46 protein-coding genes and 1 pseudogene (2 of these 47 only partly in view) are annotated in these 57,671 nt (G+C 60.7%); 13 read left to right on the top strand and 34 right to left on the bottom strand.

Annotated features, from left to right (window positions below; translation table 11 throughout):
- From APH34_RS11195 to merT, 5 genes and pseudogenes are all read right to left on the bottom strand, one after another.
- A protein-coding gene (locus APH34_RS11195; protein ID WP_031629745.1) for a DUF3085 domain-containing protein crosses the window boundary here: on the bottom strand, positions 1–187 show its 5' portion. 98 nt of this gene lie to the left of the window's left edge; the window shows 187 of its 285 coding nt (coding positions 1–187); the start codon lies at positions 185–187; its stop codon lies beyond the left edge, outside the window.
- 45 nt (positions 188–232) lie between these two features.
- A pseudogene (locus tag APH34_RS28640) lies at positions 233–1,239 on the bottom strand (Tn3 family transposase); the annotation flags it as partial.
- Between the two features lie 9 nt (positions 1,240–1,248).
- Positions 1,249–2,937 carry a mercury(II) reductase gene (gene merA, locus APH34_RS11185; protein WP_003098932.1) on the bottom strand — a complete coding sequence of 563 codons (1,689 nt, stop codon included), beginning with the start codon at positions 2,935–2,937 and terminating at the stop codon, positions 1,249–1,251.
- 10 nt (positions 2,938–2,947) lie between these two features.
- Positions 2,948–3,235, bottom strand: a complete 288-nt coding sequence (gene merP, locus APH34_RS11180) for a mercury resistance system periplasmic binding protein MerP (RefSeq protein ID WP_003116826.1) — start codon at positions 3,233–3,235, stop codon at positions 2,948–2,950.
- 12 nt (positions 3,236–3,247) lie between these two features.
- Positions 3,248–3,598 (bottom strand): mercuric ion transporter MerT, encoded by a 351-nt coding sequence (gene merT, locus APH34_RS11175; protein WP_003116827.1) that lies wholly within the window; start codon positions 3,596–3,598, stop codon positions 3,248–3,250.
- A gap of 71 nt (positions 3,599–3,669) precedes the next feature.
- Between merT and merR the strand changes: the two genes are divergently transcribed.
- Positions 3,670–4,077 carry an Hg(II)-responsive transcriptional regulator gene (merR, locus tag APH34_RS11170; protein ID WP_003098939.1) on the top strand — a complete coding sequence of 136 codons (408 nt, stop codon included), beginning with the start codon at positions 3,670–3,672 and terminating at the stop codon, positions 4,075–4,077.
- Between the two features lie 261 nt (positions 4,078–4,338).
- Here the strand turns inward: merR and APH34_RS11165 are convergent, their stop codons facing one another.
- The 9 genes from APH34_RS11165 to APH34_RS11125 form a co-directional block, all read right to left on the bottom strand.
- On the bottom strand, positions 4,339–5,163 hold the full coding sequence (locus APH34_RS11165; protein WP_003098941.1) for a hypothetical protein: 825 nt from the start codon (positions 5,161–5,163) through the stop codon (positions 4,339–4,341).
- A gap of 288 nt (positions 5,164–5,451) precedes the next feature.
- Positions 5,452–5,730: a hypothetical protein gene (locus tag APH34_RS11160; protein ID WP_003116828.1), complete on the bottom strand. Its 279-nt coding sequence runs from the start codon at positions 5,728–5,730 to the stop codon at positions 5,452–5,454.
- A 97-nt stretch (positions 5,731–5,827) separates the two neighbouring features.
- Positions 5,828–6,565 carry a hypothetical protein gene (locus APH34_RS11155; RefSeq protein ID WP_033962840.1) on the bottom strand — a complete coding sequence of 246 codons (738 nt, stop codon included), beginning with the start codon at positions 6,563–6,565 and terminating at the stop codon, positions 5,828–5,830.
- An 83-nt stretch (positions 6,566–6,648) separates the two neighbouring features.
- Positions 6,649–7,335 carry a hypothetical protein gene (locus tag APH34_RS11150; protein WP_003116830.1) on the bottom strand — a complete coding sequence of 229 codons (687 nt, stop codon included), beginning with the start codon at positions 7,333–7,335 and terminating at the stop codon, positions 6,649–6,651.
- A gap of 182 nt (positions 7,336–7,517) precedes the next feature.
- A complete protein-coding gene (locus tag APH34_RS11145; RefSeq protein ID WP_003116832.1) occupies positions 7,518–7,910 on the bottom strand; it encodes a hypothetical protein in 393 nt (130 codons plus the stop codon).
- A gap of 21 nt (positions 7,911–7,931) precedes the next feature.
- Positions 7,932–8,144 carry a hypothetical protein gene (locus APH34_RS11140; protein ID WP_003116833.1) on the bottom strand — a complete coding sequence of 71 codons (213 nt, stop codon included), beginning with the start codon at positions 8,142–8,144 and terminating at the stop codon, positions 7,932–7,934.
- 337 nt (positions 8,145–8,481) lie between these two features.
- A complete protein-coding gene (locus APH34_RS11135) occupies positions 8,482–8,793 on the bottom strand; it encodes a hypothetical protein (protein ID WP_003108988.1) in 312 nt (103 codons plus the stop codon).
- Between the two features lie 336 nt (positions 8,794–9,129).
- Complete coding sequence (gene lspA / locus APH34_RS11130; protein WP_003098955.1) at positions 9,130–9,630, bottom strand: signal peptidase II; 501 nt, start codon at positions 9,628–9,630, stop codon at positions 9,130–9,132.
- 3 nt (positions 9,631–9,633) lie between these two features.
- Entirely contained in the window at positions 9,634–12,546 is a 2,913-nt protein-coding gene (locus tag APH34_RS11125; protein ID WP_003098961.1) for a heavy metal translocating P-type ATPase, read from the bottom strand.
- A gap of 91 nt (positions 12,547–12,637) precedes the next feature.
- Here APH34_RS11125 and cadR point away from each other — a divergent pair, with 91 nt between their 5' ends.
- Positions 12,638–13,036 (top strand): Cd(II)/Pb(II)-responsive transcriptional regulator, encoded by a 399-nt coding sequence (cadR, locus tag APH34_RS11120; protein ID WP_003098965.1) that lies wholly within the window; start codon positions 12,638–12,640, stop codon positions 13,034–13,036.
- A gap of 67 nt (positions 13,037–13,103) precedes the next feature.
- Here cadR and APH34_RS30320 read toward each other — a convergent pair whose 3' ends face one another.
- On the bottom strand, positions 13,104–13,466 hold the full coding sequence (locus APH34_RS30320; protein ID WP_196495817.1) for a DUF3703 domain-containing protein: 363 nt from the start codon (positions 13,464–13,466) through the stop codon (positions 13,104–13,106).
- 24 nt (positions 13,467–13,490) lie between these two features.
- On the bottom strand, positions 13,491–13,694 hold the full coding sequence (locus APH34_RS29725; protein ID WP_023657334.1) for a hypothetical protein: 204 nt from the start codon (positions 13,692–13,694) through the stop codon (positions 13,491–13,493).
- Between the two features lie 417 nt (positions 13,695–14,111).
- Between APH34_RS29725 and APH34_RS11110 the strand changes: the two genes are divergently transcribed.
- Positions 14,112–14,747, top strand: coding sequence for a cation transporter (locus APH34_RS11110; RefSeq protein WP_003098972.1), 636 nt, complete (start codon positions 14,112–14,114; stop codon positions 14,745–14,747).
- Positions 14,748–15,470: 723 nt separating this feature from the next.
- On the opposite strand, the gene APH34_RS11105 is transcribed toward APH34_RS11110, so the two are convergent.
- From APH34_RS11105 to APH34_RS11055, 11 genes are all read right to left on the bottom strand, one after another.
- A complete protein-coding gene (locus APH34_RS11105; protein WP_054901197.1) occupies positions 15,471–17,501 on the bottom strand; it encodes a DNA topoisomerase III in 2,031 nt (676 codons plus the stop codon).
- Positions 17,502–17,784: 283 nt separating this feature from the next.
- Positions 17,785–18,225: a single-stranded DNA-binding protein gene (locus tag APH34_RS11100; RefSeq protein ID WP_003098976.1), complete on the bottom strand. Its 441-nt coding sequence runs from the start codon at positions 18,223–18,225 to the stop codon at positions 17,785–17,787.
- 73 nt (positions 18,226–18,298) lie between these two features.
- Complete coding sequence (locus APH34_RS11095; RefSeq protein WP_003098978.1) at positions 18,299–18,826, bottom strand: DUF3158 family protein; 528 nt, start codon at positions 18,824–18,826, stop codon at positions 18,299–18,301.
- Positions 18,823–19,614 carry a PFL_4669 family integrating conjugative element protein gene (locus APH34_RS11090; RefSeq protein WP_003116836.1) on the bottom strand — a complete coding sequence of 264 codons (792 nt, stop codon included), beginning with the start codon at positions 19,612–19,614 and terminating at the stop codon, positions 18,823–18,825. The genes APH34_RS11095 and APH34_RS11090 overlap by 4 nt, the downstream gene beginning before the upstream one ends.
- Before the next feature lie 429 nt (positions 19,615–20,043).
- Positions 20,044–21,282, bottom strand: a complete 1,239-nt coding sequence (locus APH34_RS11085) for an STY4528 family pathogenicity island replication protein (protein WP_003116837.1) — start codon at positions 21,280–21,282, stop codon at positions 20,044–20,046.
- Positions 21,283–21,285: 3 nt separating this feature from the next.
- The gene (locus tag APH34_RS11080) at positions 21,286–21,846 is read right to left on the bottom strand and encodes a DUF2857 domain-containing protein (RefSeq protein ID WP_054901196.1); all 561 of its coding nucleotides are present in this window, start codon (positions 21,844–21,846) and stop codon (positions 21,286–21,288) included.
- 14 nt (positions 21,847–21,860) lie between these two features.
- Positions 21,861–23,540 carry a ParB family protein gene (locus APH34_RS11075; RefSeq protein WP_004350508.1) on the bottom strand — a complete coding sequence of 560 codons (1,680 nt, stop codon included), beginning with the start codon at positions 23,538–23,540 and terminating at the stop codon, positions 21,861–21,863.
- A complete protein-coding gene (locus tag APH34_RS11070) occupies positions 23,533–23,802 on the bottom strand; it encodes a hypothetical protein (RefSeq protein ID WP_003050422.1) in 270 nt (89 codons plus the stop codon). Before APH34_RS11070 ends, APH34_RS11075 begins: the two co-directional genes overlap by 8 nt.
- On the bottom strand, positions 23,786–24,661 hold the full coding sequence (locus tag APH34_RS11065) for a ParA family protein (RefSeq protein WP_003098988.1): 876 nt from the start codon (positions 24,659–24,661) through the stop codon (positions 23,786–23,788). Before APH34_RS11065 ends, APH34_RS11070 begins: the two co-directional genes overlap by 17 nt.
- Before the next feature lie 42 nt (positions 24,662–24,703).
- Positions 24,704–24,916 (bottom strand): AlpA family transcriptional regulator, encoded by a 213-nt coding sequence (locus APH34_RS11060; protein WP_003090093.1) that lies wholly within the window; start codon positions 24,914–24,916, stop codon positions 24,704–24,706.
- Between the two features lie 118 nt (positions 24,917–25,034).
- Positions 25,035–25,781: a hypothetical protein gene (locus tag APH34_RS11055; RefSeq protein ID WP_003098991.1), complete on the bottom strand. Its 747-nt coding sequence runs from the start codon at positions 25,779–25,781 to the stop codon at positions 25,035–25,037.
- Between the two features lie 450 nt (positions 25,782–26,231).
- On the opposite strand from APH34_RS11055, the gene APH34_RS11050 reads away from it, so the two are divergent.
- Complete coding sequence (locus APH34_RS11050) at positions 26,232–26,732, top strand: DUF305 domain-containing protein (RefSeq protein ID WP_003098996.1); 501 nt, start codon at positions 26,232–26,234, stop codon at positions 26,730–26,732.
- 542 nt (positions 26,733–27,274) lie between these two features.
- Here the strand turns inward: APH34_RS11050 and APH34_RS11045 are convergent.
- From APH34_RS11045 to APH34_RS11035, 3 genes are all read right to left on the bottom strand, one after another.
- Positions 27,275–28,357 (bottom strand): fimbrial protein, encoded by a 1,083-nt coding sequence (locus APH34_RS11045; protein ID WP_054901195.1) that lies wholly within the window; start codon positions 28,355–28,357, stop codon positions 27,275–27,277.
- Positions 28,357–30,930: a fimbria/pilus outer membrane usher protein gene (locus tag APH34_RS11040; protein ID WP_054901194.1), complete on the bottom strand. Its 2,574-nt coding sequence runs from the start codon at positions 30,928–30,930 to the stop codon at positions 28,357–28,359. The genes APH34_RS11045 and APH34_RS11040 overlap by 1 nt, the downstream gene beginning before the upstream one ends.
- 250 nt (positions 30,931–31,180) lie before the next feature.
- Positions 31,181–36,295: an RHS repeat domain-containing protein gene (locus tag APH34_RS11035; protein WP_054901193.1), complete on the bottom strand. Its 5,115-nt coding sequence runs from the start codon at positions 36,293–36,295 to the stop codon at positions 31,181–31,183.
- Between the two features lie 506 nt (positions 36,296–36,801).
- Between APH34_RS11035 and APH34_RS11030 the strand changes: the two genes are divergently transcribed.
- From APH34_RS11030 to APH34_RS11000, 8 genes are all read left to right on the top strand, one after another.
- Positions 36,802–38,697 carry a hypothetical protein gene (locus APH34_RS11030; RefSeq protein ID WP_054901192.1) on the top strand — a complete coding sequence of 632 codons (1,896 nt, stop codon included), beginning with the start codon at positions 36,802–36,804 and terminating at the stop codon, positions 38,695–38,697.
- 77 nt (positions 38,698–38,774) lie between these two features.
- Complete coding sequence (locus APH34_RS11025; protein ID WP_054901191.1) at positions 38,775–41,270, top strand: hypothetical protein; 2,496 nt, start codon at positions 38,775–38,777, stop codon at positions 41,268–41,270.
- Between the two features lie 2 nt (positions 41,271–41,272).
- A complete protein-coding gene (locus APH34_RS11020; protein ID WP_054901190.1) occupies positions 41,273–44,221 on the top strand; it encodes a hypothetical protein in 2,949 nt (982 codons plus the stop codon).
- A 54-nt stretch (positions 44,222–44,275) separates the two neighbouring features.
- Positions 44,276–48,112: an RHS repeat domain-containing protein gene (locus tag APH34_RS11015; RefSeq protein WP_054901189.1), complete on the top strand. Its 3,837-nt coding sequence runs from the start codon at positions 44,276–44,278 to the stop codon at positions 48,110–48,112.
- A gap of 248 nt (positions 48,113–48,360) precedes the next feature.
- On the top strand, positions 48,361–50,355 hold the full coding sequence (locus tag APH34_RS11010) for a hypothetical protein (protein WP_054901188.1): 1,995 nt from the start codon (positions 48,361–48,363) through the stop codon (positions 50,353–50,355).
- 147 nt (positions 50,356–50,502) lie between these two features.
- On the top strand, positions 50,503–52,683 hold the full coding sequence (locus APH34_RS11005) for an autotransporter outer membrane beta-barrel domain-containing protein (RefSeq protein ID WP_256215606.1): 2,181 nt from the start codon (positions 50,503–50,505) through the stop codon (positions 52,681–52,683).
- Positions 52,684–52,748: 65 nt separating this feature from the next.
- Positions 52,749–53,213: a hypothetical protein gene (locus tag APH34_RS29895; RefSeq protein WP_256215602.1), complete on the top strand. Its 465-nt coding sequence runs from the start codon at positions 52,749–52,751 to the stop codon at positions 53,211–53,213.
- Positions 53,210–54,223: a hypothetical protein gene (locus APH34_RS11000; RefSeq protein WP_256215601.1), complete on the top strand. Its 1,014-nt coding sequence runs from the start codon at positions 53,210–53,212 to the stop codon at positions 54,221–54,223. The genes APH34_RS29895 and APH34_RS11000 overlap by 4 nt, the downstream gene beginning before the upstream one ends.
- Positions 54,224–54,230: 7 nt before the next feature.
- On the opposite strand, the gene APH34_RS10995 is transcribed toward APH34_RS11000, so the two are convergent.
- From APH34_RS10995 to APH34_RS10985, 3 genes are all read right to left on the bottom strand, one after another.
- A complete protein-coding gene (locus APH34_RS10995) occupies positions 54,231–54,971 on the bottom strand; it encodes a molecular chaperone (RefSeq protein WP_082422775.1) in 741 nt (246 codons plus the stop codon).
- Between the two features lie 70 nt (positions 54,972–55,041).
- Positions 55,042–55,581, bottom strand: coding sequence for a fimbrial protein (locus APH34_RS10990; RefSeq protein WP_054901186.1), 540 nt, complete (start codon positions 55,579–55,581; stop codon positions 55,042–55,044).
- Positions 55,582–55,747: 166 nt separating this feature from the next.
- Positions 55,748–56,158, bottom strand: coding sequence for a PA2817 family protein (locus tag APH34_RS10985; protein WP_054901185.1), 411 nt, complete (start codon positions 56,156–56,158; stop codon positions 55,748–55,750).
- 238 nt (positions 56,159–56,396) lie between these two features.
- On the opposite strand from APH34_RS10985, the gene APH34_RS10980 reads away from it, so the two are divergent.
- Entirely contained in the window at positions 56,397–56,831 is a 435-nt protein-coding gene (locus tag APH34_RS10980) for a hypothetical protein (protein WP_054901184.1), read from the top strand.
- A gap of 118 nt (positions 56,832–56,949) precedes the next feature.
- Here the strand turns inward: APH34_RS10980 and APH34_RS10975 are convergent, their stop codons facing one another.
- On the bottom strand, positions 56,950–57,671 hold the 3' portion of the coding sequence (locus APH34_RS10975) for an acyl-CoA dehydrogenase (RefSeq protein ID WP_054901183.1). 1,726 nt of this gene lie beyond the right edge of the window; the window shows 722 of its 2,448 coding nt (coding positions 1,727–2,448); its start codon lies beyond the right edge, outside the window; the stop codon is at positions 56,950–56,952.

Raw genomic sequence — 57,671 nt, 5'->3', positions numbered from 1 at the left:
TCGGGTCGAAATACTCCGCGAAGTCATCGCCGCCCAGCTCGCGGCCGGCGAGGTGCCACCAGTCATCGAACGGGTCGGTGTCCGGGTTGCATCCGACGGCGTAGGCGAGCAGTGCCTGGCGCCCATCCGGGCGACGCTCCCCACGCTCGGCGAGGAAGTACACGCCCTGATCCTTGACCAGGACAATGCGGCACTGATTGGGGACGTCTCAGAAAACGGAAAAAATCGTACGCTAAGCCGGTTGCAGCGGTCGTAGCGGCCTGAACTTGCCCGCGCCGATCTTGGCGCTGCTGCGCCAGAGGTAATCGCCGGTCAGGTTGATGTGCTCCCAGCCCAGCGGCGACAGGTACTGCAACAGGGCGTCATCGACAGTCTGGCCGTGACCGCGTAAGGCGTTTGAGGCCCGTTCCAGATAGACCGTGTTCCACAACACTATGGCCGCCGTCACCAGGTTGAGGCCGCTGGCCCGGTAGCGCTGCTGCTCGAAACTGCGGTCGCGGATTTCGCCCAGCCGGTTGAAGAACACGGCGCGGGCTAGCGCGTTGCGGGCTTCGCCCTTGTTCAGTCCGGCATGCACGCGGCGGCGCAGCTCGACGCTTTGCAGCCAGTCCAGGATGAACAGCGTTCGCTCGATGCGGCCCAGCTCGCGCAGCGCCACGGCCAGGCCGTTCTGGCGCGGGTAGCTGCCGAGTTTCCTGAGCATCAGCGAGGCCGTCACCGTGCCCTGCTTGATCGAGGTGGCCAGCCGCACCTTGGCGTTGATCGCCTTGCCGGACGCCTGGAACTGCTGCTGATGCTTGTGCTTGGCAGCGTTGAACAGCTTGCCCAGGATGCGGTCGTGCAGGTCGATGATTTCGTCGGTGACGGTGGCCATGCCCTCGATGGCGAGCGCACCAGGGTCGCGTAGCGGCGCTGTGCCTCGAACTTGGCCAGATCGGCGGGCGTCATCTGGCCGCCTTCGCGGGCGATCTTGAGCAGGCGGTTCTGGTGCACCGACCGCTCGATGCCGGAAGGCAGGTCGAGCGCCTGCCAGGCTTTGAGGCGCTCGATGTGTTCGAGTATGTGGCGCGAGTTCGGCTTGACGGGCGACTGGCGCAGCCAGGCCAGCCAGGTCGTCTTGCCGTTGTCGTGGCGCTTGAGCAGATCGTCGAGGCGGTGCCGGTGGGTGGCCGACAGGGGATCGGACAAGGCCGCGTAGATGCGGCGGTTGGCGCGGCTGTAGGCGTTCATCGAACACCTCCCTTTTCCTCATCCGGCGCAACAGGACAGTTGCTTCACGTCCTTGTTGAAGGTCTGCGCCGCGAGCTTCAGTCCCTCGACCATGGTCAGGTAGGGGAACAACTGGTCGGCCAGCTCCTGCACGGTCATCCGGTGGCGGATCGCCAGCGCGGCCGTCTGGATCAGTTCGCCCGCTTCCGGCGCGACCGCCTGTACGCCGATCAGCCGCCCTGAGCCAGCTTCCGCCACCAGCTTGATGAAGCCGCGCGTGTCGAAGTTGGCGAGCGCCCTCGGCACGTTGTCGAGCGTCAGCAGCCGGCTGTCGGTCTCGATGCCGTCGTGGTGCGCTTCCGCCTCGCTGTAGCCCACGGTCGCCACCTGCGGATCGGTGAACACCACCGCCGGCATCGCCGTCAGGTCCAGCGCCGCGTCGCCGCCGGTCATGTTGATCGCGGCGCGCGTGCCGGCCGCCGCCGCCACATAGACGAACTGCGGCTGGTCGGTGCAGTCGCCGGCAGCAAAGATGTGCGGTGCGCTCGTGCGCATGGCGCGGTCGATGACGATGGCTCCCTGCGCATTGACTTCGACGCCTGCCGCTTCAAGGTTCAGGCTGCGCGTGTTCGGCGCGCGACCGGTGGCGACCAGCAGCTTGTCGGCGCGCACTTCCCCCTGCCCGGTGGTGAGCACGAATTCCCCGCCCGCATAGGCAACGTGGCTCGCCTGGGTGTGGTCCAGCACCTCGATGCCCTCGGCGCGGAAGGCGTCTGTTACGGCTTCCCCGATGGCCGGGTCTTCTCGGAAGAACAGCGTGCTGCGCGCCAGGATCGTGACCTGGCTGCCCAGCCGGGCGAAGGCTTGCGCCAACTCGACCGCCACCACGGAGGAACCAATCACGGCCAGCCGCTCGGGGAGCGAGCTGCTTTCCAGCGCCTCGGTGGAGGTCCAGTGGGGTGTGTCCGCAAGGCCCGGGATTGGCGGAAGCGCCGGGCTCGCGCCGGTGGCAATCAGGCAGCGGTCGAAGTTCACCTCGTGCGTGCCGCCGTCAGCGGTCGCCACGGTCAGCGTGCGCGTGTCCCTGAACCGGGCCTCGCCGCGCAGCACGGTGATGGCCGGAGTGCTTGCCAGGATGCCTTCGTACTTGGCATGGCGCAGCTCCTCGACGCGGCCTTGTTGCTGGGCCAGCAGCCGCTCGCGCAGTACAGCGGGCGCTGCGGCCGGCAGGCCAGCATCGAACGGGCTTTCGCGGCGCAGGTGGACGATGTGCGCGGCGCGGATCATGATCTTGGACGGCACGCAGCCGACATTGACGCAGGTGCCGCCGATGGTGCCGCGCTCGATCAGCGTGACGCGGGCGCCTTGCTCCACGGCCTTCAAGGCAGCCGCCATCGCCGCGCCGCCGCTGCCTATCACAGCCACGTGCAGCGCTTGTTCACCGCCAACATGCTTCGTTTCGCCACCGAGCCAGCCCAGCGCCTTGTCTAGCAGGCCGGCAGGCTTGTTCGGCGTGTCGGTAAGCCGTGCGCGATAGCCGAGCGTGGCCACTGCGGCAACCAGCGGGGCCACGCTCACGCCTGCATCCGCCTCGATTTCGGCCTGCCGCTGCGGATAGGACACCGAGGCCGCGCGCACGCCGGGCACGTTCGTCAAAGCCTGCTGGACGTGCTCGGCGCACGACGTGCAGGTCATGCCTTCGATGTGGAGGGTGATCGCCTCGGCCATGATTACGCCCTCACTGCTTGACGCTGGACGGGTAACCCGCGTTTGCGGTGGCCTTGGTCAAGGCGTCGGCATTGGTCTTGGCCTCGTCGAAGGTGACGACGGCCTCCCGCTTCTCGAAGCTGACTTCGGCCTTCTCGACGCCGGCGACCTTGGACAGAGCCGTCTTGACCGTGATCGGGCACGCGGCGCAGGTCATGCCGGGCACCGACAGGGTGACGGTCTTGGTGGCAGCCCAGGCGGGCGCGCTTAGAGCGGCGGCCAGGGCGATGAGGGTGGTGAGGGTGGTGAGTTTCTTCATGGTGATCTCCTTTCAGTAGAACAGCGGCAGGACGTAGGGAAACGCGAGGGCAACCAGAACCAGGGCGGCCACGATCCAGAAGATCACCTTGTAGGCAGTCCGCACTTGGGGCACGGCGCAAACGTCGCCGGGCTTGCAGGCATGGGCTGGTCGGAAGATGCTGCGCCAGGCGAAGAACAGCGCGATGAGCGCTGCGCCGATGAAGATCGGCCGATACGGCTCCAGCACGGTCAGGTTGCCGATCCACGCGCCAGAGAAGCCGAGCGCGACCAGGACAAGGGGGCCGAGGCAGCAGGCCGAGGCGAGGACGGCCGCGACGCCGCCGGTCGCCAGTGCGCCGCAGCCGTTCTTGGGTTCCGACATAAGGTTCTCCTTCCGGGACTTCGCTTGATGCTGTAACGTTACTTCCGTAGTCAACTACGGAGTCAAGCGCCATGGAGAACGCTCAAGAGAATCTGACCATCGGGGCCTTCGCCAAGGCAGCCCGGGTCAACGTGGAGACGATCCGCTTCTATCAGCTCAAGGGCTTGCTACCCCAGCCGGAGCGGCCCTACGGTCGCATCCGCCGCTACGGGCAGGCGGACGTGGCGCGGGTGAAGTTCGTGAAGTCAGCCCAGCGCCTGGGATTCAGCCTGGATGAAGTCGGCCAGCTCCTGAAACTGGAGGACGGCACCCATTGCAGCGAGGCGGCCGAACTGGCTGCTCACCGGCTGGCCGATGTGCGCGCACGCATGGCGGACCTCACGCGGATGGAAGAGGCCCTGTCGACGCTAGTGAGAGAGTGCAACGCGCACCATGGCAATGTTTCCTGCCCGTTGATCGCAGCTTTGCATTGCTGCTAAAGGGCCCACTTCGGCTCTTAGCGTACGATTTTTTTCCGTTTTCTGAGACGACCCCTGATTGGCGATGGCTTCGGTCAGCACGGGGCGCAGGTCAGCGCCTTTGAATCGCAGTGACATGGATGAAATCTCCTGTGTGGAAGAATGAGAAAGGCCTCCATCCGATGGGATGAAGGGCCTGTAGTGCACGCGGCCGGAACGGCTGGAACGCCGTGGCGGATGCCTCGGGTCAGCCGCAGGACCGCCCGGTTTCGCTGCGGGGCGTCATGCCGGGACGGCCTGGCGCTTGCGGGCCGCTTTCGCGTCGAGGATGCTCACGTCGATCTGGCGCCAGCGCCCGTCGTCGATGAGCCTCTCCAGCACTTCGCCGAGCATGTCGAAATACACCTCGTCGTGCCGATCGACCAGTTCGACCGATTCACCGTTCTGACGGTGCAGTTCCACCACGTAGGTGTCTCCGCCGCGGTCGTAGAGGATCGTCACCCGGCCCTCGAACTTCGCGGTCGAGACCGTGAAGCTGATCGCCGGCGGGGTCTCGATGATCTTGGAGGGCGTGGGATCGACCCAGGTGAAGTCGCGGGCACCGGCATCCACCAGCATGTGGGTGATGCGCCGGAAGCGATCGGGGGCCGGCATCTCCTCCAACTGCTCGATGAGCTGGCCCAACTCCATGCACTGCGGCGTGGGAATGGGCAGCTTGGCCGGCGCCGAGCCGAGGATGTGCCTCGTGATGGTGTACGGCGTGCCGTCCGAAGTCTCCTCGGTGATGACCTCCGGCGTGTCCGCGCGCAGTCCGTCGAAGCGACGACGGGCATAGGGTTGGACATGCACCTTGGCGCCTTCGGCAGGAACCGTGGTCACCAGGCTGGGATCGAGCACCGCGAACTCGGAAGGCTTGAGCTTGACGACGATGGCATCGTCGGTCGCGGCGACCACCTTGCCGTCGAAGGGTTGGGGGTCGATGGCGAAGCCCAGCGTTGAGGACAGCGGCTGATCATCGAACACGCGGTACTTGAACGACCGCACGTTGCGGGGCACATGGCCTGCGACCAGCGAAGGCATCATGGATTTGATGAGGGAACGATCCATGGGGAAACTCCTTGAGGAAAAACAAGGGATTCCCCGCCCGCAAGGGAGAGGTCCCTTGTGGGTGGCGTGGATGGACGCGGTAGGTCCGTAGGAAGAAACGACCAGCACGGTTTCCCGCGCTTGCAGCCTCGAAGGTCTCGACTGCCTGGGCATGTGCCGGCAACGCCGACGAACATGGGGCAAGCATGGCCCTGGGGCGGTCTGCCTGCCCGCAGGAAACGGCACCGCACCACAACCGTTTTCCTGTGCTGCGGGCAAGAAAAAGCCCCTCGAAAGGGGCTGGAGGAATCAGGCTTGGTACACGAAGTAGTGCTCGCGCTGACGCGGAAAGAACACGTGTTTCCACGTGTCGCCGCTTGTGTTGCCACCGTCGAAGACGACCATTTCGTAGTCGTCCACGTCGGTGTCCACCAGGTCGGCGCTGGCGATATGGCGCATGTGCAGCGTGCCGCTCATGCGCTCGAATACCAGGATCTGGCCGATGGCATCTTCCTGGCTCATGGCGTTGACGCAGGCTCCGAGTTGGTGCTCGAAGTCGGATGCGGGTGTGATGAGGTCGGGGAACATGGGATCGCTCCTGTGAAAGTGCGCCGGCCCGGCTCTCTGGCGGGAGACCGGGCCGGCATGCGGTGAGGACAAGGAAGGCCGGGGATGTGTGTGGCAGCTATTCGCCGGCCAGCGATAGGCCCGGCAACACGGGTGCGTCGGCATCGAGGATGAGGATGCGCACGTCGGCCTGGCCGGCCAGTCCAAGGATCTGTGCCAGCTCGTCCGGCATGCCCTTGCTGCGGTGCTCCTGCCGAAGCTGCTCGGCGGCGATCCCCTCGACGTCCTGCAGGTGCTGGTCCGTCCAGGGCGTGGAGATCAGCTTGACGCCGATCGCCGGGCTGTAGGGAATCCGGAACGCGATGAACAAAAAGGCCTCCGGCGTCGCGAGGTCAGCCAGGTTGGCCAGGTACTGGCCGGTTTCGCGGCTGATGTGCGCGCTGCTGATTTCCCAGCACCGGCTGTAGTAGCCGGTCTCGAAGCTCAACCGCTGCACGACTTCCCGTGCGGCCTCGGCCGAATAGGTGTCGCCAATGTGGACGGGGCGGCCGTCGAAGTCGTCGCCGTGGATCGCGTACACCACGGCACCCACCATGCCTTCGCCGCTGCCCCCTTCAGCCGCGTCGCATTCGGCGATCAGTGCGGCGCCGACAGGTTCGGTGCCAGTCCTGACCACCGCGAAGTCGCTGGTGATGATGCAAGGAGAAGAAACCAGCGCCGCGTCGCAGAGGTGCTGCTGGCTCGGGTGGATGTTTCGCCAAACATGCGGGCTTCCGTCCTCGTAGCTGATGGACAGCGTGCGGACGATTTTCAGATTCCAGTAGCCGCGTAGAAAGGGATTGGGATTCTGGGACATGGGATTTCTCCAACAGAATAATGATGGAGCAAATCCCCGCCACCGGGAATTGACCCCGGTGGGTGGAAAGAAAGGAAACAGCGTCAGGTGACGCTGATCGTTGGCGTTTGGGCCAATCGCTCGGCGACGCGCCGGCGCAAATTCATGCGGAATGGCTCGTCGCTGACGCCCGCCAGCAGATTGATGGTCTCCAGCGCGATCAGGGCCGAAGCCTCTTCGATGTCGGCGGCCACAATGGTCTTGCGCAATTGGTCGCCGAGCTGGAGGGCCTGGGAGGAGGAGCTGATGAAGCGGACCTCGCGGCTCAGGTAGCAGCCGTTGCCGCCGAACTCGAACAGCCGCGGCTTGCTGCAGTACCAGCAGCCCTCGAACTGGATGGCGGTCAGGTGGTGCCCGTCATCGAACCGGGTGGCGATCAGAAACAATGCGTCGAGATCGGCGGTGTCCTCGAACGAATGACGGTCGATCAAGTTCCCCAGCTCTTCGTCCTCATCGGCACGGAAGTGCACGGCGAGCAGTTCGAGCAGCGGCGGGATCGACAGCCCTTCGTCGTCCGGCATCGGAATACCGAGTTGCGTGGCCAGGTCTTCCAGGCCATCGAGCACGTCCGGCCATTGCGGATTGGTGGTCTCGGCGATCTGGGCGATGTAGGCCTGCCCGTTGCCGGGGTGGCTCTCGTCCAGCGCGAAGGCGCCGAACAGCGCCTGGATGACGGGCGTCACACGGTCGAGCACGAGAACGCCGGTGGCTTCGTAGTAGTTGTTGGCCATGAAGGCTCCTTTCGATGAATGAACGGAGCCAGCCCTTGCGGACGATGGCATCCGCAGGGGAAACCGCCTGATGCCGGATGGCGCTGGGCGGGGAGAAAACGCGAGGGACATGGCCTCGAACGAGGCGCATGTCCCTCATGGGGTCCCGTGAACGCAGTGATGAAGGTGTGCCAGGGACCGGCTCACCAACCGCTGTAGTTCAGCAGCAGGTCGGCGATCACCTGGCGACGTTGCAGATCGAGACCATCGAAGTCCGACAGTCCTTGGAAGTGGCAGCGCTTGAGCATGGCACCGCCCTCGCGCGCGTTGTAGAAGCTGAACATGGCGGACAGGAACATGCGTTCCCCGCTGCTCAGGACGCCGAGTGCGTCGTTGGCACGCAGCATGTCGGGACGCAGATCCCACTTGCTCTTTGCCTGGTTCAGGCCTTCGCGCGTGCCGTCGCCAAACCATTGCGGGCCTGCGATCTCGACGCCGCGCTTCCAGACCTCGAAGAAGGCTTGGGGCGCGGCGGCGAAATGCTGCTCTTCCCGCATGATCTGATCGACGACTTCCTGGGGCAAAAGCTGGTTCATGACGTGGTTCCTCCAGTTGGATCAGGGTGTGGCGAGCTGGGACCAGCCGCCTCTTTCGAGGGCACGTTGAGCCGCGGCATAGCTGCGGAAGTACTGGCAGGATTCCCGCGAAACGGGACCTTCTGTATCGCGCGTGCCGATGTAGTGGCCGGCGGCGCTATGCAGGATTTCGAGCGGCAGGAACTTGCCGCAATGGATCAAGGCCAACTGGCCGAAAGAGGCTTGCTGGGACATGGACGGGCTCCTTGGAAAAAGCGGGGCCTCGTCCCTCACGGGATGGCAGCTCCCGCACGCGGTTGAGAAAAAAGCATCGGCGTCACGGGTGACGCGCGTCCGCAGACTCGATGCGATGGCGGACTGGCGGGTAGCGCGGAAAGAATCCGCGGCAGCCTGGAAACTCTGGCTGCTGGCATGGTGCTGACGAATCAGCGACACATGCGGGCAGCTTCATGCGCGAGGCGAGCCGCGTCAGCCGGAAATCGGCATTTGCAACAGCCCCGATTGGCGAACGCGGAAAAAAGAAAGCCCCGCAATAAGTGCGGGGCTGTCAGGAGGATGAGGCGAAACTGGGTCAGCGAGGCCTGTCGCCCAGTACATGCTGCTTCCACAGGGCGAATGCCTCGTCCGGTCCCAGCTCTGCGAGGATGACGATGGGCTGGCCCCGACGGGCACGCAGCGATGCGAAATACGCTGGCCGGTCGGCGATGGCGTTGAGCTTGATGCCCTTTAGGAACAGCAACTGGCGGGGGCGAACTTTGGTGGTAACGCAGGCATGATTGCGCTTGTTTGGGGCAAAAGGGCCAGCGAAGCGGGCGGACACGGCCAGAAAACCGCGACGAACTACTTGTACTTGCCAGGCGAGGCGAACGGGTGACATCAGCATATCGCTATGCGGTAAAGAAGACCGTCCTAAAGCTTGCAGGATCCCGGCATAGCTTCATCATCACCTCTCCGTGACGGCTCATTGGAACGAAAAAGGCCAGCATCGCCGTGATGGACTTTCATAATTGCCAGGTCAACTGGCTTGCGTGCTGTTTATTCACAGCAAGGCATTGCGACGTCGTTGCAGCAATCGCCGCCATCGCAACAGGGCGTTGCAGCAAAAGCGGCGGTGGGCGCTAGCATGAGGGCCAAGCCGCGGCCGCTCATGCTGGGGGCCGTTCTCTTCAGATTGGTGTCCTGCACCGTGTGCATTGCGAATTTCCGGATCGTCCCAATGTCACTGGGACTCCTTTGTGGCGGCCGGGTTCTCCACGCTCATGAACGACTGGGCCACCAGCGCGATCGCCCCGCCCACGATGGCCATGTCAGCGATGTTGAAGGCGGGCCAGTGCCAGCCGTGCAGGTGAAAGTCGATGTAGTCGATAACGTGCCCGCGCGTGGCGCGGTCGAACGCGTTGCCCAATGCGCCGCCCAGAATGAGGCTGTACGAAAGGCCTTCCGTTTTGCGCAGCGGCCGGGAGAGCAGCCATGCGAGCCATGCCGATATTGCGAACGCGATCGCCAGAAAAAACCACCGCTGCCAGCCGCCCGCGCCAGCAAGGAAGCTGAACGCCGCGCCGGGATTGAGAGCGTGAACTAGGTTGAAGAATGACGCCACCTCGTGCGACCAACCCAAGGGAGTTGTCGCGTCAATGTAGCTCTTAGCTGCCTGATCGCCGGCGAATATAACGATCGCGAGTGAGTACCACTGCGTCTTGCGAAGAGATGGTTCATCCATTGTTCATGCCGCCTTGAACTTCAGGAGGCGCAGCCCATTGACGACAACCAAAAGACTTGCCCCCATGTCAGCGAACACAGCCATCCACATGGTGGCATGCCCTGTGAACGTCAACGCAAGGAACACCGCCTTGATGCCAAGGGCCAGAACGATGTTCTGCGTGAGGATCGCCGCAGTGCTACGCGACAGCCGGATGAAGGCGGGGATCTTGCGCAGGTCGTCGTCCATCAGGGCGACGTCGGCTGTTTCGATCGCGGTGTCGGTGCCGGCCGCGCCCATGGCGAAGCCGATGTCGGCACGGGCGAGCGCGGGCGAATCGTTGATGCCGTCGCCCACCATGCCCACCTGGCCCTCGCCGCCGACCAGGCTTTCGATGGTCTTGAGCTTGTCTTCGGGCAGTTGGTCACCACGGGCTTCAGAGATTCCGACCTGGGCAGCGATGGCCGCGGCCGTGTGCTGGTTGTCCCCCGTCAGCATCAGCGTGCGCACACCCAGCGCCTGCAGGTCGGCCACCGCCTCACGGCTGGTTTCCTTCACGGTGTCGGCCACTGCAAAAATGCCGAGCACGGTCGCATCGTCCATCAGCAGGATCGCTGTCTTGCCTTGGCGCTCCAGGGTCTCCAGCCGAGCCTGGAGCGTCGCTTCGCTCAGGCCCAGCTCCTGGGCGAGCCTGTGGTTGCCCATGTGCAACATGCGCCCGGCGACGCGGCCGCGCACGCCGCGGCCAGGCAGCGCCGCGAAGTCGTCGACCTCGTGCAGCGCGATGCCGTCACGGTTCGCCTTGCGGGCGATGGCCTGAGACACAGGATGGTCCGAGCGTGCCGCGAGGCTTGCGGCCCAGGCGGCAACTTCCTGCGCCTCGCCGATCAGCGGCACGAAGTCGGTCTGCTCGGGCTTGCCATGTGTGAGTGTGCCGGTCTTGTCCAGGGCCAACGCCTTGAGCTTGCGCCCGCCCTCCAGGTAGACGCCACCCTTGATCAGGATGCCGCGTCGGGCGGCAGCGGCCAAGCCGCTGACGATGGTGACCGGCGTGGAGATGACCAGAGCGCAGGGGCAGGCGATCACCAGCAGTACCAGGGCCTTGTAGACCCAGTCAAACCATGCGCCGCCGAAGGCGAGCGGCGGCACGACGGCAACCAGCACGGACACCGCGAACACCGCCGGCGTGTAGACGCGGGCGAACTGGTCGACGAAGCGCTGCGTGGGCGCACGGCTGCCCTGCGCGGACTCCACGGCATGGATGATGCGCGCGAGCGTCGAGTCGCTGGCGCCTGCGGTCACCTTGTATTCGAAAGAGCCGGTCTCATTGATGGTTCCGGCGAAGACCTGGTCACCTTCGGCCTTCTCGACGGGCAGGCTCTCGCCGGTGATGGGCGCCTGGTTGATGGCCGATCGACCCGAGGTGATCAGGCCGTCCAGTGCGATGCGCTCGCCAGGACGCACGCGGACCACCGCGCCCTTTGCGACCTCCTTGGCCGGCAGCTCTGTCCATGAGCCATCGGCCTGCCGCACGGTCGCGGTCTCGGGCGCCAAGTCCATCAGCCCCCGAATGGCGTTGCGGGCGCGGTCCAGCGACTTCGCCTCGATCACTTCCGCCAACGCGAACAGGAACATGACCATGGCGGCCTCCGGCCAGTGGCCGATCGCCATGCCGCCGGTGACCGCGATGGCCATCAGGGCGTTCATGTTCAGGTTGAGGTTCTTCAGCGCGATCCAGCCCTTCTTGTAGGTGCTGAGGCCGCCGGTGAAGATCGAAACCAGTGCCAGCACGATCACGGCCCAATGATTGCCGTCGTTGACCCAGTACACGCCTTCGGCGGCCACCGCCGCAACGCCCGAAACCGCCATCGGCCACCAATTGGTCTTGTGCGCGGCCACCGGGGCATCGCGCGGCTCATCAGTCCTCTGGACCTCGGCTTCCATGCCCAGCGATTCGATGGCTTCGACTGCCGGCTTGATCGCGTCGGGTGTGTGCCGAACCGTGAGCGTGCGCTGCATCAGGTTGAAATCCATTCCCTGCACGCCCGGCATGCCTTGCAGCTTGCCGCGGATCAGACTTTCCTCGGTCGGACAGTCCATCTTCGCGATGCGAAGTACCGTGGTGGCTGTCTGCATGTCCTGCCGCGCAGCCTGCATTCCAATGGAAGCAAGCGCCTTCTCGATCGGCGCTGAGGTCGCCAGCGTGTGCTGGACTCCCAGCACACGCTGCATCAGATTGAAGTCGAGCGCGGTCACACCCGGCAGCTTGCCCAGCCGGTCGCGGATCAGCGCTTCTTCCGTCGGGCAATCCATGTTCTCGATCCGGTACGTCACCCGCTCGCCGATCGGCGGCGCGGAAACGGCAGCGGTTGGTTGCTGCTGCAGGGCCGAGGATGGGATCACAGCCGCGGCTTCGATCGGCCCCGTGTGGCCGAAGGTCTGCTCCTTGGCGCGCATGCCGATCGAGGCCAGGACCTGCTCCATCTGCGCGCGTGCCTGAGCGAGGTGTTTCACCGACAGGGTGCGCTCAGCGAGGTCGAAGTCGAGGTCCTGAATTCCCTCGACTGCCCCGAGGTGCGAGCGGATGAGTTTCTCCTCGCTCGGGCAGTCCATGTTCTCGATGCGGTAGGTGGTCGACACGGCGGCGTCTCGGACAGCCTGAGCCTTCATGCCCACCGAATTCAGCGCTTGCTCCAAGGCATCGGCCGAGACTTCGCGGTGCGAAATGGTCAACAAACGCTGCGGAAGATCGAACAGGAGCCGCTCGACACCGGGCATGCCCTCCAGCGTTCGCCGCACCAGTGCTTCCTCATTGCGGCAATCCATGTTGCTCACGTGGAAAACGGTGGTTTCAGTGCTGGCCTGCTCACTGGCGCACGCCGTCTGTTGGCCATTGCCGCCGGAGCAGGCGCATGGGCTGGAAGGTTCTTTGTTCATAGATCGCTCTTCATTGACAAGGTTTTCCCCGGATGCCATCATTAGAAAACCTCTAGTAGATATAGAGTCAAGTTTTTTATAGGAAGCAACCATGATGCGGATCGGTGAACTGGGCAAGAAGGCAGATTGCTTGGTGCAGACCGTGCGCTTTTACGAGTCAGAAGGCTTGCTGCCCGAGCCTGCACGTAGCGAGGGCAACTTCAGGCTCTATGACGAAGTCCATTTGCAGCGCTTGCTGTTCATCCGCCGCTGCCGGGCGAAGGACATGACGCTGGATGAGATCCGTCAACTGCTGAACTTACGGGATCGGCCAGAGTTGGGCTGCGGCGAGGTGAACGCGCTGGTCGACGCTCATATCGCGCAAGTGCGGACCAAGATGAAGGAATTGCGCGCCTTGGAGCGCGAGTTAATGGATCTGCGACGCTCCTGCGATAGCGCCCGAACCTCGCGCGAGTGCGGCATTCTCAACAGCTTGGCCGAGCCCGCCTGAAGCTCGAGCGTGTCATCGGTGCTGGAAGTGATCGGGTCCAGTTCTGAGAGCCACGTGCCGCGCTCCATCATGCGAAAGCGCGCGATTCTGACGTTTTGAGACGGCGTGCGACCGAGGGCGTGGCCCACAGGAGCCAGCGCGAGCCGGACGACCTGCGCGCCGCAATCTCCGCCACCTTACGGGTTCTCCAGGCCAGACCGAGCATCGCGGCGTGGCTGCGCAGGTGCAGGTGCAGGCCAAGGTAGCAGTGCGCCACGACGCGGCCCGACTCATGGGCACGCCACGCAACTCGCGATCGCTTCGCAAGAAGCCGCAAGGCCCGACTCGCGCAAGAATGCGACGTGGGCAAGATCGTATAGCCAGCAGCGCAAGCGTTTGCCGCTGCTGGCCGGCTCCGGAAGGGATAGACAAGCTGCGGGCCGTAGTCCATTGGAAAGTCCATCTTTCTTGAGTGTCACTCTTTGGCGCCCAGCGTGTGCTTTTGCGACCGGAAAGCGCTGAACAAGTGGCCCCCGGGCATCCAGAAATCGCCGTAGTTGACTTGGGCGTCTTCGTGCTCACGCTTGTGATGCCAGCGATGGGCTTCAGCCACCCCGATCAACAATCCCAACGGCCCGACCCGGTATCCCAGATTGGAGTGCTGGAAGGCCAGATGCACGACCAAGAAGCCGAGCCATGCGCCGACGGCCAACCACAGCTTGGAACGCCGCTACTGGCTCAACGGGGAGTGGAAAGGCCGCCCGCCCTCTAGCAAGGCGGCACAAGCGAGCGCGACGATCACTGTGAGTAGCTCCGTCGGAAAAGACGGCCGGCCGGTCGCGAGCTCGCCGAAGAGCACAACCGCAGTGGCGCCACGGATCAGTGGATAGCAGCCATACCGGATGACAGTCGCAATGAAGGGGGCGCATTGGTGCTCATCTGTTCTGTCCTAAAGCTCTGACTGGATTGGAAAACCTTCTAGCTACGGTAGAGTCAAGGGCGTCCGGGAAGACCCTGTGGCAAGTTCGTTGCATCTGCGCCTTGACTCTCCAGCCGCTACAGGCTTCAGCATCCATCGATTTGGAAGGAACAATGCATGGCTGAAAACCACAGAAATCACGAAAACGACGAGTTGGGCCGCCTAGATGCGAGCGATGCGAAGGACCGAAAGATTCTTCTGACTGTGTTGCTGATCAACCTGACGCAGTCCGCCGCCGGCATTGCCCTTGGCATCTGGGCTGGCTCTACGGCGCTGATGGGCGCCGGGTTGGACAACCTCGCCGATGCGTCGGTCTATGCGGTTAGCCTGTATGCCGTCGGTCGTGCGGCAACGGTCAAGGTGGGCGCGGCCCGCTTGTCGGGTTTCTTGCTAATCGGCCTGGCCGCGCTGCTGCTGTTGGAAGTCCTACGCCGCTTCGCTGGAGGGGAAGAGCCTGTCGGCCCAGCCATGATGGCCATGGCCGCGCTGAACGCGGCTTTGAACCTAGTGTGCCTCAGACTACTGCGCCGCCATCGCGGGGAAGATGTGAACTTCAAGGCGTCAGCGATCTTTACCAGCAACGACTCCATCGTCAATGGTGCGATTGTGCTGTCCGGGGTGCTGGTGATGGGGTTCGGGTCGAACATCCCGGATCTGGTGCTGGGCGTCATCGTGGCCGCAATCGCAGCGAATGGGGGGCGGGAAATCCTGCGCGAAGCATCGGAAACAGCTCGCCGTAAGGCGGGCACATAAGGCATGTTTTCGCCCAGTTCATCCCGAGGTTTACCTCTGCAAAAGAGGTAGTCCAGCCTTTGGGCTACGGCCTCGGCTGCAGCCGAGCGTACCATTGGCGATGGCCGCGCGATAGGCGGGCATGCCGTTCTCGACCTCCGTCTGCCGTACAGCAGCGGTGCGCAAGGTTGAGGGTGCATGTCGTCTCTCCTGTTCGTGTGGCCCAGGCCAATGGCCGGGCCGGGACGTTGATGGGCAGGAGAATGGCGCCGAAGGCCCAACGGCCTTCGGCTCGGGAGAAAAGAGGAACCACCCGTGGGCTGATTGGCAGGCCCGGTCGTCGCTAGAACCGTCTGCTCATCAAGCAATCACACCCGGCCCATGTCGTGGCTGGGGCCGGCATCGTCTGGCGCACATCCGCGCACAAAGGGAGCCCGTTTTTGCACCGGCGGGCACCGGCACCGATTACCGCTGACCACGAAGGGTCTCCCGGTGGCTCGTGCAGCCTGGCAAGCCACCGGGAGACCCTTCGCAGAGGGCGGAAGAAACGCAGATCAACAGAACGCGCGTGGTGCGGCTCGCAGAGAAGCTACCTTCAGGTCCCGCGGCCGGGGACGGCTGGGCGGGACGCGCACACGGATCAAGAAGGCGTTGCGCGCTGGGCGTCCCGCAGGGCATGCGGCGGAGTGCGGGACAGGGGCCACGCCGCCGAAGGCGGGCACGGCTCACGGGGAACGGGGGCGGTCAGGAGCCTTTGCGGCCGCTACGGCGCGGGCGCGAGGCGCCGCGCTTGGAGCTGCCGGATTCGACTGGCAGCGTGCCTTTGCAGTCCGGGTAGCGGCTGCACGACCAGAACGGGCCGCTCTTGCCGCTGCGCTGGCGCGTGGGTGCGCCGCACTGCGGGCATGCCGGCCCTTGGGGAACCTTGATGGACAGGGAGGCGCTGCCGTACTGCGCAATCAACTGCGAAATCCACGCGGCCTGCTTGCCGATGAACACGTCCAGGGTGAGCTGTCCGGCCTCGATCATGTCGAGCGCCTGTTCCCAGACGGCGGTGGTGCCAGGGTCGGCAATCGCCGCAGGCACGGCATCGATCAAAGTGAAAGCCGCATCCGAGGCGCGGATGGCGCGCCCCTTCTTCACGAGGTAGCCGCGAGCGATCAGGCCGCCGATGATGTTGGCCCGCGTCGCTTCGGTGCCGATGCCAACCGTATCCTTGAGCTTCTGCTTCAGGCGGGGATCGGACACCAGCTTGGCGACGCCTTTCATGGACTTGACCAACTCGCCTTGCGTGTACGGTTTGGGCGGCAGCGTCTTGAGTGCCTTGAGATCGACGTCGGCCACCTGGCATGCCAGGCCCTCATACAGTTTCGGCAGCGCGGGCAGCACCTGGGCGCGGACCGCAGTATCGCCCTCGCCATCACCGTCTTCGGCCTGCGGCTCGGCGAGCACCTGGCGCCAACCCGGGATGACAACCTGCTTGCCCGTGGCCGCCAGGTTCTGCCCCCCGCACGAAAACTTGGCCACAGTGCGGTCGAACTCGTGGTGAGGGAGGAACTGCGCCAGGTAATGCGACCGGATGAGCCTGTACACGGCCAGTTCCTTCTCGCTCATGGCGGAGAGCTTCGCCGGTTCGAGCGTCGGGATGATGCCGTGGTGCGCCGTGACCTTGCCATCGTTCCAGGCGCGCGAGCGCTGCGAGCGGTCGAGCTGGCCCATGATCGAGCGCAGCGAGGGATCGGTCTTGAGCAGGCTGTCGAGAACGGTGGGCACTTCGGCAAACATGCTCTCGGGCAGGTAGCCGGAGTCCGAGCGGGGGTACGTCGTGGCCTTGTGCGTCACGTACAGGGCTTGGGCAATCTCCAAGGTTTCCTGCACGTCCAGCCCAAGCTGCTTGGAACACACTTCCTGCAAGGTGCCCAGGTCGAACGGCAGCGGCGGGCCTTCGCGGACACGCTCAGTCTCCACCGACACGACGTGGGCACTGCCCGCAGCGCGGATCTGCTGCATGGTCTGCTGTGCGACCGGCTGCCGCAGGCAGCGGCCTGCGTCGTCGGTGCACGCATCGGGTGGAACCCATTGCGCGGCGAAAGTCGAACCGCCTGCGAACAGGGACACGGCGATGGCCCAGTATGGTACGGACACGAAGCGCGCGATCTCGCGGTCGCGGTCCACAACGAGCTTGAGCGTCGGGGTCTGTACGCGGCCGACCGACAGCACGCCGTCGTAACCCGCCTGTCGCCCCAGCACCGTGAACAGCCGGCTCAGGTTCATGCCCACGAGCCAATCCGCACGGGAGCGCGCCAGCGCCGAGTGGTACATCGAAAGCGTCTCGGCCGAAGGCCGCAGCTTGCCCAGTGCCGCCCGAATGGACGCATCGTTGAGCGCCGACAGCCACAGGCGTTCGATGGGGCCGCGGTAGCCGCAAAGCTCCACGATCTCGCGGGCGATCAATTCGCCCTCGCGGTCGGCATCGGTGGCGATAACCAGGTGAGTCGCCTTCGCCAAGAGCGCCTTGACGACCTTGAATTGCGTGGCGGTCTTCGGTTTGACCTCGACCCGCCAGTGCTGGGGAATGATGGGCAACTGCTCAACGGACCATCGTTTGAGCTGCTCGTCGTAGGCCTCGGGCGGCGCCGCCTCCACGAGATGGCCGATGCACCAGGTGACCGTGACGCCGGAACCGTTGAGGCAGCCTTCACCGCGCTGCGTGGCGCCGAGAATCCGGCCAATGTCTTTGCCCTGGGAGGGCTTCTCGCACAAGAACAGCCGCATATCCGTCCATCCCGATTCCTGTTGTTCATGGAGTTGCTGGGATCGAGGATGCCGAGCGCAGCCCCTGGCAGCAGCAAACAAGCCGCATGCGGCAGCGACCGCTTTCACGCCGATGAAATGGCGAGTGCGGGGAAGGTGCGTGGCCGGAAGTGTGCGGGCCGAGAGCCGCGATTTCCGGGAGCGCGCGTGGAACTCGGTGGACGTTGGTGGAGCTATCCCCTGGGGATAATTCGCAGCGCATGGAGGGCGGCGAAGCACTGCGGCAGCCGCCCTCCATGCCCGATCACTTCCTGCGCTTGGTCTCTTTCGGCGCCGTCGATTCCTGGGTGGCCTGGGGCTTCGGCTCTGCCTCCTGTGGCTTCGGGCTGAGGGCCACAGACTCGATGCGGTACGGCAGGATGCCGACACTGCGCGCGTTGACCTGCCAAGTCTCACGCGGCTGATCTTCGTTGTCCGTCCAGGGGTCGCGCTCCATGCGGCCGACGACCAGCACCCGCATGCCCTTCTGGTAGAGCTGCTGCCAGCGGTCGGCGTCGTGGTGCCAGAGTTCCACCGGCGCCCAGAAGCCGCCGCGGTCCTCGAACTCGCCGCCCTTGGTGGGGACGGGGTTGTCGAAGTACACGTTCAGCCGGAGCAACCGGCGAGGATCGTCGTTGCCATTGGGGAATTCGCGGTACTCGGGAGGCGATCCGATGTTGCCCTCGCCGATGAATTGTGTGCTCATGTTGGAATCTCCGTGGTGGTTGAAATACCCGTGCCTCGTTGGGCTCGGGCGCGTGCTCGGATGGCAGGCGCAATCACCGATCGCGCACTGCGGCAGGAACGGACGCGAGCCGGCGCAGGTAGGTGTTGTCCGCCTGCGCGGCCTTGCTGGCGCATTCCTGTGCTTGCCTGCCCAGGGTGTGCAGCAGGCTGATCTGCATGTTCAGCATGACGCGCTGCAGTTCGATCTCGTGCAGGTCGTGCAGCAGGTTGACCGGCGTGCTGGGGCTCGCCATCAGCTCCTGCCACAACGCCACGCCCATGGCCGATCGATCGTGCTTGCGCCAGCGAAGAAAGGTCGTGCCTGCGCCAGTGGTCTGCTGGGCCAGCTCGACGGGAAGCAGGTGGAAGGGATGCCCGCACGCCTGTGGCAGCACCTGTCGCTGCGCCAGGGCAATCAACTCGTCGCGCATGGCGAAGCACTGGCTGGCCCAGGCCTCGAAGTCCCCTTTACCTTTAAAAGGCTTTAAAAGGCCTTTTAGAGAGGCCGCGTGTTCCAGCCGCATGAAGGCTGGCTGTTCCAGACGACGGAAGTAGCGCGGTTCGCGGTTCGGGTCGCTCATGCCGGTTCGTCCTCGCCGGCGGCTGTGGACTTGGCCTCGGCCGAATCGGCGGCAGCGCCTTCGTCGGTGGGAGATGCGGCTGCGGCAGCGCTATCACCACGCTGTTGCAGACCACGGCGCACGACGGGCGGCGCAAACTTCGAGCGGCGCATGCCTTCGAGCACGTCCTGCGGCAGTTCGCCGAACTTCTCCAATGCTGCCCGAGCTGCGGCGTTCTTGGCCGCGAAGTCGTCGCGGGTGCAGCCCGAGTAGCGGTATTGCTGGGCCAGGCTGAACAGGCTGCGCAGCGCGTGGGCACCTTCGTTGAGCCAGCGCTCCAACGTCGAGCGATCGATCAGCGCGGTGTGGTGGGCGAGGATCAGCTTGCGGGCGATGTCGTCGTAGTCGGCCAGCAGATAGACGGCGGCAAAGCCGAGCTGCGCGTTCACGAACAAGGGGAGCTTCACCGGCTGCACGTTGAGGTTCTCACCCAGGCTCAACGCCGCAGGCACGCCGGCCAGTGCCTGGTCAACCTGCTCGCGCAGCGATTGCAACGTGGTCCTGGTCTGGTCGAGCTTTTCCTCGATGCGCAACATCCACCAGTCGCTGTACGGGTCGTCCTGCTCCGAGCCGCGCTTCATCTTGTTCATCACGGCGATGTAGCCGTTCAGGCCGACGATGCCGGGTCGCCCCTCGGCGGCGGCGCGGCCATGCCAGATGCGCGAGGCGTGGTGGGTGTGCAGCGTCAGCGACATCGCGCTGCGCAGGGAGCCGAGGTTGAGTTGCAATGGTTCGTTGCTGGTTGCCATGGTGATCGCTCGCTGGTGGACAGGGAGCCGCCAGCATCCGCATGCAGCGGAAGGCAGTCAGTCAACAAACCGAAATGAGCCGACCCCCGGTTCTGTGCGCGCTGGCGGCGCAGCGCGCAACGGTCCCCTGGGGACCGCTCCGCAGATGGGCACTCACATCGGCGTTCCCGTCCTCGGTTGTTGACGGTATGCGTGCTGCACCGCACGTCGCGCTGCCGTTCGACACGATCCTTCGCCGCGCAGCCGTCCCCAGGGGACCGTTCCGTTGAGCGCCATGGAGGTCTGCTTCATGGTCTTGCATGCGCTCTACTCAGGTTTTGCGCAGCATGTCGCGCCGTCGCCCGGCGCTTCACCGCACAGCCGTCCCCAGGGGACCGTTTCTGCCGACCGCCATGGAGATCTACTTCACGGCTTTGACAAGCCCTGTGCTCAGGATTTGCGCAGCAGATCGCGCAGGCGCTCGATGTGCTGCCGGGCCACCTCGGGCGGCACGACGTTGCGCGGCGGCTCGGTTGGTGGCGCTCGCGCCGCCGATGGTGTTGGCGGTGCCGGGCCGGTCTGCTTGGCCCAGGCATTGAACTCGCCGCGCATGGCGCGCTGGATGATGCCGAACAGATAACCGGCGGGGTTGCGGATGCCATGCTTGCCGCACCGTGCGGCCCATTCGTCCAGCACGGCCTGCCGCAGGGCAGCGTCCACCTGCTGCAACGCCATCTTGGCTCCGGCCTGCTGTTCCGCCTTCAGTTCCGCGAAGCGCTTGGGCCATTGCAGGTCGCCCAGCGCACGCGCCTGCGCGGTAGTACGTACTTCATCAATACGACTACTACGTACTGTACGGTCCTGCTTCGAATTCCGAAGAGCGCCGTCTGGCGCGGGTTTCGGCCCTGCTTCGGATTCCGAAGATGGGCGATCGCCATTCCGAAGAAGGCTCGCGGGCCCTTCTTCGGAATCGTGGACCGCATCCTCCTGTGGATAACTTTCGGAGGCGGTGATGCCCTGGTCGGCCAGGCGCTCGGCGAGCACTTGCAGCCGCGACGGCAAGGTGCGTCCGGACAGCATCGGGTCGTCCGCGATCTCCTGGAGGGTGTTGAGTCCCACCACCTGGACGGCCTTGGCCGAATGCCCCAGCGACTGGCTGACCAGGGCCAGGTAGTCGGCGTCGAGTTGCATCGCCTCGAACGGCGTCAGCGGTTCGTCGTGCAGGACGTAGAGGTTGCCGAGGATGCGACCGGTCTTGGGGTCGCGCCGTCGTCGCACGAGGCTCAGCCAGCGCGTCAGGCGCAGCAGCGTCAGCGCCCGCGCCACGGTCTCATGGGAGGCCTGGCCTGCGCAGGGCATCGACGCCAGCCAGGGGCGCAACTGCTCATAGGTGGGAAATGCCGTGACGCCATCGTCGTTGAGCATCAATCGGAACACCTGCCAGGCGTTGCGCTCCAGCGGTGTCAGGCGGCGGTCGAGGAACAGCCGCCGCGGCACGCTCTCGTGCCGATTGCCACTGAACAGGAAGGCGTCGCCGGACGTAGGAGGCGTGGGCGTTGGAGCAGGCAGGGACGCGGGAGCGCCAGAGCTGGACTTGGGCGCGAGGTCCTTCAGCGCAGCGTCGAACAGGTCGGCGAGTGCGATGGGGCCAGGGCGCTGGGCTCGTGGGGCGGTGTCGTCCACGGCCATGGCCTAGCCCAATCCCTGATCGACCCAGTTCCTGATCGCGGCCCAGACCACCGAGAGCGGCAGCGACATGCCCTCGGCCAGGTCCATGGCCGCATCGAGAATCGAGGTCTCGTCCTCCAGATCGACGTTCCTGCTGCTGGTCACGGCTTTCCATTGCCGCCACAGTTCGGTGTCCTGGGTCTCGTCCAGGACGGGGTGGCGCCCCTTGCGCTTGGGCAGGCCGAGGATCTCCCGCTGCAGGGCGACTTCCTGATGGGTCAGGCCATAGAAGCGGCTGACCATCTCCGTGCTGGCCCCCAGCCGCAGCATGCGATCGACCGTGGCGATTTCCTTCTCCACGTCCTGTGCCTGGTTGAGCAGGCGCTGCAGCACTTCGCGGTTGACCGTGACCGAGCACCACGAGACGCTGGCGTTGGCCAGCACGCTGATCAGCGCGGGGTGCTTGAGCGCATCCAGCTCGGCCTCGCCGAAGCCCATGGCCTTGCAGCGGCGCAGTTGGCCGTTGCGAAGGTCATACAGCGCCTGGGCAATCACGGCCTGGTTGAGCGGATGCGATGTGGACATGCGGCCTCCCTCGCTCACGTCCCGGGCGCCGTGGTGCCGGCTTCCAGGTCCAGCAGACGCCGGGCGAGGCGCAGCAGCCGAAAGAGCTTGACCAACGCCGTGTCGCTCAAGCGCCTTGCGCCGCTGCCATGGCCTTGGCTCTGGCCGTGCAACAGGGTCGGCAGGTCGGCGGCGAGCTGCGCGCCGTCCAGGCCCGCTTCGGCGACGGGCTGACCCGTCAGGGAAGTGAGCAGCGTCAGCACCGCGCGGCCGAGCGGCGACGGGGCTTGGCCGCGGGCGCGGCACGCAAACCCGATGCCATCGGCGCGATCCTCGATGCACTCGTCCAGGCCTGCCTCCCCGGCGATCTCGCGCGCGAACTGCGCGATGTGGATGCGCAGCCGATCGGGCGTGTCCAGGCCGGCGTCGATGTACCAGACGTCGGAGATCGGATAGAGTCCGCCGGCTTGCACCGGGATGGACTGCAGCACGCTCGCCGAGAAGTCGGGCGGCAGCGCATCGCCCAACTGGTCGGCGACCATGCGCTGGATCGATTGGAGCCGTTCTGTCGTCGGTGCTGGCGAGACGATGTGCTCGCGAAGCAGATCGCCCGGTGCGGCCGGCTGGCTTCCCGTGGCCGCTTCGCCAACCGCCGTGTCGTCGTGGCGCAAGGTGGGCTCGGACGCCGGAGGGCTGGCGGGTGGAGGACCGGCCGCCGCTGCAGGCGTGGCGATGGACGATGCTGCGCCCGGCGGAGTCGGCGTGCCGGCGGTGGGCGAAGGCAACGCCGGCTGCGCCGCAGGTGGCGTCGGGTCACTGACCAGCGCCCGGTGGCGGCTTTCCGATTCGGTCAGGTCCAGCGCCAGCACGTCGTAGCCGATGCCCAGCAGCTCGGACATCTGGCCGATCAGCTCGTCTTGCACGCGCTGCGGCGCGAACTCGTCGCCCTGCGTGTCGAACTGCGCCAGCACCTCCTGAAAGAAACTGTCGAAGTCCAGCGGCAGCGAACGGTCCTTGGCGTAGTGCTCCCAGGTGCGTTTGCAGGCCGTGCGCATGACCGACAGCCGCTCGACCTGGTGGCGCCCCAGGCCGCCATAGAGCACAGTGGGAATGGCGGGCAGCAGGTAGCGCACCGCGTCGGCCATGCGGGTGATGTGCGACCGCTGGACGGGGAAGCCATCGGCCGCCAGGCGGCGGGCCAGTTCCGACTGGCTCAGGGCGGCGCCGCTCTCCTGCTCGTAGAACTCCCGTGCTTTCTCGACGCCGAGCGCGCGCTCGATGAACGTGAGGCCGCCGCGCAGTTCGTTCTCGGCAAGATGCCCGGTCAGCGCGACGATTTCACCGCGCTCCGGCCATGGTCGGAACAGGCACGATATGCGGAAGAAGCGTTCTTCCTTGGTCTCCGACCAGAGTTCGCGCAGGATCGCCAGTCGCGTGTTGCCGCCGTTGCGGATGATGTAGTGGTCCTCGCCGGGCCTGCGCGTGATGGCCGGCGCCGCGTCCAGGCCGCGCTCGCGGATGGATGCCTTGATTTCCTCGTAAGCCGGGTTGCGCTTCATGCGCGGGTCATGGTCGTAGGGCCGCAACTGGTCCAGCGTCACGACCATGGGCGTGTCCGCGATCGGGTCGCTCAAGGCCGTAGCCGCTGGGCCGCTGCGCTCGAAGCCGGCCGCGAGCAGCTTGCCTGCCATGTCCTGCGAGGTCATGTCAGCCATGGCCGCACCCCTCGCAGTCCCCACGACCGCCGGCCGGCGCCATGCGGGCCTCTCGCTCGGCGCGGCGGATCTGCGCACGGGCGTTCAATTCGGCCCGGTGGTCACTCGCTGTCGAACTCGTGTAGATCGCCGCGCAGCCGGCCTTGGTGAACTTGAGGTGCCCGCCCGGCGTGCGCTTGACGTGCCAGCCCTCACCGACCGCGAACTCGATCAGGGCGCGCAGCCGCTTGTGGCCGCGGGCCAGCTCATGTGCGTTCGCCATGGGGCCTCCCAGGATCAAGAGGTCGCTGCGGGCGGCCGGATACTTGAGCCAGTCGGTCCTGCCATTGCGGGAACAACTCGCTGGCGAGCGCGCGCATCGTGTCGAGCGCGGCAGGGGCGACTCTGCCGGGCGGCTGGCGGTGCTCGACCCGATGCACCGGCAGGCCGCGCGTTGCGGCACGTGGATACGCTTCTATGGCCGGCACGTCGGTGGCGAGCACGCGGATGCCGGCGCTGTCCTGGAACAGGTCGCGCAAGGCCTGCTGGATCAGCCGTGCGTTGGCGGACACCGGGTGGACGCGGTTGATGAGCAAGTGCAGCGGCGGCGGTTCGATGCCCAGGTGCCGGTACGGCGCAATGTCTTCGAGCAACTGCATGGTGCCGCGCCGCAGCTCGCGTGCCGCGAGGATCTCCGGCGTGACGGGCGACAGCGCGAGATCGGAGGCGAGCACCGCCATCTCCAGCAGCACGGAACGCGCGCCCTGGGTGTCGATCAGCACCAGGTCGTAGAGGGGAGCAAGTGCTGGCAGCAGATGCCGCAACCGCAGGCGGCCATCCGGCGCATGCAGCAACAACGTGTTCAGCTCGCCCCGGTGGTCGTCGGACAGCACCAGGTCCAGGCCCGCGATGATCGTGCGGGACACGAGCTGGCCAAGGTCGCGCTCGTTGAAGGCCAACAGCTCATAGATGCCGCCCGGCGCGCGCTGGGTCAGTTCGTAGTAGGAGGACAAGGTGGGCTGCACGTCGAGATCGAGCAGCAGCACGCGCAGGCCCGCGTCCGCGGCGAGCCCGCCCAGGTTGGCGGCCGTCGTGGTCTTGCCGACGCCGCCCTTCGTTGAAATGATGGACACGACCTGCATGGCGCTCTCCGGCTGGGAATGGGAAGTCCGCGGGAGAGCGGGTCAGGTCCGGTGGTTGAGGCGCTCGGCGATCCACTGGTCGATTTCGATCGAATCCCAGCCGACAGCGCGCACGCCCAGGCGCAGCGCCTGAGGGAACTGGCGCTTCTTCATCAGGTTGTAGATGTGGGCGCGTTTGAAGCCGGACTTCGCTTCGACTTCATCGAGCCGCAGGATGCGGCGCTCGTTCGGCGGGAGTACAGGGGTCTGCGACATGGCGGTCACTCCTGAACGCTCGGTGGCGTTTGTTGGCGTGACCTCTATTCAATAGACCTGGCTGCGGAAAGACATTGCAAATGCAATCTCCGCGATTGCACATACAAGCTGGATAACCTCATGCGCTTGCGCTACGAACGTACCTCTTAGCGTTGGCGAACTTTCCGTTTAAGGTGCGCTCAGTGATGCCCATGGTGCCGCCGTAGTGGGCGACCAATGCAGAGACAAGGGCCTCCTGCGTTTTGAAGCTGGAATAGGGCACGCCTGAAGGCGACTGGCTCAGCATCAGCGTCAACATCCCTCCAATGATGTTGAGATAGGTCGTTTCCGCCCGTTCGCTGATCTCGCATTGCTTGGATGCCAACAGCACCGAGGATTGCTTGAGTAGCGTGTCGTGCTGCTCCTGCAGTTCTCGCATCTCACGTCGGGCTTGTTCAAGCGCGGCCTGAAGGGCCAGCCGCTCCACGAGGATCGCCTGTCCTGTTTCCATGGTGATGAAAGGATGCGCCATGCGTTCGCCACGGCTGAACAGAAATCCTGGCCGGTGCTCGGGATAGTGGGTGCGCATCCAGCGTTTTAGATCGACATGGCGAACAGTCAGATCCAGAGAATTGAGCAGGTTCGGATCATTGAGCGTGATCCCGTTCTTGCCGTAGGGCAGCTCTCCGTTGAGGATGCCGTCATAGATACGTTCCGAGTGCAGCCGGCACTCATTCCATCGAGGGCAGTTCAGCGACCGAGGCAGGACACGCGGTGACGCGATCGTGGCCAGGATCATCGGGAGATACCGCAGCAACCCAGCCCATCGGATGGCCGCCTCGATGGGACGATAGAACACCTTTGATGTTGAAATGTCCTTGTGCATGTCTTCGTCTCCTTTCGGGTGCGCTACATCACCGGCTCCTTTCTTGCCCAAGGGCTGTTGTGTCGTTATGGCCTGCGACGGACGCTTGAGGCGATGCCCTAAGCGAAGGCGGAGGAGGCCATTGGCGTCCGCCGCAGGTGGCCTTGTCTTGCTTGATATGCAAGAATCGATCAGTTGCCGGCCCATCGAGCGATGAGGACGCAAGCTCGATATTGGCGCTCACGGTACCAGCGTCATAGGTGGCGCAAAGCCCATCAAGACCGATTTGGTATGGTCTGATATCCAGACGGTTCAAGACCAGCGAGTTGAAGCGTTCGACGCCCCTACGTCCAGTTGGGGACTGGAAATCAGCGGTTAGTGATGCATCGCTCCACATGCTGATATATCGACAAAGTATCTGCCGCAGTACCAGTGACCCTGCCAGGTTGCCCCAGCACATAGGAGACGGAGATGGCTGAACATTCCCATGAACATCAACATCACACATCCGGTCAGATGGGTAAGCACGGCCGACCATACGCCAAGTTCTGGGTGAACATGGTGTTGGGCCTCGTCGTCATGTACTTCGTAATGTTCAGCATGATCGACGGCGCCAGGGACTTCAGAAACAATCTCAACATGCTCTACATGGCGGTCACTATGTGGGCGCCAATGGGCATCTTCATGCTAGCGACAATGCCCGGCATGTTTCCAAACCGGCGGCTCAATCTCGTGCTGTACGGCTTGTTTGCCGTTCTCACACTCGGTTCTTTTGCCGCTACCCGTGCTCAAACCGGAATCGGCGATCGACAGTTCATCGCGTCTATGGTCCCGCACCATTCGGGAGCGATCCTCATGTGCCGCGAGGCGCAGCTCTCAGATCCGGAACTCGTCAACCTATGCCAAGCGATTTCCGATGGCCAGCGCGCGGAGATCGAGCAGATGAACCGGATTGCTGCACGCCTTCGTTGAGGCTGGCTGCCACTACACTGGCGCCGCGTTGCGCTCCGGCGAAGTTAGCCGCAGCGATGTAAAGATGAGTACTTGCGGTGTTCCGATGCCGGCGGTTGTGTCCTACAGCCGTCCAGGTGCCAGGTAGTCCACGCGACACCACCCCGCGCTGCCTGCGGAGCGAGCGCAAGTCATGATCGTCGCAAGTTGGAGTTCGATAGCGAACCCGCTCAGCAGCTGGACGCATCAGGCGTAACGACGGGTGGATGGATCATCCTTGGACGCTGGTGGAAGTGGTTGGATGAACTTTGTTGCCGAGGGCGAAAAACAAGGCTATAATTGAGTTCTTCGCTGATCACCACAGTGGAGAAAGTGATTGGGAAACAGAGACTTAGCGCTCTAGTGCATGACTCGTTTCCCGCTCCAAATACAGGTTTACGGGGTTGAATCAAACCTTGTGAATCTTCGAAAAAAGACGCTTCGGCGTCTTTTTTCGTTTCCGATCATTTGTTTTTATCGTCACACAGGCCGCAGGGTGTTCACCCAGCGGCCTTTTTTGCGCGTTATTTGTAGCTTACGGTAAAGGTCAGCCCCCCCTCGGCCACGCCCGGGGTTATCACTGGTGCGCTCTGGTAGTAGCGCGCCTGGAAGTCCAGATGGGTAGTGCCGATGCTTATTGGCTTGACCATTTGCTCTGATTGCAGTGGCATGGGCGAGCCATCGCTACGCAGCAGCTGGATTTCCACCCCGGCGGCATCTGAAGCGCCACCCAGGCTAAAGCGTCCCTCGGCTGGAACGGTCGGCACCGAGCCATTGGCGCCATCCAGTTCGATGTACACATTCGCGGGCGCGGGGTTGGGAGCGCTGGCGTCTTCGCAGTCGCTGAGTGTTATCTGGAAGGGCACGGGCGGGGTCGCGGGATTTGCCCCTGTGAAATCGGCAGGGGTGTAATTGCCCAGGTTCACCAGACCGGGGCTCACTGAGTTGGATTTCAGCGAACACTGCGCCTGGTTCACCGTGGCGGTTATCTGGTACTCCAAGACCTCGCCCAGGTTATGCAGTTCCCCATGAAACATGGTGCTGTTGATGTATTGGGGGCCGGGTGCGATTGGCCCGGTCTTGATGAGCCAGGCATTGCCACGGATAGTCGACACCACGACGTTGAAAGGCTGGTCTCGCATGGTCCCCGAATAGGGTATGACAGGGGAGGTGCCAGGATCAGGGGCGAAGGAGTTGTTGGTCACGCCGTCAAAAGGCGCACCAAGCTCCAAGTACACACCAACCCCGGGGATGTTGGTTTCCAGGACGTGGCCATTGATGTTCTTGCCACCCACGGGGGGCAAGGTGCCAGAGAAGATTGGCGCGGTATTATTGAGCCTTGCCTTGGGCGGGTTGGCAGGGTCCCACACGCACGAGGCCCTGGCGCCTTCCCTGTTGTTCGCGTTCATTGTGTAGGTACCGATCACGGTACCGTCTGGGGCATCGCGGGGTACCCAGAATGTGTTCATGTCACGCACGTAGGTCATGTAGGTGGCGCTCGTCTGGAACGTACAATTGGCGTAAGCGTTGCCAGAGAACAGGCCCAGGGCCAGGCAGCAGGCGGTCAGGCGCAAGCTGCGGTCGATGTTGAAGGTGAACGCGGTCATCAGAGCATTTCCTGGGTATTGTCGCCGGGCAGCAGGGGCTGGCTGCTGGCTACGGGCAGTTGGCAGTGCAGGGTTTGCAGGCGATAGCCACCCTCTTGTGCGAGTGCTTGCGGGTCGATGTCCAGTGTGCAGGCTTTATCGCTGGCCTCGCCCCACAGCACGCGTATGGTTTGCGGGCCTGTGGTGCGGGTAGACACCAGCGCCTGGCCAGCCTGGCCGACCACACCCAGGCTCTGGCCACTGGCATCGAACACCTGGGCGCCAAACGGCACGGGTTGGTCATTGGCCTGCCGCAGGGTCAGCACCAGGCGGGCCACATGCTCGGTTTCGTAGCTGGCCTTGACCACCGCGCCGCGACGCGGCACCACTTGCTGGCTGGCATTGCCAATCACCACTTCCGGCGAAAGGTCGTCGGTTTGCAGTACCAGTGAATTCAGCCGATAGGGGCGCAGGTACGGCACCAGTGCATAACCTTGGGCATTGGTACGCGCCGAGGCGGTGCTCTGTACGCCGACGCCGGATACATCGGGCACGTGGACCAGGGCCATGGTTTCGCCCAGGTGGCTGCCAAATACCAGGCCGTCGCCATGCAGCATCACGGCACCGCTGGCGTTCACCGACATGCTGCGGTAGTCGTTGCCTTGGTTGTAGCCCATGCCGACACTGGCCTGGCTGCCCTGGTAGTTGATAGACAGCCCACCGCTGTTGCGCCCCTGGCCGTCGTTGGCCAGCAAGGTGCTGTAGCTGAGCTGGTTGTCCAGCAAGCCGCCGCTGAGGCTGGCGCGTTCGCTGGTCCGGCCATTGTTGTTGCGCACGTCGAAGCTGGCCTGTTGCTGGCGGCCAAAGTCCAGTGGCATGCTCAAGCTCAGGCCGAACATGCGGCTGTCGTCGTTTTTTGAGTCCAGGGCCTGCGAGGCAAACAGGTTGACCGCGACCTTGCCCAGGCGGGTGGTGTATTGCAACTGGTACTGGCGGCGCTGGTGGCTGGTTTGCCAGTAGGTGTCCTGAGATAAGGTCAGGTTGAGTGCGCTTCGGTCCCCGACGCTCTGGTACACCGATGCTTCCAGGCGGCTGCGGCGGTTGCCAAGGTAGCTGCTGGCATTACTGCGTTGCCGCACAGCTTCGTCGAAGTCGCGGTAGCCCTCGGTCGAGTAGCGATAACCGGCGAAGCGCACGCTGGTGCGGCTCTGGAAACTTTTGCCGTAGCGCAAGGCAAAGCTGTGGCCGTGAGCATCGCCCAGCGTGGCGCCCAGGGCGCTGGAGGAACGGGTGACATCGAACGACAACGCGCCTATCTGGCCAATGTCGCGGCCCATGCCCAGTACGCTGGCGTTGTAGTACTCGCTGGAAAGCACACCGCCATACAACGTAGTGTCCCAGACACCACCGCGGGCCAGGGTGGCCTGCCAGAACAGCGGGTCGTCGAGTTGTTCGGCGCCGTCGTAGCGGCCCACGGTCGCGCTGTAGCGCCACACGCCTTCGCGCAGCAGGCTGCCCATGCTCGAGTAGGGTTGAGTGAAGCGGCGGATCTGGCCATCGGCTTCGGTGATGACCACTTCCAGCTCGCCATGGCCAGAGCCTACGCTGAGGTCGTCGATGGCGTAAGGGCCGGGGGCAACGTAGCTGGAATAGATGGGGTAGCCATTGTGTAGGATTTCTACCTTGGCACGGCTTTGGGCTACCCCGCGGATTACTGGTGCGTAATGCTGCATTGCATCGGGCAGCATGCCTGTGTCGGACGCCACCTGCGCGCCTGTGAAGCGCACGCTGCGGAACATGTCGCTGTTGGTGAAGGTTTCGCCCAGGGTGAGGTTGGCCTGCAGGCCGGGCAGGTCGCGCTGCGCGAACGTGTCGCTACGGGTCCAGCGGCGTGCCCCATCGGCGTCCTCACGCAGTGCCTGTTTGCTGCGCAGGCGCCAGGGCCCTAGGTTAAGGCCGCTGTTCAGGTACAGGTCCTGGCTGCTGCGGCTGCGGCCATCGCGCTGGCTGCTGTGCTGGGCCGAAGCCTGATAACTGATGAAGGCGGCGTTGATGCCATTGCTCCAGCGGGCCTCGGGCACGCTGCCCGAACGGTCCTGGCGCAGGGCGATTTGCGGGATCGACAGCGACAGGTGCAACTGGGCGGGGTCGAAATCGGCACTGGCCTGTGGTACCAGCTGCGCCAGGTCCACGCAGCTGTCGTCGTCTGGCAGGGGTGATTCCAGGGCCTGCTCGCGCAGGTCGAGGGTGCGTAGCAGTTCGGCCGTCAGGCAGGGCTGCAACCCTTTGCCATTCGGGCCCTCGATGAAGTCGATGTCCTGTTCGTGCAGGGGGCTGAAGTTGAGCGAGACCTGCACCCGGTAGCGCCCCGGCGGCAAGAGTGCCTGGGTGGCTAGGTTTTGTAGCGCCAGGGTCCCGGCCTCGGCGGGCTGGCCGGGGGCCTGGCGCATGAAGCCGGGCTGGAAGGCGAGGTCGGACGGGGCTGCCAAGGCAGGGTGGGCAAGGGCCAACGCCAGGCAGCCGCCAAGCAGCGGCGGCAGCGGGGCGAGGCGCGGGCGCAACGGCAATAGCCTGCGCCGTTCGGGCTGGAGCATGAGCGTGTCCTGAGCGGCGCCGACGGACGATGCACAGGTGGGCTCGTGGCGGGCGCCTGAAGCTGGATATGGAGGTGTGTGTAGGCAGGGGTGCTGCCGGGTCACGGTTTACAGGCAGGGGCAGGGTAGGTGGGAGGGGCAGGTATGAGATGTAGGAATAATCAGCTGTTGCGAGGGGTATTGGATGCAGTGACGGTTCGGGGCGGGTAGGTGCCCGCTGCCTTTGGGCAGCGGGCTACAGCTAAAAAAATTACGGCATAAGCCCAAACTTGCCGCTACCAGCTGGCCCGTAACCCCGTCCTTTATTTCGACCTACAATGACATAGCCCCAAGGGGTTGAGGGAGGTGGTGGTGGCGTACCGGTAGGCTTGGTGATCACCTCTGATAGCCCGGAGAAGAAAGGTTTCATTTCTGCACTCGGTGCAGGGCTTACGGGTGGTCGTAGATTTGAAATTGAGCTGCTGCGCGCGAGGCTTGATACAGTTTCATTGCTGTTGGCCGGCATGTTGGCCCACCATGCAGAGCGCCACACTCGCGCAGGCGCCCGCGCCGGTGCCAGGTTCGGCGCACCCAGACTCCACGGCGAGTTACCTCCGAGCATGCTCCGGCTGGCGCTTGTGGCTCTACTAACAGTTGCATTGGCGTTTACCGTCACATTTATATTGGAGCCAGCAGCCCCTGCGCTCTGCCCGGCACCTGTCTGGGCCGCCTTCATCCCCCCTTTCGTCGCCGCGGCTCCATACCCGGCCGCAAACATGCCGATAACGGAGAACACAGTCGCGAAGTTCTGCAGCAGGTTCGAAAGTTCCGGGTTTTGGTACATGTACGCTGTCGCCACCCCCTGCAGGACCGCAGCGGCCCCGTTGGCAGCCACGCCGATGACGCCAACGACATAGCTGGTAGTCACGCCGATGGTGGCCGGAGCCGACCAAGGCATTGCGATCGCCGATACGACGAAAATGGCGGCGGCAGCAGCGAGGCCCAGCCAGGCATACCAAGGTACCTTGGGTTTTTCTTCTATGCGCCGTTCCAGCGGTGCCTGGCGGCCACGGGTCACGGGTTCACCGCGATGGCCGGTGGGGTCGTGCCAGTAAACCGGATTGCCCAGGGCATACACGTACGGGTTGATGCCGGCCTCCTCAGGCGGCATCGAGTCTGGGCTGTGAAAGCGCATCAGGCCAGGGTTGTAGGCGCGGTAGCCGCTGCCCAGCAGGTACCAACCCAAAGCGTGCTCGCGGGCTTCGCCGTTGAAGGCCAGCAGGCTGCGCAAGGGCTGCTCGGCGTCGTCTGGCAGTTGTTCACCGTACGGGGCGTAGTGGGCATGGCGCGTACCTTCGGCATCGTACTCGGTGTTCACGCTGCCTGCATGGTCGGTAAGCAGCAGTGTGGCGTTGCCGGCTTGTTGCTGTGCCCGAGGCTGGCCACCGGCGTGCAGGTACTCGGTGAGCAGGCCGTCCTCCAATAGGCTGTCCAGGCTATGGCCCACGTAGCGGCGCTGCATCTTGCGCGCGTCCGTGCCCGAATAAAGCAGCTGATCATGCCCGTCATAGCCGTACTGTGCCGCCACTTTGCGGTTGGCATCCTGCACCTGGCTCAGGCGGCCAAGGCTGTCGTAGTACAAAGCATTGCCGCACTCATCGTTGAGCATGTTGCCCAGTTCGTCGTAGCTGAAGGTCTGTTCTTTCGCGCAGCCTTCAGAGGGCAGACTATGCGTGACCTTTTCCAGCCGGAACCCGTCATGAGCACAGTAGGTGAACTGCGCATCGTCCTGCTCGCGGTCATTGAACGTTGTGCGGCAGCGTATGATGTTGTCTACCGCGTCGAACCTGAACATTTGGGTTGTGATCTGCCGGCCGCTGGCGGTTTCGACAGGGCAATCGTATTTGGTCAGGCGGCCAAGGCTGTCATACTCGTACTTTTCTTCACGCAGTTTTTGCCCGCCTTCCCAAAGGGTTCGCGAATGCAGCATGTCGTCGTCCTGCCACACTTGTACCAGTTGGCGTGCCCTGCCGTTGACGCTCAAGGTGCGGCGGGTCTCCCTGCCCAGGCTGTCATAGTGCTGGGTGCACAGAGTGACAGGTTGCTGTTGCGCGTCGGAGTTGCTGGTGTCGCGGGTTTCGGTGGTCTCCAGCAGGCCGGTGTCTTCGGAGTATTTCAGCGTCGACTTGAGATTGCCCTGTAACACCGACACCAGCCGACCGTGCTCATCGAAGTCATAGTCACAGGCTTGGCCATCGCTGTGCTTGCGCTGTGTCGGCAGGCCTTGCCAGGACTGCTGGTAAATGACGCTGTAAGGCGTACCTTCAGTGTCGGTCAGGTGTTCTTCGCGAAGGTCGCCTTGTTCGGTGTACACATAACGGCGTTTACCCAGTGGATTGTTGGCGTGGGTAATTTCTGCGCTCTTGTCGTCATACTCGAAGTCTGCGCTCTGTTGCTCTTCCTGGTAGGTACGGCCGTCCTCGTCCTCCAGTGTTGCAACAAGCTTGCTGGGTTGCTCGGTCAGCTCTGGCTTGTACTCATAGCCGATCACCCGCTTGCGGGTGCCTTTGCCTGTGGCCTGCAGGCTGAACGCCGTGCGCGTGTCGACTAACTGGGTCGTGCCTTTATAGGTGTACTCCTCCACCCGCGAACCCACGGTCATGCGTACCAGGCGGCCAAGCCCGTCGAACTTGCGCTCGCAGAGCATCTGCTCAGGTGCGTTACTGTTCTCTTTCAACTGCAGTTCAGTGACCAGTTCGCCCATGTTGTGGGGGGCGAACTTGCGTACCAAGCTCGTGCCATCTGGCCGCTGATTGCTGGTCATGCGGCCCAAGGCGTCATAGGTGAACTTGCTGGTGCGTGTGATGACCTGGTTGTCGTCTCTCGGGTCCAGGATAGATTCGATCCGGCTCAGGCAGCGGCCGAGCCCGTCGTAGGTGTAGTCAGTGCGGCCGGCCTCGCGTGTAACCCGCTGTTTACCTCCCTCGGGGGAATCCACCTCTTCCTCCAGCAGGCGGTACTCGTAAATCGGTTTGCTGAAGCGATTGAGCTTACTGACGGTCTGTTGCAGCCTCTGCCCGGGCGCTTTTGGGCTTTCGATCCAGCGGGTGACCAGTTGGCCACCAGGCTCGAGCGGCGTAGCGTCGATACATTCCTTGATGCCGTCGGGGCGCACTTCTTCACACATTTGGCCCCAGCCGTCGTACGCGTAGCTCGACTTCAGCTCGAGCACGCGCGGCTGCGCCTTGCCGTCTTTGTCCGGCAGGTAGTCATAGCCGATTTTGCTCACCAGGCTGCCCGCCGAGTCATACTTCAGCTCGGCTACCGTGCGCGTCACGATCTCTCCTGTCACGGCGTCACAGGCTTTACGCTCTTCCCGGATGGGGCGGTGGCTGCCATCGAATACGGTGCGGGTGACGACGCCCTTGCTGTCGGTGGCTTCCTCACAACTACGTTTGCGCCCGCCGTCGTCGAGTAGCTTGTAGGCGGTGGTGCGCGTGGTGGCATAGGGGGTGCATGGGCTTGCGATTTCTGCGACTACACGGCCCAGTACGTCATGCTCATAGCCTGTGAATACGTCATTGGCATCGTGCTCCAATACCACCTGACCGTTGTGCAGGGAATAAGTGGTGGCCGTTTTTTTCACTAGCGTGTGAGTATGATCAGTGAAGGTTTCGGTGCTGCGGCTCCAGGTGAGTTGGTTATTGCCGTCCTTGACCTTTTCGTACTTCCAGTTGCTGGTGGTGATTGCACCGTTGATCTGCATGTCTTGCTGGTCCACCCGGCCATGCAGGAACGGGGTGTCGGTTTTATTCAGATAGCGGCGGACTTTGGTATTCAGCAACTGGCGCGCTTCGCCCTCGCCCTCCCCCTCGAAGATATATTCCTGTTCTAGCGACAGCCATCCGGGCATGTTCAGGTCGGGGTCAGCCTGTGGCAGTGCCGGCAGGCAGGCATAGATGAATTCACTGCTTATGATCTGGGCTAGCGGTTCGCCTGGGGTGGATGGGGCTGCAGGGTAGATGACGACGGACTCGAGATTGCGTTCGAATTCCTCCGGGTCATCCGCACCAGGGTAATAATTACGTACCATGCGTGTGCCGTCAGCTTTGAGTTCCGTCAACAAGTTGCCATGGCGGTCGTAGGTGGTTTTCGTTTGTTCCTGGTCACCTACCGTTGGGTCACCCACCTTCGTCCAGGATTTTGTCACAGTGTCTGGAAGCTGGAAGTACTCAGGCTGGTCTTTGAACGGTTTGTTATCTTCTTCGTGATACTTCGTTGTGATGGTTTCGATACAGCCATTGTCTGTGGTGATCTGGGATGTCATCAAATGGAAGCGATTAAATATACTTACGACCGTCCGGTAGGTTTTTCCATCCCGATAATGCTCGGCGGTAGAGCTGTATTCAAAGGCAGTGCCTGTAAAGCGGTAGAGTTGGTCCGTCCCGTCTTCAGCTCCATAAACCAGGCCTGTGCCGTTACCCAGGAAATTGTTGCTGGAGTATGTGTATTTCGTAAGTATGTGAGTGCGCTCGTCCCGTATATCAGGCTTGATCCAGTGCTCATCGACTGAAGGTAAATACCGCGCGATACCAGGGTACTTATGGCCCCCGGTACCTTCGTGGTAAGTGATCGTTTCCACACCTTTATCAGGGTTTTCCACGCTGCTCAAGAAGGGCAGTTTATCGTAGAGCTTGTACTTCAGCTCCCAGTATTCTTCACTTGATGTAGGCAGGGTGATTTTTCGCAGTTCATTGTCCTCCAGGTCCAGTGTGTACCGGGCCGGGCTGCTTGTCGTCGGGTTGATCGTAAACTCCGCCCGGATAGCAGTGGGGTATTTTACTTCCAGCAGTGTACGGCCAGTGTCATCGGTGATGGATTGCAGGCGTGCCTTGCTCTTGGTCTTATCGTAGTCCAGGTTAATACCATGGCCGGAAGCACCGATGACGCGCACAGGCACGGCGGTGACAGTATCATTGGTCTGGGGCTCGAGTATTTCGACCAGGCCGCCTTTATGTGCAATACGAATGCGTATTCTATCGCCTTTGCTGATATTGTTGAAGTGGAAGCTATCCAGTTTTTTTTCTGCGATAACGGGCGCATTGCCAGGTCCGTTGTCTGCAACTTTGAACGATTCACCGGTGTGTAATGAGAGCATGCCGGTGGTAATGTTGAAACTGCTGAGTTTCAGGTTCCAGCCAATACCAAACCCGTTGTTATCGTTGCTCATTGGGTTAAAGCTCAATTGCAACGGCAGGTCGGGGCCGCACAGGTCGTTGGCGTTCAACGCCGGAAGAGCAATGGATAGTGTGTACAGGCCAGTACGAGGGTCGACACTGCTCTGCATGAAACTTGAAAAATTGAAGGCATTCGATGTAGTTGCCATGGTGCGGGGTTCCTGAGTGTGCGGTATGCGTTGAATAGCCGGTGTGACGCTATGGGGCCTGTACCGGGCATCCTCAGGGGGGCGAGTTGGCGCTCCCCATCACTGCCGTGAGGGCGTCAGGCGTCATCCGAAACAAGTGGTCTGCCATGAAGGCTAGGATAAAAAAATGATGTGCACACCTGGCAGAATTACCAGGTACGCCTACCTTCGCCGCCAGGGGTGGCGTGTGGGCTACCTGTTAATTTTGCTAGTTGTGCAGCAGGGGAGACTCCTCTAAAACTGTTCTGGCGAGCAACCAAGGTGGGTGACAAGCTGGAACAGGGCCGTTAACGCTCTATTTATTTATCTACTCGACGCGTGCACCTGCTTATTCAAGCGGCGTGCAAGCACGCAACAGTTTTTAATTTTTATTCGGGATGTTTACTTTTCTTGAGTGCAGCGTTCACAGAGATCGTGCCGCTACGTTATATGGAGAACGGTTATGGCCAGACCTACACAAAGAAGCATTGCTCGAAGAGCTGGCAAAAGGCGGAGTACGTCTGCTTATCTACGCGGCGTGCAGTCCCTCAACACTTTTTGGCATTCGCGACATGAATAAGCGGCTAGATCAAGACGAGGCTCTGGAGGCGCCCACGATTGAGGGATTAACTTCATTCAATGAAATTGACCTGAATGCTTTGGGCGATGAGTCATTGAAGACCTTAATCAAGTACACGGGCATGGCGGAAAACGACTACGTGGTGGTACGTTGGTTAGGTCGTAGCGCTACCGGTGAAGCCTATGACCATACGGCGGGCTATTCGCTTCAGCGCGAGCATTTAGCAGATGGCCTCGAAGTCGAAATTGCCAACAGCTATATCACAGATGCTGCGGGGGGGGAGGCGTTTTATTCTTACACCAGTGAGGCGGATGGCTCCACGCATGAAGCAGCATCATTACGAACCTTTTGCTATATCGGGGTAAGGCCCCGCGGACAAGTTGAAACGCTGTCTGTACTGCAAGTGGTGGACTCTCATGGCTTGATTATTCAGCCTGACAACCTACCGAGTTCAGGGATGCGTGTTGTAGTGCCCCACTATCAGGCGATGCAGATAGGTGACAAGGTTACCCTGACAGTCGAATGCTATACACCGGACGATTTTCTCGACACCACGTGGAAACAAGAAGTAACCGTCGCAGGGGAGCACTTTGGAGAAAGCGCAATCAGTGGCACGGTACCCAAGGGTGACCTTGAATGGGTTGACCCAGGCTATGTACTTGCCTCTTATGAGATCGCATTTGCAGTGGGGGGGCGTTTGAAATCGCCGGTGCAACGGCTGCAGGTCGACTCCAGAAGCACTCTGCCAGGCTATCTTGGAAAACCCACGATCGAAGGGCACGTCGAAGGCGATCCGCTGGACCCGGGGCGCTTCCCCGATGGCCTGCTGGTCAAACTGTCGGATTATCCTGGCATTGCGGATTCAGATTACCTCACCCTGCAGTGGTCCATCCCCGGAGGCCAGCTGTACATGCCATCGGCGCGGGTCGACCCTAGCACCCGGGCAGCCGATTCGATCCCGTTTCATATTAGCCCGGGAATCCTGGCTGTCAGCCAAGGCACTGATGTAAGCGTGTCTTACCTGTATGGGCGCGAGGGTGAAGCACTGAGTTCAGAAGTGTTGCAAGTCGCTGTGCAAAATGCACGCGTGCTGAATGTGCCCTTGATTGAGGGCGCTACGGCGGATGGCGCATCCGACAGCGGTAATATATTGGCTGATCTGTCTGTATCTGGTGTTTACGTCAATGTGCCGCCCGGCATCACGCTGCCCGGTGAGGCGCTGCATGTGCATTGGGTGGGTATTGGGCCGCTTGGTGAATACGTGGCCAAAGAGCCCGCCTCCCCGGATAGGCCGTTGCGTTTCTTTATTCCGCCCGAACAGGTGCCTGGCAATATGGGGCGTACTCCTGCGGACACCAGTTGGAGGTTCAACGTGTTCTACAGGCTGTCGAAGGGATCAGACACGATCGATTCGATGCCTTACAGGTTGCGTATCAAGCCATTGGATAGCGCAACGCTGCCGACGGTCGATTTGACTGATGGCCCTGTTTACCTCAGCCGGTTACCTGAAGCGGGAGCCAGGTTGAACATGATTACCTGGCCGTTTATTGCCCGGGAGCAACTGCTGACCATCGTGATGGAAGGGGTGGACTCTCGGGATAACCCGGTGCAGTTCATTGTTCGGGACGAAAAGCCAATTACCGATGCCGAAGTGAGTAATGGCGTGAATGATGAAAGGTTGCCGAAGTCGGAACTCCGAAAGCTGAAAATAGGCGAGCGCTTCACCTTGTATGCTCGAGTGAGTTTCAATGGAGGAGCTTTTTATTTGAAATACCCGTCCCAGTCGACGCCCCTTAATCCGTAATTTCTTTCCGGACTGTTTGCTTTTGTTGAGCGCAGGGTCCAGAGAAATCGTGCGGCTACGTTATATGGAGAACTATCATGCCCAGACCAACACTAGAGCAATATTACAACTATTTGAAAGAGGCGCCGCGAACCCACGGTTGGGGTGCACTTTTGGTCTATGACCGCAAAAAAGCAAACCTTCTGCTGATGCAGGAGCATATTCTACGCGCTGATAGAAAGGCCTGGATCGAACCGGTATCGGGTGAAGCGCAGACGGAGAACGGCAAGTTTTCCCGGCTGTCCAACTTTACGTTCGGTCCACCAGTACTGTCGTTCGAGAACTCGAGTATAGGCAGCTCGATGGCCGCCCTGAGCATGCCAGTGGTGGGCGGCAAGCTGACCGAATGGAGCCGGGAGCAAGGTGCGCAGTTACCAACGCTGGTGGGTATCTCACACCTTGACCCGCTGAGCGCGCCTCGCGTGAAGATGAACATCAAGCTCAACGAGGGCAAAGGCGGGGTGGTTGATGAAGACGGTCGCGTGTACCTGGACTTGTCGGAGAGCAGTGCTTATTACTTTGAAGTGAGCCAATGGGAAGATCTGAACATCAAGTTGGGGGAATTGATTGAAGCGCAGTTGAAGGATCCCGAGAGGGGCGAGCAAATTTGGGAGTTGAATACGCTGGCACCTGTGGAGAGCGCATTGAACCCGACCTCCTTCAGGGTTCGCACGCACTCCCTGGGTAAGGCGGGGACCCCGGTGGCCAGTACGAACCAGGCAGACCTGGAAGAGGGTGCGGTCATTGTGGGTGTAGCGTTCAATGGCGCCACAAATGGTGGGTTTCCTGGGGGCGATGAGGACATGCCGTATTTACTGCCTCAGCGGCAGTCGGGTGATCCGTATTCTTTGAGCGTTGTTCTGAGTGACGAAACGTGGGTAAAAAACGTTCTAAATAGTTTGTTGGACGGCCTCGCGGGTACGGCTTATGTCCCCAGTGAAGTTACATACACAAAAAATTCATCGGGCTTCTACACGGAGGCGAAAGCGGGCTCGATTCGTTATCCCGAGGAATTGTTTTTTTGGATTGTTGATCTTCCATTAGTTAGGATGCGATTCCGTGTCTCTGGCGATTTGGGTCAGCTCTCATTTTCTTTTGCTCCTGGTAAAATTGATTGCACGTGGTGTTATAAAGGACGCTTTGAACACGGTACCTACATCGAGATAAATCTGAACGGTTATTGGCAGGGAAGTTATGCTCCATTGGACCTTGATGTTAGTGCATCCTGCTCCTTCTCAACAAGTATGGAAGACGGTGTAATTGTACTAACTAAGGGCCCCGTTACCGTTAACGGTGAATGGGAGTATGATCCGCGCGGTGAATATGCAGAAGAAGCAAAGAGAAAATTCACCCTTTTCAAAGACTATGTAGAGGGCCGCGTTGGGGGCGTTTTCGAGCGTCTGGCGGGAAGGCTTGAAGTTGTTGACCTCCTGCGCCTCAACGGCCTGCTCTTTCGCAATGAGCAACGCTCCGTAGTTGATACTTTCGCTAACCCTGGCGATGTGACGATGCTAGGCGAACTGGCCCCCACCCTCACTGCCTTCGCGATCGACCCGATAGAGAGAACTCTCATCGCCGGGGGCACGCAACCGCTTACCCTCACGCCCAAACCCCATGTGGTGGAATGGAGTGTCAAGGCGCTGCCAGACGATCCCGAAAAACCCGAGGGGCCTGAGCAGTTGGGTGAAATCGTCAACGACGTATACAAAGCGCCCAAAGCAGACACCATTGCTGGCACGTTCCGTCAGGTCATCATCACTGCAACGGTGGACGATACCAGCAGCAGCGCCCTGTTCACTGTCGTGCCTAAGTCCGTAGCGGTAAGGCCGATGTTGCTTAATGCATTCTATTCCAACCCCGGCCAACCGCAACGCTATGTGTTGGAGGGAGGAAGCGTCGATTCGGAATTGGTCTGGGCCAAAGGTGCCAGTTTCAAAGGTGAGCTGCGTGACCCTACAACCGGCGAATATGACGAGTTGAAGATCCCCAGGGACAAGCAAGTCAAGGTCTATGTCGCGCCCCTGAGCGACCCGGAAACTGGGCCGGTACTTGGCGCGCTCATGCAACTGGACCAGGTGCAGGTTACCGGTGGTAATCGTACCGAAACCATCGATATCACGGTGCTCTGGACGACGACTTCTGCAACGCTGAAGGTGGAGGCACAAGCAGGTGGAGCGCTGAAACTGGTGCTGGCCGTTCGGAGTTGGGGAGGAGGGGAGCAAGACCTGTCTCCTGACGAGACAAAATGGTTCGTGGTCAAGGGCAAAGGAGCCCTTGATGAGGGTGCGGGTATCTACAGCCCGGGGTCGGAGGAAGGTGACTACGTGATCATCGCCGGTGTTGGCATCCAATCAGGTAATTGGAATTACGCTGTTCTGCCAATGCCGTACACCTCTGAAGAAGCCCAGACGTTCCATGAAGTGAACCAGGCCATCAATGGCACGAACGCCAGCGCTCCTTACACCGCTGAGCAGATCGAGGCCATGGAGGTGGTGAAAAAAGCCTTCAGCAGCCTGAGTGCGGCGAGGACCTGACCATGACTGCCCATACCAAAGAAGCATTGCTCGAAGAGCTGGCAAAAGGCGACAGCATGCGGGGCTGGGGCGCGGTACTGGCGCTAGGCCGTGATGCTGTCAATCATGCGTTGCAGACTCATTTCGTCGAGCAATTCGATCAGCGGGGTGGCTTGCCGATCATCGAGGGTGAGTATTTTATCGACCCCGTCGCCCGCACTGAAAAGGTGGCCTTCGAAAACCTCACCCTGGGCCCGCCGCAGTTGTCTTTCAAAGGCGCCTCAGGTGCTTCGACCCAGGTGCGGGTGAGTATGGAGTTGCTCACCGGGCATTGTGTTTCGTCGACGATCATGTCGGCCCACGTCGAGCAATTCAGAAGAAGCCATGTACTGGAAATGGGCATGGGTTATCAGTTCGAAGTGTATGGGCACCTGAAAGTGCAGCCACACCCGTACCTGGACAAGTACCAGGTCGTGCTCGACATTACCGGTGCCAGCGAAGCCACCTGCACGTTAGGCGGCACTAGCATCGCTGCGCAGAAGATGGGGGCGTTCATCCTCGAGCAGTTACAGTACGAGTGGGTTATCAACAGCCCACTGCCGGTGCTGGAATTCGACATTTTCGGGCATAGCGGCTTGTCCACCACGCGCATCGATGTGGCTGCGCAGCAAGCACCCGCCGGGGCGGGCGGTGGTACAAGCCCGGACGACGATGGGGCGCTGATGGTGCTCATGCAACTGGTTGACGGTGTCGAAGCTACCCGACCGAGCGGCTCCTGGCCTTATTTGTTGCCGCGCAAGAGTGGTACCGCCAACTACAGCAGTGCCCTATTGATCAGCCGGGAGCGGGCGCCGCTTGCCGAGAAACGCGCAGCTGTTGCACTGGAGCAACTGGTGTTGCCCGATGCAAACGTAGTCAGGCTGGAGGAGGAGGAGCATAACCCCCACGACATGATCGTTTTCGGCGATGTCCAGGCCACTGCCTTTTCCCGTCAGCCGCAACCGCGCATTGGCAAAGTGGCTGCAGGCAACCGCGCCCAGTTCACGGTCGCGAATCATTCGGTGGCTGCCTGGACAGCCCTGGATGTGCAAAACCCACGCAATTCTGGTGAGATCGAAGCTGGCACTTACACGGCGCCCGCTGCGAGCATGTTCCCGCTTCGGCAACGTCTGATGAACATCAAGGCCCAATTCGCCAATGTGCAGGAGGGGGCAAGCAAGTCGGCGTTGGTGGTCGCTTCTTCGGACGATTTGGTCATTTCGCCGCGGGTGGTCATTTGGGCCACGGGCGACGCCCCCGTCCGGCTGACCGCATCGCAGGGTGGAAGGCTGGAGTGGGAAACTGATGGCGACACGTTCGGCAGCATCGTGCGAGACCCAGCGGACGACAACGAAACGCCGCATGCCATTTTCACCCCGGATGCGCCCCCGAACCATCCACCCATTCGCCTTCAGCGTATCAAGGTAACCAACTGGGAGGAAGAGAGTGGCTACGCGACAGTGGTCATCCTAGCCATGCGCGCGCCGCGGCGGATGCAACCCTTCTACGTGCCGAACATGCGCGCTTCTGACTCGCAAACGTTCACCCTCACCGAGTCGCTCCCCGGTCAGGCCTCGGATGAGACATGGGGTGACCGCCCTGCGGTGCTGAGCACAGTGTGGGAGCTGTACGGCAAAGGCGAGTTTGTCGATGGGACGTACACCGCGCCGGAGTCGGACCCGGGTGAAGTCAGTGTGGTGGCGGGTGTTTATGACGGCCAGGCTGGCATTGCTGTTATCGAGCATGATGTTCATGCGAGCCTGTCAAATTCGATCGGCTCCCAACGCTGGAAGGCCCTGAATCACTTCAAGTTGTTCCTTAATGACACGTCGCGAAAAAAAGCCTGGGCGAATGGCAGGCAACAGGTAGCGGTCGATATCCACATCGAGACCCAACCATTTAATGATTCTGAAGGCGTCCCTATTTATGATCCGGTAAGCGATGCGGAGCTGGCAACGTTGCAGCTTACCCATCGGGATGGCACACCGATCCAGTGGTTACCTGCTGACACTGAAGTAATCCCACCGGGTGGAGGAAGCTGGGCCGCCAGTAAGTTTCGCAATCGCTTTGATTACCTACCCGCTGGCGAAGGATTGGTTTCGCCAAACGAGGCGCAAGAGGCGCAGGCGAGAAAGGACCAGTCAAAGGCGGTGGGGGTAAAGGGGAACGAGGAGGCGTTGCGCATTGTAACCGTTTACCTTCAGACCACAGAAAGCGAGATACGCTGGATTCGGGCCAAGTTTCAGAACCATGAAAACAAGACGTTCTACTCTTACGCACAAAACACCACTGATGGTGAGGTAGAACTGGGTGGGCTGGTACCCAAAAAACTGGATGTCGCAGACCTGGACCCTTTTACGGGAAAACGCGTGGCTCAACAAGCTGGGTTCGACATCGTCGATAGCAATGGACGCCTTGTCGACGGTCACAACTATTGGCAATACACCACGCATTATTGGGCATTGCGTGCCAGGGGGCAGCGCAGTTTTGTCGATGTACGCTTCGATCATGTTTCAGTCCTTAAATACGAAAGTGAATTACTCGATGAAACGTTCGCCAGCTATGTCGGCGTTGCCTATGTGCCGCGGGTACTGCCGGGGCGCACCGCTGATCGACGCATTGAATATCAGGCTCAAATGGAGTTGTTGGCGTTGCAGCAAGCGGGCACACCCTTGAATCGAGAATTTGCAACGGGTGAGCATTTCTCTGCAGGCACATTACTGGTGTCGCTCGAACGCGTTTCGGACATGAGGTTCTGGTATGACCAGCAGGATATCAGGTGGCGTGAGGCGCTGAGCAAACCGTTGTATTTTACGCTGATCGATAACTACGGAACGCAAAGTGCGCTCTATATCAACTGGGGCCAGCAGTTGGACGATGGGTCGATAGACTCGACTGACGCCCGAAACTTTCTGCACTGGAAGTTCCAATGAGCGCGGCTGCCCCCTAAGGGGGGCGGTACTCTTCTTGAGTTAAGGAACAACAGAATGACTACGAATTCGCTGGTGCATTCCAATGCATTTAATTTCATGAGCTTCGTGCAAGGTGGCGTCGATCCACGGACGGGGCAATACAATGTGTCGCTCGAGTTGCCTACATTGGTGGCCAATCACTTGAACGGCCCCAACTTGCCCTTGCGCATTGGTTTCAACCCGATGAACCCCGAGAACTCAGGCTTTGGTGCTGGCTGGCGCTTGAACCTGAGCGAGTACGACCCGCAAAGCAACATGCTCAGCCTGCACAGCGGTGAGCGTTTCAAGGTGTTCGACAACGGCCCGGGTGAACAGCCGGTGATACCGGAGCGCAAGATCGACAGCTTTCACTTCGAGAATATTTCTGCTGGCACTACTACCCTTTATCGTGTGGCACACAAGTCGGAAATGATCGAAGTGCTTGGGTTGCACGATATCACCGAGACGGGCAAGCCGCCCGGGCAAGTGGCATTACCGATACGGGTGTTGGCACCGACCGGGCATGGTATTACTTTGGCATACCGCCAGGTGGATGTACCCTCTCCAATGCCAGGTATATCACGCAAGCGTGTGCCTTGCCTGGCATTGGTAGAAGATGACAGCAAGCGAAAACTGCTGCAAATCGATTATTCGAACCTCAGCCAGATCCTGATTACGCTCAATCCAGGCACGGTGGCCGAAGCTGTCTATACGCTGGAGTGCGACGACAGTGAACTGGTCAAGGTTATTTTGCCGACCGCGGACAAGGGGCGTTGGAAGTTCGAATACAAGACGATCGGCACGGTACGTTGCATTGAACGTTTGTGGACACCGGTCAACGGTTTTGAAGAAGTCTTCTACAAGGAGGCTGGGCATAACCTGCCAGGCGTCAGCCGGACACTGCCTCATGTAGAACGTCACTTGGTCACCCCAGGGGCCAACCAGCCGCAAGTGCGTACCGACTACATGTTCAGCTCGAACAATTTCCTGGGCAACAACACCGGTATCTCCTGGGAAGATAACGGGGAGGACAACCTTTACAAAGCCACAGGTGCGGACTATCTCTACGACGCTACAGCCACGCATTACCAGGGTGACAAACCGGCGTACACGGTCAAGACCTCATTCAACCGCTTCCACTTGATGGTCGAGCAGGTCACCACGCAGAACGATTGTATCGAAACCCAGACCCTCGGGTACCCGGAAATTGCCAATCGGCAGTTCAAGGATCAGCCCAATAACTTCCAGCTGGTTGAGACTACTACCACCTCTTGGCGCAAGGGTTTGGGCAGCCATTCACGCGAGGAGGTGGAAATTACCTATTACGACCAGCATGGCAACCTGGTGGAAAAAAGAGAAGCCAACGGCAAGCGGACAGTAATGTCGTACTACCCAGCTGCCGACGACCCGGAAAAGTTCGAGCGTATGCTCAAGACCGAGGAGGTTATTCCGGGGGCTGGGGAAGCTGGCGCCGAAACGTTACGCAACGAGTATCGCTACCAGTTGGTTGCATCGCGGGATAAAGACGGGTATGCACGCGGCGCGTCATTGCGTTGCCATGAGCAGCAGCTGCGAGTGCGTGATGAGACGCAGTTGTCGGCGTTGGATACCTTCTACCACGACGAGCCCCTCAATTTGCTGGAGCATGGTCGTCCCCGTGAGCAAAAGCTTACGCTCAATGGCAAGGTAACCCTCACTGAATACGCATACAGTGAGATCTCGGTAGAAGGCCACCCAGCAGTCCAGACTGAGGAAACCCTGACTGGCTTCGACCACGGCTCACCTTTGCCGGCCCGTGAGTTGAAGTATGCCAAGGGGAACAAGGAGGAATTGGCGCGACACGCCCAGAAGGTCAGCACCTTGCAGCATTCGATACTGATTGGCGAACCGTTGCTCAATTATGACGACAATAAAGTGCAGATTGCCTACGTGTATGACGAACTGCGCCGTGTAACACGCGAAACGGTCGACCCTAACGGCGACTACGAGGCGTCACGCAACTACAGCTATTACCTGTCGTCCGATGGCCAACAGGCATGGCAGAAGCAGGTTGATGTGAAAGGGGTGCAAACGTGGAGCTACGTTGACGGGCTAAACCGTGCTGTACGGGTGACGCGCCAGGACCCGGACTTTGGCCCCACCGCAACAGCCAGGGAACAAGAACGGTTAACGTACAGTGCTAGCTATGACGCCCTTGGCAACTTGGTGAAAGAGGTCGAATACGACTGGTTGGAGCTGAAGAATCTGCCGCTGACGACCCTGTATCAGTATGACGACTGGCGTCAGCGCAGCAGTGAAATGGGGCCGGACAAAGTGCGTGTCTGCACGCAGACCGACCCGGTAGGGCTACCTGACCGCCTTGGGCCCGTACGCAAGGAGTGGCGTGAATCCATCAAGCGCAAGCTGCTCACCGGCACTACCGTTACCCGGCTGAACCTGTTCGAGCTACCCGTGGATGTCGAGCGCCTGGACAGCAAAGGTGCCCGTGTGAGTTTGCACCAGTACTTCTACGATGGCCTAGGGCGCACCGTGCGGGAAGTGGATGCACGGGGATATGAAACGGCCACAACTTACGATGAATTTGACAGGCAAGTGGACCAGACGCTGCCAGATGGTTCGGTGGTACACCGCGACTATGCGTTGCACAGCAAGGACGATTTGCCAACCTTGATCAAGGTGCTCGACCGCACCGACGGCGTGGATCACGTGCTGGGCACGCAGACCTTCGATGGTTTGGACCGCATGATCGAGTCGGTTACTGGCGGGCGCGTGCGCACCCTGCTGTATGGCATCGGGCAGCGTCAGCCAGAGGCGGTGATCACGCCAGCAGAAAACCGCATCGACTATGAATACGTTCCGCAATTGGGCGAGGAGCCATTAAGCCGCAGGACGCTCGGCCAAGCAGCGGACTATGTATACGACGAACATAACGGCCGCCTGTTGCACTGTACCGAAAACGACGAGACGCTCGAACGTGAGTATTTCAGTACCGGTGAACTGAAAGTTGAAAAGCGCCAAAACAGTGACGGTACAGACGCGTATGAGATGGTGTATGTGCACAGCCTGAAAGGCCGTATGCTGAGTTATACCGATGTGCTGGGCAAGACACAGATTTATGAATACAACCCGTTTGGGCAGTTGCAGCAGACCACGCTGGAGAACATCACCAGTACCTTCGGTTATGATGCGCTGGGCAGAACCGCCAGCATCCTGACTGAAACCGAGGACCCGGACGGGAGCGTGCGCAGCCTGGAAACCACACTGTTCTATGACGAGTTCGATCGTGAAGTTCGTCGTCGCTTCGATTTCGGCGACGCGGTGCAAACGTTGGTGCAAACGTATAACGAAGTGGATGGCATTGACAGTAAAACGTTGACAGAGGGTGAGGAAGATGGAAGGCGGCTGCGCCATGAAACCTTCGAATACGATAACCGGGCCAGGTTGTCGAAATACACCTGCGAAGGCGAGAGCGAGTATGTGCCTGTCGACCCTTACGGTAACAAGATAGAAACTCAGCTATTCCGCTTCGATGGACGCGACAATATCACCCGGGTCAGGACTTCTTTCGAAAGTGGCACGCTCGATGTCACTTATCAGTTCACCGATGAAAGGGATCCGGTGCAATTGAAGGGTATTGAAATGAAATGGGCAAAGCTAGTTGAAAACCAGGGTGTAGAGCAAGAGACTCCTTACAAGCAGGAGTTTATCGAACTGTGCTATGACCCTGACGGTAACCTGATTCAGGATGAGGAGAAGCGTGAGCTGGCCTATGACCCACTAGGGCGCCTGGCGCGGGTGCATGTGCCTGCGCAAGGCATTACTGCCAACTATCGGTATGACGCGGTGGACCGCTTGGCGTCGCAGGATGCCTGATTCGGTCAGTGAGTTATTTGATCGTTGCTAGTATGCCAGGGCCTGCACATGCGCAGGCCTTTTTTGTGGTGCGCCAGGCATGGCGCGTTGCGTGCAAGCGCAACCAGCTTGGCTGTGGTTTTGTGTGGGTTCGACATTTATTGTCAACTGATAAAAATGCCAGTTTCGTGGTTGGTCAGTAAGTGCTTAACTTTGGACTGGGTGAATGCTGCCCTTAACAATTGATATTGGCCATGGCAGGTTAAAACATGAACAAACAAGGCAGAACCTATACAGAAGCTGAAAAAACGCGCCAGAAAGTGAGGCGTGATCGGGCAACAAAGCGGGATGCCGATTCGCTTGAAAAACCGGGCATAGATTCGAGCCTGTTGGCAGACCCCGATGGTACGGTGTTCAGCGCGGTGTTGACTGAGCCTTCCAAGTCTCTTGATATCACCATTCAAGCCTGGCCGTTGCTGGGTTCCACCCCACCTAACTTCTTTGATACTCTTGAAATTTACCACACGGATGAGAGGGGTGCGCCAACATTACTGTCAAGTGATCAGTACACCGGGACGGATGTCGGATTGTTTCCATTGACGGTTACTATAACTAAAGAGCATATTGAGAGTTGGCTGGATGGTTCGCAGTATTTCAGTTATAAGGTGCTTCGTTACAATGGTACAGAGACAGAGTCTGACATATTGAGTTTGATATTCGACCGCGTGCCGCCCTATGGCTATGCTGTGCCTGCGGCCATGCCTACGCTGGGTTATGATGTTACCGATGGGAATATTGATAAGGTTATTGTCACCTTGCCGGAGTACGACACTCATGCTGCAGGCGACAGGGTCTATGTCTATTGGTTAAACCATGTACCTGATGATCCTGGCTCGGTTGTGCCCGTTGTTACGGATACGGTCGATAACCTACCGAAGCAATTGACGGTGCCTCAAACCGCCATTGAGGACGTCGGGGATGGCGGTGTCTATGTGCTTTATGTGCTGGTGGACAAAGCCGGTAACATCAGCAGGCTATCAATGCCTTTGGCTGTGGGCGTGGCGATAGGCCCCCTGCCTGCCGGGCTCCAGGACCCTGTGGTGCCATTGGCGAATGATGGCCTGATTGATCAGGAAGACGCTTGGACGGGGGTAGTGGTGCAAGTTCCATCGTTCAGCAACTGGAAGCCTACGGATTGGGTGCAAGTTACCTGGGGTACCCTGGCATTGGGCTGGCGGGAGGTGGGTAGTGCGCCAAAATTTCCACTTGAATTTACCCTGTCGGGCGAGCAGTTGTGGGATCAATATGGTGCAACGAGTACGGGTGACAAAGAAACCAATGTCAGTTATGCAGTGCGCCGCGGTACGGTTCCTCAGGGCAGTATGGAAATTGAAGTAGACGTCAATCTGGAAGTCGTCGGGCCTGTAGACCCCGGAACTGATCCTGAATGGCCGGACCCGGTTAACCCGAGGCTGGCCAAGGCTGAAGTTTATGGTGAATCAGCTAATAAAAATAAGCTGTTGCCGGTTGATGAAGGGAAAGATGCTACTGTCAAGGTAGTAGTCGATGCAACCTTGAAAGAAGGAGATGTGATCAGCTTCTATTGGGAAGGTATGCATATACAAGAGGCTGATCATGTGGTCGTGGCGGCGGAAATTGGCCACGAAATAGAAGAAGATATTCCTTGGAGCTATATCGAGGCTCGGAATAACGGAAGTATTCCGCTGCATTATGTAGTCGAACGCCCAAGCGTCCCCAATCGCGCCAAGTCGACCGCAACTATTGTCGAAGTTGAAGCAGTCATCTTGCGTCCAGATGCGCCTGAGTACCTGGGGGGGAATACAAGCGCTCCTGTTGGGTGGTTAACCTGCAACGCCTTGTATGATGATGAATACCCCAGCCCGCTGGACCCGGCAATCCGGGTTGTGGTGAAAGACCTGCGTCGTTACGGTTTGAAGGCGGGGGAAACAGTAACCTTCCACTGGTATGCCGTACATGGTTTTGCGGGCGAAGACATCATTGCGGAGACGGTATTCGACGACCCGGTCGTGCTGGAGGAAACCGATCTAGATGAACTGGTATGGCGTGTGCAGCCCTACACAGACTATATTCTTCCAATTTACAACTATAACGCCACGCTGCATGAGGGGCGTGGGCGTGTGACTTACAGTTTTGAGCTGGACGGCTCTACCATCACCTCAGAACAAGTGGAGCAAATAGTATCCATGCACAACGCTGCGGGTAGCTGCCCGCTCCGGCCCTGACGGTAGTTTAAAAGAGCCCGGGCAGTTTTGTGGCCGTTGAGATCTTCATGTTTTATTTGAGGGCTTTTCCTACAGAATTGCAGGAAATTCCTCGATAACCTTGTCGGCTATCACTTGATATTCGGCATGAGAGAGGTCATGAAGTCTATGAGAAATACCTTGCTAAGTCCAATGGCTCAAGCAGTGCGCTTGGCGCCGTTATTACTGCTGGCCAGCCCTTTTGCCGTGGCATTGACTGTCGTCGATGGTACGCGTGATATCGACAATACTACCTTGCTTGACAGCTACCGTCTGAACGCCAACGCCAGGCTCAATGCCGCGGGGGCGTCGATGCGTGAAGTGAATGTCGGTGCAGGTGCACAGCTGAACATGCAAGCAAGTACGATCGAAGCAGTTAGGGCTGATGGCATCGCGCTGGTCTCAGGCGCATCGGCCAGTGTGGCAGGCAATTCGCGAGTGGTCAGTGATCGGTTTGGCTTGCGCTTGCAGCGCAGTGACACTGCCGGTTCTTCGGCGCTGGTTTCAGACAGCTATGTCGAGGGGGGCACTGCAGGCGCGCTGGTGTCTGCTGCATCGAGTTTGTCGCTGCAACGCAGCTCCTTGGTGGGCAGTGGAACAGCAGCGGCAGCGCAGTTGTTCGGCAATGCCAAACTGAGCGCGCAAGACAGTTCGATCGTGGGGGCCAGCGACGGTTTGCGTGTGCTTGCCGATGCTGCCTTCACGGGGCCTGCAAAGGTGACTTTGGCAGGGGCGACAGTCGAAGGCCAGGACGGCTCGGCAATTGTGGTGGGCAATGTCTTGATCGGTCCGGCCAAAGCGGAAATCATCGTTGCCGATGGTTCCAGCCTGGTCGCAAGCAATGGCATCTTGCTGGATGTGGTAGGCGGTTCCGAAGCCACCATGACTGTAGACAACAGCCATCTGATGGGGGATGTACGGGTCGAAGCGGGTTCTACGGCCTCGCTGACGCTGGACAACCAGGCCAGCCTGTCCGGTAGGCTGCAGAACGTGGCCGGGTTGACGTTGAACAACCAGGCCCGCTGGAACATGGTGGAGGACAGCCAGGTGGGCAGCCTGGCGCTCAATGGCGGCGTGGTCAACTTTGGGGAGCCGGGGCAGTATCAGCGGCTCACGCTTGGCACGCTGGCTGGTAACGGTACCTTTGTCATGGATGCCGATTTCAGTACTGGCGCTTCTGACTTCCTGGAAGTGGGTAACGCCACCGGCAGTCATAGCCTGCTTGTGAGCAGCAGTGGCGCGGACCCACTGACTGAAAACCAGATACACCTGGTGCATGCGGCGGCAGGTGATGCCAGCTTCTCTTTAGCCAACGGCGCGGTTGATCTGGGGGCGTTCTCGTATGACCTGGTCCAGCAAGGTGGCGATTGGTACCTTGATGGCTCGCGCAAGATTATCAGCCCGGGCACCGCTTCGGCGTTGGCGCTGTTCAACACCGCCCCCACCGTGTGGTATGGCGAGTTGACCACGTTGCGTAGCCGCATGGGCGAGTTACGCCTGGATGACCGTAAATCCGGCGCTTGGGTTAGGGCCTACGGTAACAAATATAACGTATCGGACAGTGCCGGAAGCCCTTATAACCAGGTTCAGCGCGGCTTCTCGATCGGTGCCGATGCGCCGTTGCCGGTGGGTGATGGCCAGTGGCTGGTCGGGGTGATGGCGGGCCATAGTTCATCAGATCTGGACCTGATTCGCGGGAGTTCTGCCGAGGTCAAAAGTTACTACCTCGGGCTTTATGCTACCTGGCTGGATGCTCAAACCGGCTATTACTTCGATGGTGTAGTAAAGGCTAACCGCTTCGATAACAGTGCCAAGGTCGAGCTAAGTGACGGCAAGCGCAGCAACGGTGACTTCAACAACCTGGGCGTTGGTGCATCTGCAGAGTTCGGACGCAACATCGGCCTGGGCCAAGGTTATTTCATTGAGCCCTACACCCAGTGGTCTGTGGTTTCGATCCAGGGCAAGGACTATCACCTGGACAACGGCCTGCAAGCGCGCGGTGACGATACGCGATCAGTGCTGGGCAAGGCGGGGGCAACCTTGGGGCGTACTTTGCAACTTGGTAATGGGCAGCAAGTACAGCCCTATGTACGGCTTGCCTATGCCCATGAGTTCATTCGCAGTAATGAAGTGAAGGTCAATGACCATCGGTTTGACAACGACCTGTCGGGCTCTCGGGCCGAAATGGGCATGGGTGTGGCCATCAGTTTGAATGAGCGCATGCAGTTGCATGCCGACTTCGATTACTCCAATGGCGAGAAGATCGAGCAGCCTTGGGGGGCGAATGTGGGGCTTCACTACAGCTGGTAGGTTACAAACAAAAGGAAGGCTCAAGCCTTCCTTTTTTGTGGGTGGCACAAAGTGAGGATGCTGTGATGCGCTTTATTCGAAACTGGCTACGTGCGCGTTGGCCTGGCTTGTTTGGGACTAATCAACTTGGGCCACCGACGGCACCGATGGCGCTCCCGGATATACCAGATGGCGAGCCAGGCCTGTTGCCACTTTCGATTCTGGATAAGCCCGTCAGGATTGAGGTGCCGATGTGGCCAATCTCCCACCCATCCCCAGACACCCCCGAAGTGCTACGGTTGTACTGGAATCGCATGCAGGTTGATGAAAAACGCTGGGAAGCTGCCATCCCTGAAGATGAGCTGTTTGTTGAGGCCCCGGTTTCTGTTCTGCAGCATGGCCCTGTAGAGGTTTCCTACGAGGTGCAGGGTTACAATGGCGTTATTACACCCTCCCTGTCGTTGACGTTGACAATAGACAAAATGCCGCCGGTATTGGGGGGGATGAGGGGCTTTTGCTTTTTGATGAAGAGGTCAGGCGCGGGGGTGTGACGGCGCGCTACCTGGAGCAGCATGAAAACATCTTGCTCGCCGAGTTGCCGCCTTACCAAAAGCCCAGCGCTGGCGATGTGATCAATTATTACTGGGACGACCAGCCATTTGCCAACGATTGGATGGGTGAATTCACCGTGGAGGAGCTTGACCAGCCGATTTACCTGCCAATTGATGGTGATGCAATCAAAGACCGCGGCGATGGCGCGCGCTATGTTCATTACCAGATTCGCGACCGGGCGGGTAATCTCAGTGCGCGCTCCAGGCCGGCTGTGCTGGAGGTTGACGCCGAACCCATTCCCAGAAACCTGCCGTGGCTTAGCGTACCCCAGGCCAGTGGTAGCGGGGGGGAGTTGTCGTTGAAGTTGGATGATTATGAAGCCCCCTTGGTGGTGATCGTGCCGGCAGATGCAGTTATCTACCCGGACGAGGTGATCACCGTGCAGTGGGGGGCGCCGGGTGATTATGGTTACTACACCACGTCCGAGCCGGAGGTGGGGACGGATGATCGGTTTGTGATTCCAGAGCGTAGTGTGTTGGCATACAGCAAGCGCACGTTGGAAGTAGGGTATGTAGTGAGTGATGGACAAGAACATTTCCCCGGCACTCCATGTAACCTGAAAGTGACCGAGTTCAAGGAGGGATTACCCCAGGTAGCGCTGGAGGGGGCCGATTCAAATGGATTCAGCCTGGGCCGGGCGCCGGAGCGGGTGCCTGTCAGCCTGGGTGTGTGGCAGGGCATTGCCGTGGGGCAGCGGGTCAATATCACGGTAACGGGCGTGCTACCGGGCGGGGCGGATGCGCCCCCTTATAATGTCCTGACCGCCCATTCGGTCACTGATGCGCAAGTGAGGCGGGGCATTGGCGCGAACAAGGATGTGACCCTCTCCAAAGCCTACCTTGCAACGCTTTGGCGTGGCCAGACGTTCACCTTCCATGTCGAGGTCAGTTTTGACGACGGTACGACGTGGATCAAATTTCCCCTCTACAGCCCTAAGCTCCTCCCGTGAGCGACCTTCACGGGCGTTCCACCGGTCGGGACAGCTCGGGCGTGAGGCCGCCGTAGTCATTGATGGTTGTGAAGTCGACCTTCAGGCCGTCCTGCACAGTCGAGGTTTTGAGGGGGTAGGTTTGCCTGCCCATGGGAGTGGCCATTTTCCTGCCGTCTATTTTCTCGCTGCCCTTGGCGCTGCGCAGGGTCAGCTGGTTGAAGGTGAAGTAGTAAGGCGAGGGGTTGTCCACCACGAGGTGCGGCTTGCCTTCGAGTGTTTGCACTGACCAGGCCAGGTCCTGCAGGTGGTCCTGTGGGCGGCCTTTGAGCTGGGTTGGACGGTAGAAGACCTTGATGCGGGTGCGCAGGGCGATGGTCAGGGTATTGTCCGGTTTGTCGTCCGCCTGCGGGATTTCCTGCAGGTTGAAGTAGAACAGCGATTCACGGTCCTGGGGCAGGTTGTTGGGCAGGCGGTTGAGCTGTACCGTCTGTTCGCCGGCCGGATCGATGCGAAATAGCGCAGGTGAGGCGATCAAGGGTACTGCGGTGGTGTTGTCGTCTGCCTCTGTATTGATCCAGGCCTGGGCCGCGTAGGCGCGCTGGCTGGGGTTGCCGACCACGATGCTGGTACTTTGCCGGTCGCTGGGCTGGATCACTCGGGTCGAGCTGATGGTGAGGGCGGCGTGGGCACTGGCTTGGATGAGCAAGGTAAGGCAGGTGCCAATTGCCAGGGCAAGCCTGGATGCAATGGAGTTGGGGCGGGGCATGGGCATATCTCTTTGCTACTTTTTGCAGGGGCTCCAGGCGCGTCCGCAGAAGCGCCTGGAGCGCAACGTATTACTTGATATCTACCAAGAAAGTCACTTCCGATGCCGCGTCGCCTGCAGTTACGGTCGCTGCGGTGGACTGGTACATGGCGTAGAACAGCATGTCGGTCGGTTTTGTGTCGTCGAGCGCGTAGCCGGCCGATTCCTGGTCCGGGGCAAGGTTGCTCAGGCTCTTGTCCTGGATGGCCAGTGCCAGCCCGCGAGCGCCGCCTGGACGCAGTGAGTAAAGGTTGGCGCCTTCAGGGCCATAGAGGGCCGAGAAGGTGACATAGCCTTCTTCACCAGGGTTGATGGTGCACGTGCCACCTGGGGTGATGCGCAGAGCGAACGGAATGTGCCGGGTCTGCTTGCCTACGCTGTCGAAGTAGCTTGGGTGATAGCTACCGATCACAATGCGAGGCAGGATGCCGCCGCCAGTGCCCGGTTCGACCACTTCGATAGGGCAGGTACCGCCTGGGGTGATGGTGCCGTGGAAGTTGATATTGCCGGTGTTTGCAAATGCTGCTGTGCTCGCCAGGCCCATAGCGAGGGCGATAAGTGTGTGCTTCATTGTTTATATCCTGGAAGTGGGTAGCATTCGAACATGCGGGTGGATGTTCGGCTGGCAGGATATTCAGGGCGGGGCTTTAAGGGCTGTAGGTCAATACCACAAAAGCCATGGGAACAATGGACGAAGTAGCCGGGGCGGCGCAGCGGACCGCGCCGGTCGGTCGAGCTCAGTGTTGCGTGTTACCGCGCGCTTGGCCCAGCAACTGCTTCTGCTGGTTCCAGTCAAAGGCTTCGCCGTTCTGTTCGGCCTCGTAACGGCGTTCTTCCAGCTGTTGGTACAGCTCCAGCTCTTGGTCAGGCATGAAATGGAGGCAGTCGCCGCCGAAGAACCACAACAGGTCCCGTGGTACCAAGTGGGCAATTTGCGGGTAGCGCTGGATCACCTGGCAGATCAGATCCTGGCCCAGGTATTGGCTTTGCAGCGGGTCTTGCGGCAGCAGCGTCAGCAGCTCGTCGAAGCGTTCGAGAAACAGGGTGTGGCTTTCCTCCGGTACCTGTTCGGCTTCACCCAGGGCCACCAGGATGGTCCGCAGGTGATGCAGCAGTTGCAGGTGGTACTCCAGGTGGGGATTGACCATGGGGTGATCCTTGAGGGTAATTGAAACGGGGCCGAAGTATACGCCGGTTGTGGACCTATTGTGGAAGGTCCGCCGGGTCAGTCCACTTGTTTGTCCATGATGCGTCCCTACCTATCAGTTCTGCCAGGTGCGTGACTGCCTCCGGTGATTTAGATTCAAGCCTGAACCAACGATGCGGCCTTTCAGTAGGTGGCGGCGGTGTCGAAGGCCATACAATCTTCTGAGCGAGGTTAGCACCATGGTAAGTGACAACACCCCAAAGCAGAGCGGTTCTATTATCTTCTGGAGGGGCGATAACAGTAGCACCGGGCTCAATTTGCCGGCAGAAGGAAGTGGCGAAAGCGTTAAAAAGACAGTTGTCGCCAACCACAGCGTAATTGAGATGAGCGACATCCCCTCTGCCTCGACCATCATCTTGAACTACAGAACTGCCCCGAACGACCCTACTGTGCGATCATCCATCACACTGCGTACCACCCACAAACCAGCCTCGCTCGACCGTACCGAATACAGCTATCTGTTGAATACGTATGCCGTTGGTGATTTCGTCAGTAGCGGCTTGGGGTTGATGGTGATTGCGAAAAAGGATGGACCTCCCTCTCAGGCTGATGTCAACGCAGACCATCAGATAGATTGTTACGTTACACTTTCCAGCTCGCCGCCCAGCGCCTGAACTGGTCTCGTCCAAGCGTGTGATACTTGGCGATTGCAAGGTGCGGGCGCGGCCGGGGACGAGACATAACGCTGCGTCTTGGCCAAGCGCCGCCCTTGCACCTGAATGGCTTAATCGCTCAGCGCACCTTGCCCTCTACCGGTAGCAATTGCTCTTTGTCGAACGCGTCCACATCGATCACTACACGGCAGGCTTGCTCCGCTTCACGCAGCCGTTGCGCATCGCCCGGTTGTACTAGGCCACTTTCGACTGCCGCATCGATTATCGATTGGCCGGTGACGGTTTGCACCTTTCCCTCCTTGACGGCCTGATGCAGCACCTTGCGCACCGGCACCACCTCATCACACAAATCGCAGGCCCGCTGCAGTGCCGCCACAGGGTCACCCGCAGCCTGCGGTCGGAAGCAGCCGGCCAGCAACTCTTCCAGCGCAGGGTCGCCTTTGCTGCGTCCGATCAGTGCCGCCACTTCGGCATCCAATTCATCGCTCGGCCCTGCATGACGCCGACCGAACGGGAATACCAGCACGCGCAGCGCGCAGCCGACAAACCGGTTAGGAAAGTTGTCGAGCAGCCGATCCAGGGCTTTTTCCGCCTGGCCCAGGCATTCTTCCATGGCCCAGCGCAGCAATGGCTGCATGTGGTCCGGCGAGCCCAGGTCGTGATAACGCTTGAGTGCCGCCGATGACAGATACAGATAACTCAATACATCACCCAGGCGTGCACTCAGGCGTTCTCGGCGTTTGAGTGCACCGCCAAGCAGCATCATCGAAAGGTCCGCGAGTAGGGCAAAGGCAGCAGCCTGCCGGTTGAGGCTGCGCAAGTAGCCCTGGCTCAGTGCAT

This window comes from Pseudomonas sp. NBRC 111131, assembly GCF_001320525.1.
Classification (GTDB): Bacteria; Pseudomonadota; Gammaproteobacteria; order Pseudomonadales; family Pseudomonadaceae; genus Aquipseudomonas; species Aquipseudomonas ceruminis.
This window is presented reverse-complemented; position numbering and strand designations above follow the sequence as displayed.

Bases quoted from the DNA above. Each gene is read 5' to 3' on its own strand.
- merR (WP_003098939.1), top strand. From the start codon at position 3,670: ATGGAGAACGCTCAAGAGAATCTGACCATCGGGGCCTTCGCCAAGGCA.
- APH34_RS10995 (WP_082422775.1), bottom strand. From the start codon at position 54,971: ATGCCCCGCCCCAACTCCATTGCATCCAGGCTTGCCCTGGCAATTGGC.
- APH34_RS11010 (WP_054901188.1), top strand. From the start codon at position 48,361: ATGAACAAACAAGGCAGAACCTATACAGAAGCTGAAAAAACGCGCCAG.
- APH34_RS11150 (WP_003116830.1), bottom strand. From the start codon at position 7,335: ATGGCCAACAACTACTACGAAGCCACCGGCGTTCTCGTGCTCGACCGT.
- APH34_RS11060 (WP_003090093.1), bottom strand. From the start codon at position 24,916: ATGTCGCAGACCCCTGTACTCCCGCCGAACGAGCGCCGCATCCTGCGG.
- APH34_RS11110 (WP_003098972.1), top strand. From the start codon at position 14,112: ATGGCTGAAAACCACAGAAATCACGAAAACGACGAGTTGGGCCGCCTA.
- APH34_RS11040 (WP_054901194.1), bottom strand. From the start codon at position 30,930: ATGCTCCAGCCCGAACGGCGCAGGCTATTGCCGTTGCGCCCGCGCCTC.
- APH34_RS11075 (WP_004350508.1), bottom strand. From the start codon at position 23,540: ATGGCTGACATGACCTCGCAGGACATGGCAGGCAAGCTGCTCGCGGCC.
- APH34_RS11035 (WP_054901193.1), bottom strand. From the start codon at position 36,295: ATGGCAACTACATCGAATGCCTTCAATTTTTCAAGTTTCATGCAGAGC.
- APH34_RS10980 (WP_054901184.1), top strand. From the start codon at position 56,397: ATGGTAAGTGACAACACCCCAAAGCAGAGCGGTTCTATTATCTTCTGG.
- APH34_RS10990 (WP_054901186.1), bottom strand. From the start codon at position 55,581: ATGAAGCACACACTTATCGCCCTCGCTATGGGCCTGGCGAGCACAGCA.
- APH34_RS11015 (WP_054901189.1), top strand. From the start codon at position 44,276: ATGACTACGAATTCGCTGGTGCATTCCAATGCATTTAATTTCATGAGC.
- APH34_RS11145 (WP_003116832.1), bottom strand. From the start codon at position 7,910: ATGAACCAGCTTTTGCCCCAGGAAGTCGTCGATCAGATCATGCGGGAA.
- APH34_RS11165 (WP_003098941.1), bottom strand. From the start codon at position 5,163: ATGGATCGTTCCCTCATCAAATCCATGATGCCTTCGCTGGTCGCAGGC.
- APH34_RS11005 (WP_256215606.1), top strand. From the start codon at position 50,503: ATGAGAAATACCTTGCTAAGTCCAATGGCTCAAGCAGTGCGCTTGGCG.
- merA (WP_003098932.1), bottom strand. From the start codon at position 2,937: ATGGCCGAGGCGATCACCCTCCACATCGAAGGCATGACCTGCACGTCG.
- APH34_RS11025 (WP_054901191.1), top strand. From the start codon at position 38,775: ATGCCCAGACCAACACTAGAGCAATATTACAACTATTTGAAAGAGGCG.
- APH34_RS11065 (WP_003098988.1), bottom strand. From the start codon at position 24,661: ATGCAGGTCGTGTCCATCATTTCAACGAAGGGCGGCGTCGGCAAGACC.
- APH34_RS30320 (WP_196495817.1), bottom strand. From the start codon at position 13,466: ATGGACTACGGCCCGCAGCTTGTCTATCCCTTCCGGAGCCGGCCAGCA.
- APH34_RS11020 (WP_054901190.1), top strand. From the start codon at position 41,273: ATGACTGCCCATACCAAAGAAGCATTGCTCGAAGAGCTGGCAAAAGGC.
- cadR (WP_003098965.1), top strand. From the start codon at position 12,638: ATGATGCGGATCGGTGAACTGGGCAAGAAGGCAGATTGCTTGGTGCAG.
- APH34_RS11080 (WP_054901196.1), bottom strand. From the start codon at position 21,846: ATGTCCACATCGCATCCGCTCAACCAGGCCGTGATTGCCCAGGCGCTG.
- APH34_RS11105 (WP_054901197.1), bottom strand. From the start codon at position 17,501: ATGCGGCTGTTCTTGTGCGAGAAGCCCTCCCAGGGCAAAGACATTGGC.
- APH34_RS11055 (WP_003098991.1), bottom strand. From the start codon at position 25,781: ATGCACAAGGACATTTCAACATCAAAGGTGTTCTATCGTCCCATCGAG.
- APH34_RS11100 (WP_003098976.1), bottom strand. From the start codon at position 18,225: ATGAGCACACAATTCATCGGCGAGGGCAACATCGGATCGCCTCCCGAG.
- APH34_RS11155 (WP_033962840.1), bottom strand. From the start codon at position 6,565: ATGTCCCAGAATCCCAATCCCTTTCTACGCGGCTACTGGAATCTGAAA.
- APH34_RS11160 (WP_003116828.1), bottom strand. From the start codon at position 5,730: ATGTTCCCCGACCTCATCACACCCGCATCCGACTTCGAGCACCAACTC.
- APH34_RS11085 (WP_003116837.1), bottom strand. From the start codon at position 21,282: ATGGCCGTGGACGACACCGCCCCACGAGCCCAGCGCCCTGGCCCCATC.
- lspA (WP_003098955.1), bottom strand. From the start codon at position 9,630: ATGGATGAACCATCTCTTCGCAAGACGCAGTGGTACTCACTCGCGATC.
- merT (WP_003116827.1), bottom strand. From the start codon at position 3,598: ATGTCGGAACCCAAGAACGGCTGCGGCGCACTGGCGACCGGCGGCGTC.
- APH34_RS11090 (WP_003116836.1), bottom strand. From the start codon at position 19,614: ATGGCAACCAGCAACGAACCATTGCAACTCAACCTCGGCTCCCTGCGC.
- APH34_RS11095 (WP_003098978.1), bottom strand. From the start codon at position 18,826: ATGAGCGACCCGAACCGCGAACCGCGCTACTTCCGTCGTCTGGAACAG.
- APH34_RS10985 (WP_054901185.1), bottom strand. From the start codon at position 56,158: ATGGTCAATCCCCACCTGGAGTACCACCTGCAACTGCTGCATCACCTG.
- APH34_RS29895 (WP_256215602.1), top strand. From the start codon at position 52,749: ATGCGCTTTATTCGAAACTGGCTACGTGCGCGTTGGCCTGGCTTGTTT.
- APH34_RS11050 (WP_003098996.1), top strand. From the start codon at position 26,232: ATGGCTGAACATTCCCATGAACATCAACATCACACATCCGGTCAGATG.
- APH34_RS11135 (WP_003108988.1), bottom strand. From the start codon at position 8,793: ATGCTGATGTCACCCGTTCGCCTCGCCTGGCAAGTACAAGTAGTTCGT.
- APH34_RS11070 (WP_003050422.1), bottom strand. From the start codon at position 23,802: ATGGCGAACGCACATGAGCTGGCCCGCGGCCACAAGCGGCTGCGCGCC.
- APH34_RS11125 (WP_003098961.1), bottom strand. From the start codon at position 12,546: ATGAACAAAGAACCTTCCAGCCCATGCGCCTGCTCCGGCGGCAATGGC.
- merP (WP_003116826.1), bottom strand. From the start codon at position 3,235: ATGAAGAAACTCACCACCCTCACCACCCTCATCGCCCTGGCCGCCGCT.
- APH34_RS11045 (WP_054901195.1), bottom strand. From the start codon at position 28,357: ATGACCGCGTTCACCTTCAACATCGACCGCAGCTTGCGCCTGACCGCC.
- APH34_RS11140 (WP_003116833.1), bottom strand. From the start codon at position 8,144: ATGTCCCAGCAAGCCTCTTTCGGCCAGTTGGCCTTGATCCATTGCGGC.